The sequence below is a fragment of the Methylobacterium sp. UNCCL125 genome, assembly GCF_900116795.1.
Taxonomy (GTDB): domain Bacteria; phylum Pseudomonadota; class Alphaproteobacteria; order Rhizobiales; family Beijerinckiaceae; genus Methylobacterium; species Methylobacterium fujisawaense.
The window spans coordinates 223,491-281,161 of the sequence record NZ_FPBW01000005.1 but is presented as its reverse complement, the minus strand read 5'-3'; the positions used below and the strand labels follow the sequence as shown (position 1 = coordinate 281,161).

The 57,671-nt window shown below is 68.3% G+C and carries 44 protein-coding genes (2 of these 44 cut by a window edge); 28 read left to right on the top strand and 16 right to left on the bottom strand.

Annotated features, from left to right (window positions below; translation table 11 throughout):
• Together BM396_RS06655 and BM396_RS32685 are read left to right on the top strand one after the other, a co-directional pair.
• Positions 1-360 carry the 3' portion of an HD domain-containing protein gene (locus BM396_RS06655; RefSeq protein WP_043382283.1) on the top strand. It extends 135 nt beyond the left edge of the window, so the window shows 360 of its 495 coding nt (coding positions 136-495); its start codon lies off the left edge, out of view; it ends in the stop codon at positions 358-360.
• Between the two features lie 396 nt (positions 361-756).
• On the top strand, positions 757-915 hold the full coding sequence (locus tag BM396_RS32685) for a hypothetical protein (RefSeq protein ID WP_170867471.1): 159 nt from the start codon (positions 757-759) through the stop codon (positions 913-915).
• Positions 916-1,072: 157 nt separating this feature from the next.
• Here the strand turns inward: BM396_RS32685 and BM396_RS06650 are convergent, their stop codons facing one another.
• Entirely contained in the window at positions 1,073-1,261 is a 189-nt protein-coding gene (locus tag BM396_RS06650) for a hypothetical protein (protein WP_043382154.1), read from the bottom strand.
• A gap of 676 nt (positions 1,262-1,937) precedes the next feature.
• Here BM396_RS06650 and BM396_RS06640 point away from each other — a divergent pair.
• Positions 1,938-3,227, top strand: a complete 1,290-nt coding sequence (locus BM396_RS06640) for a D-serine ammonia-lyase (RefSeq protein WP_043382156.1) — start codon at positions 1,938-1,940, stop codon at positions 3,225-3,227.
• 168 nt (positions 3,228-3,395) lie between these two features.
• Here the strand turns inward: BM396_RS06640 and BM396_RS06635 are convergent, their stop codons facing one another.
• Positions 3,396-3,647, bottom strand: coding sequence for a PilZ domain-containing protein (locus BM396_RS06635; protein ID WP_043347619.1), 252 nt, complete (start codon positions 3,645-3,647; stop codon positions 3,396-3,398).
• Positions 3,648-4,715: 1,068 nt separating this feature from the next.
• Between BM396_RS06635 and BM396_RS06625 the strand changes: the two genes are divergently transcribed.
• The 4 genes from BM396_RS06625 (at position 4,716) to BM396_RS06610 (ending at position 11,599) form a co-directional block, all read left to right on the top strand.
• Positions 4,716-7,985 (top strand): efflux RND transporter permease subunit, encoded by a 3,270-nt coding sequence (locus BM396_RS06625; protein WP_043382158.1) that lies wholly within the window; start codon positions 4,716-4,718, stop codon positions 7,983-7,985.
• Positions 7,985-9,370 carry an efflux RND transporter periplasmic adaptor subunit gene (locus BM396_RS06620; RefSeq protein ID WP_081948650.1) on the top strand — a complete coding sequence of 462 codons (1,386 nt, stop codon included), beginning with the start codon at positions 7,985-7,987 and terminating at the stop codon, positions 9,368-9,370. Before BM396_RS06625 ends, BM396_RS06620 begins: the two co-directional genes overlap by 1 nt.
• 176 nt (positions 9,371-9,546) lie before the next feature.
• The gene (locus tag BM396_RS06615; protein WP_043347627.1) at positions 9,547-10,227 is read left to right on the top strand and encodes a response regulator transcription factor; all 681 of its coding nucleotides are present in this window, start codon (positions 9,547-9,549) and stop codon (positions 10,225-10,227) included.
• Positions 10,214-11,599 carry a sensor histidine kinase gene (locus BM396_RS06610; RefSeq protein ID WP_043382161.1) on the top strand — a complete coding sequence of 462 codons (1,386 nt, stop codon included), beginning with the start codon at positions 10,214-10,216 and terminating at the stop codon, positions 11,597-11,599. The genes BM396_RS06615 and BM396_RS06610 overlap by 14 nt, the downstream gene beginning before the upstream one ends.
• A 66-nt stretch (positions 11,600-11,665) precedes the next feature.
• Here BM396_RS06610 and BM396_RS06605 read toward each other — a convergent pair whose 3' ends face one another.
• Both BM396_RS06605 and BM396_RS06600 read right to left on the bottom strand, forming a co-directional pair.
• On the bottom strand, positions 11,666-11,959 hold the full coding sequence (locus tag BM396_RS06605) for a hypothetical protein (RefSeq protein WP_043347631.1): 294 nt from the start codon (positions 11,957-11,959) through the stop codon (positions 11,666-11,668).
• 719 nt (positions 11,960-12,678) lie between these two features.
• On the bottom strand, positions 12,679-14,277 hold the full coding sequence (locus tag BM396_RS06600) for a porin (protein WP_043347634.1): 1,599 nt from the start codon (positions 14,275-14,277) through the stop codon (positions 12,679-12,681).
• 847 nt (positions 14,278-15,124) lie between these two features.
• Between BM396_RS06600 and BM396_RS06595 the strand changes: the two genes are divergently transcribed.
• From BM396_RS06595 to BM396_RS06580, 4 genes are all read left to right on the top strand, one after another.
• Positions 15,125-16,885 carry an ethylbenzene dehydrogenase-related protein gene (locus BM396_RS06595; protein WP_043347635.1) on the top strand — a complete coding sequence of 587 codons (1,761 nt, stop codon included), beginning with the start codon at positions 15,125-15,127 and terminating at the stop codon, positions 16,883-16,885.
• A gap of 14 nt (positions 16,886-16,899) precedes the next feature.
• On the top strand, positions 16,900-17,937 hold the full coding sequence (locus BM396_RS06590) for a 2Fe-2S iron-sulfur cluster-binding protein (protein WP_043382162.1): 1,038 nt from the start codon (positions 16,900-16,902) through the stop codon (positions 17,935-17,937).
• Positions 17,938-18,108: 171 nt separating this feature from the next.
• Positions 18,109-18,822, top strand: a complete 714-nt coding sequence (locus BM396_RS06585; RefSeq protein WP_244538826.1) for a PstS family phosphate ABC transporter substrate-binding protein — start codon at positions 18,109-18,111, stop codon at positions 18,820-18,822.
• Positions 18,819-21,680, top strand: a complete 2,862-nt coding sequence (locus BM396_RS06580) for a putative bifunctional diguanylate cyclase/phosphodiesterase (RefSeq protein ID WP_043382167.1) — start codon at positions 18,819-18,821, stop codon at positions 21,678-21,680. The genes BM396_RS06585 and BM396_RS06580 overlap by 4 nt, the downstream gene beginning before the upstream one ends.
• 75 nt (positions 21,681-21,755) lie before the next feature.
• Here the strand turns inward: BM396_RS06580 and BM396_RS06575 are convergent, their stop codons facing one another.
• The 4 genes from BM396_RS06575 to BM396_RS06560 form a co-directional block, all read right to left on the bottom strand.
• Positions 21,756-22,142 (bottom strand): DUF1203 domain-containing protein, encoded by a 387-nt coding sequence (locus BM396_RS06575; protein WP_279897522.1) that lies wholly within the window; start codon positions 22,140-22,142, stop codon positions 21,756-21,758.
• 245 nt (positions 22,143-22,387) lie between these two features.
• Positions 22,388-23,443, bottom strand: coding sequence for an adenylate/guanylate cyclase domain-containing protein (locus BM396_RS06570; RefSeq protein ID WP_043382172.1), 1,056 nt, complete (start codon positions 23,441-23,443; stop codon positions 22,388-22,390).
• A gap of 46 nt (positions 23,444-23,489) precedes the next feature.
• Positions 23,490-23,849, bottom strand: coding sequence for a response regulator (locus tag BM396_RS06565; RefSeq protein ID WP_043382175.1), 360 nt, complete (start codon positions 23,847-23,849; stop codon positions 23,490-23,492).
• 49 nt (positions 23,850-23,898) lie between these two features.
• Positions 23,899-26,823 carry a response regulator gene (locus BM396_RS06560; RefSeq protein ID WP_043382177.1) on the bottom strand — a complete coding sequence of 975 codons (2,925 nt, stop codon included), beginning with the start codon at positions 26,821-26,823 and terminating at the stop codon, positions 23,899-23,901.
• Between the two features lie 326 nt (positions 26,824-27,149).
• On the opposite strand from BM396_RS06560, the gene BM396_RS06555 reads away from it, so the two are divergent.
• The 11 genes from BM396_RS06555 to BM396_RS06515 all read left to right on the top strand — a co-directional run bounded on the left by BM396_RS06555 (position 27,150) and on the right by BM396_RS06515 (position 37,319).
• Positions 27,150-27,359, top strand: coding sequence for a hypothetical protein (locus tag BM396_RS06555; protein ID WP_043382179.1), 210 nt, complete (start codon positions 27,150-27,152; stop codon positions 27,357-27,359).
• Between the two features lie 405 nt (positions 27,360-27,764).
• On the top strand, positions 27,765-27,905 hold the full coding sequence (locus tag BM396_RS32680; protein ID WP_164706328.1) for a hypothetical protein: 141 nt from the start codon (positions 27,765-27,767) through the stop codon (positions 27,903-27,905).
• Between the two features lie 363 nt (positions 27,906-28,268).
• Positions 28,269-28,415 (top strand): hypothetical protein, encoded by a 147-nt coding sequence (locus BM396_RS32675; protein WP_158498429.1) that lies wholly within the window; start codon positions 28,269-28,271, stop codon positions 28,413-28,415.
• A gap of 11 nt (positions 28,416-28,426) precedes the next feature.
• Positions 28,427-28,516, top strand: coding sequence for a K(+)-transporting ATPase subunit F (locus BM396_RS06550; RefSeq protein WP_020091582.1), 90 nt, complete (start codon positions 28,427-28,429; stop codon positions 28,514-28,516).
• A gap of 22 nt (positions 28,517-28,538) precedes the next feature.
• A complete protein-coding gene (gene kdpA / locus BM396_RS06545; protein ID WP_091994726.1) occupies positions 28,539-30,254 on the top strand; it encodes a potassium-transporting ATPase subunit KdpA in 1,716 nt (571 codons plus the stop codon).
• Between the two features lies 1 nt (position 30,255).
• Positions 30,256-30,453: a hypothetical protein gene (locus BM396_RS06540; RefSeq protein ID WP_043354148.1), complete on the top strand. Its 198-nt coding sequence runs from the start codon at positions 30,256-30,258 to the stop codon at positions 30,451-30,453.
• A gap of 56 nt (positions 30,454-30,509) precedes the next feature.
• Positions 30,510-32,600: a potassium-transporting ATPase subunit KdpB gene (gene kdpB / locus BM396_RS06535; RefSeq protein WP_043382184.1), complete on the top strand. Its 2,091-nt coding sequence runs from the start codon at positions 30,510-30,512 to the stop codon at positions 32,598-32,600.
• 22 nt (positions 32,601-32,622) lie between these two features.
• Complete coding sequence (locus tag BM396_RS06530) at positions 32,623-33,228, top strand: K(+)-transporting ATPase subunit C (RefSeq protein ID WP_043382186.1); 606 nt, start codon at positions 32,623-32,625, stop codon at positions 33,226-33,228.
• A gap of 156 nt (positions 33,229-33,384) precedes the next feature.
• Complete coding sequence (locus BM396_RS06525; RefSeq protein WP_043382189.1) at positions 33,385-36,102, top strand: sensor histidine kinase; 2,718 nt, start codon at positions 33,385-33,387, stop codon at positions 36,100-36,102.
• A complete protein-coding gene (locus tag BM396_RS06520; RefSeq protein ID WP_043356449.1) occupies positions 36,099-36,827 on the top strand; it encodes a response regulator transcription factor in 729 nt (242 codons plus the stop codon). Before BM396_RS06525 ends, BM396_RS06520 begins: the two co-directional genes overlap by 4 nt.
• 45 nt (positions 36,828-36,872) lie before the next feature.
• Positions 36,873-37,319: a PTS sugar transporter subunit IIA gene (locus BM396_RS06515; RefSeq protein ID WP_043382191.1), complete on the top strand. Its 447-nt coding sequence runs from the start codon at positions 36,873-36,875 to the stop codon at positions 37,317-37,319.
• Positions 37,320-37,335: 16 nt separating this feature from the next.
• Here the strand turns inward: BM396_RS06515 and BM396_RS06510 are convergent, their stop codons facing one another.
• The 3 genes from BM396_RS06510 to BM396_RS06500 are packed head-to-tail and all read right to left on the bottom strand — an operon-like array spanning position 37,336 to position 42,247.
• On the bottom strand, positions 37,336-38,676 hold the full coding sequence (locus tag BM396_RS06510) for an NCS2 family permease (protein ID WP_043382194.1): 1,341 nt from the start codon (positions 38,674-38,676) through the stop codon (positions 37,336-37,338).
• Positions 38,676-41,411, bottom strand: a complete 2,736-nt coding sequence (locus tag BM396_RS06505) for a molybdopterin-dependent oxidoreductase (protein WP_043382197.1) — start codon at positions 41,409-41,411, stop codon at positions 38,676-38,678. The genes BM396_RS06510 and BM396_RS06505 overlap by 1 nt, the downstream gene beginning before the upstream one ends.
• Positions 41,408-42,247: an FAD binding domain-containing protein gene (locus BM396_RS06500; RefSeq protein ID WP_043382200.1), complete on the bottom strand. Its 840-nt coding sequence runs from the start codon at positions 42,245-42,247 to the stop codon at positions 41,408-41,410. The genes BM396_RS06505 and BM396_RS06500 overlap by 4 nt, the downstream gene beginning before the upstream one ends.
• A gap of 172 nt (positions 42,248-42,419) precedes the next feature.
• Here BM396_RS06500 and pucL point away from each other — a divergent pair, with 172 nt between their 5' ends.
• The 4 genes from pucL to BM396_RS06480 all read left to right on the top strand — a co-directional run bounded on the left by pucL (position 42,420) and on the right by BM396_RS06480 (position 49,135).
• Positions 42,420-43,262 carry a factor-independent urate hydroxylase gene (gene pucL, locus BM396_RS06495; RefSeq protein ID WP_043382201.1) on the top strand — a complete coding sequence of 281 codons (843 nt, stop codon included), beginning with the start codon at positions 42,420-42,422 and terminating at the stop codon, positions 43,260-43,262.
• A gap of 461 nt (positions 43,263-43,723) precedes the next feature.
• On the top strand, positions 43,724-45,208 hold the full coding sequence (locus BM396_RS06490) for a methyl-accepting chemotaxis protein (RefSeq protein WP_043356429.1): 1,485 nt from the start codon (positions 43,724-43,726) through the stop codon (positions 45,206-45,208).
• 1,227 nt (positions 45,209-46,435) lie between these two features.
• The gene (locus BM396_RS06485) at positions 46,436-48,145 is read left to right on the top strand and encodes a methyl-accepting chemotaxis protein (protein WP_081948651.1); all 1,710 of its coding nucleotides are present in this window, start codon (positions 46,436-46,438) and stop codon (positions 48,143-48,145) included.
• A 60-nt stretch (positions 48,146-48,205) separates the two neighbouring features.
• Positions 48,206-49,135 (top strand): substrate-binding domain-containing protein, encoded by a 930-nt coding sequence (locus BM396_RS06480; protein ID WP_244538824.1) that lies wholly within the window; start codon positions 48,206-48,208, stop codon positions 49,133-49,135.
• A 170-nt stretch (positions 49,136-49,305) separates the two neighbouring features.
• On the opposite strand, the gene BM396_RS06475 is transcribed toward BM396_RS06480, so the two are convergent.
• On the bottom strand, positions 49,306-50,118 hold the full coding sequence (locus BM396_RS06475) for a universal stress protein (RefSeq protein WP_043382208.1): 813 nt from the start codon (positions 50,116-50,118) through the stop codon (positions 49,306-49,308).
• A 192-nt stretch (positions 50,119-50,310) separates the two neighbouring features.
• Between BM396_RS06475 and BM396_RS06470 the strand changes: the two genes are divergently transcribed.
• Positions 50,311-51,753: a cytochrome ubiquinol oxidase subunit I gene (locus tag BM396_RS06470; protein ID WP_043382211.1), complete on the top strand. Its 1,443-nt coding sequence runs from the start codon at positions 50,311-50,313 to the stop codon at positions 51,751-51,753.
• Between the two features lie 5 nt (positions 51,754-51,758).
• On the top strand, positions 51,759-52,772 hold the full coding sequence (gene cydB / locus BM396_RS06465) for a cytochrome d ubiquinol oxidase subunit II (RefSeq protein ID WP_043382212.1): 1,014 nt from the start codon (positions 51,759-51,761) through the stop codon (positions 52,770-52,772).
• 122 nt (positions 52,773-52,894) lie between these two features.
• Here cydB and BM396_RS06460 read toward each other — a convergent pair whose 3' ends face one another.
• The 4 genes from BM396_RS06460 to BM396_RS06445 all read right to left on the bottom strand — a co-directional run.
• Positions 52,895-53,719: an alpha/beta hydrolase gene (locus BM396_RS06460; RefSeq protein ID WP_043382215.1), complete on the bottom strand. Its 825-nt coding sequence runs from the start codon at positions 53,717-53,719 to the stop codon at positions 52,895-52,897.
• Positions 53,720-53,795: 76 nt separating this feature from the next.
• Positions 53,796-55,109 carry a hypothetical protein gene (locus BM396_RS06455; RefSeq protein ID WP_043382218.1) on the bottom strand — a complete coding sequence of 438 codons (1,314 nt, stop codon included), beginning with the start codon at positions 55,107-55,109 and terminating at the stop codon, positions 53,796-53,798.
• On the bottom strand, positions 55,106-56,887 hold the full coding sequence (locus BM396_RS06450) for an alpha/beta fold hydrolase (protein ID WP_043382221.1): 1,782 nt from the start codon (positions 56,885-56,887) through the stop codon (positions 55,106-55,108). Before BM396_RS06450 ends, BM396_RS06455 begins: the two co-directional genes overlap by 4 nt.
• Positions 56,877-57,671 carry the end of a glycosyl hydrolase 2 galactose-binding domain-containing protein gene (locus BM396_RS06445; RefSeq protein ID WP_043382224.1) on the bottom strand. Its footprint extends 1,641 nt past the window's final position, so the window shows 795 of its 2,436 coding nt (coding positions 1,642-2,436); the start codon falls outside the window, past its right edge; its stop codon occupies positions 56,877-56,879. The genes BM396_RS06450 and BM396_RS06445 overlap by 11 nt, the downstream gene beginning before the upstream one ends.

The window sequence follows — 57,671 nt, the reverse complement described above, 5'->3', positions numbered from 1 at the left end:
CTCAGCGACGGACTCGACATTGACCCGATGCGAGTGATGCAGGCGGCGCTCCTGCACGATGTGCTGGAGGACACGTCACGCACGACGACAGATCTTCAGGCGGCCGGTTTCGAGGCGGATATTATCAGAACGGTCACGCTTCTCACGAAGCCCGCCAGCCGGATCGCCTATTCGGAACGGATTGCGGCCCTGATCGCATCGGGTGATCTCGCGGCACTGCTGATCAAGATGTCCGATACGGAGGACAATCTTCGTCCCTCTCGGATACCGCCCGATGCCGCCTTCCTGCGCGAGCGCTACGCCGACGCCTTCGCGCGTCTGAAGTCGGCTGCGGCGGTGGTGGGATACACAGGGCGCTGAGGCCGGGGGCAAACGGGTCGCGTTGTGATCCGCTTCCGACATCTCCGTGCCGCTGAACGGCGACGCCGCGATCCGCCGCCCAGAGTGGACGGAAAGCTGAAGGGTGAGGTCCCGGCTGCCGGGCTTGGCCTTCGCCGGTCGGGGTGCGCTTCCCGCCACCTGGGCTGCCGGCGGCACCGTCTGGCATCTGAGGGAGATCAAATCGGAACTGATGAATGTCCCCCGGATTGCATCGGTTGCGGGTGCTGCCCTCTGCTTTGGCCGCGGTGGACGTCGCCGACGCAACGCGGCGGGAGCACCGGTCCGAACGACGCAGGCTCCGGGCCAGCGCCTTCCGCAGGCACTAACGCCGAACGCTGTCGGCCCCATTCCATGCATTTGCAAGAAGGAGATTCCATGCCGTCGATCAGTCGTCTCTCGCTGGTAGGATTCATGCTGATCGGCCTCGCGGCCTGCGACGACAAACAGGCGCAGAACAATACACCGACGAAGCCCGACGCCACGAAGATGGAACCGCAGACCGATCAATCCGCACCGAACCCGCCGAAGCGCTAGAACCGTTCCCGATCGCCTCGCGATCAGGAGCGGCTCAAAGCCTTCGTCCTAAGGCGCCTCTTGCGCCGAACCGGCGTTCATTGCGGCGGCGCGTACGCGCGCCGGCAGCCCGCGATCGTAGCGGGGCCGACCGATGGACGGTCCGAGACATCTGCGGTCATGCCCGGTCCGATGTGGCCGCGGAGCCCTCCGGGCCGGAGGCGGTGGTTAAGGGAGGATCGCCGGAAGGCTCAGCCACGAACGGGGCGACTGCGCCGAAGCTCAGGGCGGCTTGGACGAGGATGTCATCGAGCGTATCGGCAGCCCAAAGCGCGCCGTCGAATACGGACCACAGGATCTGGCGCATCGGTCTCCTCCCGCCGCATCCCGGGACGACGCCGCTCCCCGGCGTCGACCCGGGATGCGGCGCTCATTCGGTTCGCATCTGCATGCTCAGACGAAGTGCATCGGCAGGGCACGATCGAGGACTTCGACGTAGGTTCCGGCCAGGACCGCGATGGTGGCGACGGCGGCGGCGGCGGCAAGGGTGAGACGCGCAGTGAGGGTCATTGGAAGTCTCCATCGGATCCGCGACTGTCTTCGCGGTGTGATCCCGATGTAAGCTCAAGCTTTGCGGGCCGAAGTGCTCCCGCACACCTGAAAACGGATCGCGTGACCGTCGCGCGGCTCAGGGGAGCGGCAGTCCCGTCGGGAGCGTCGCGGGGCCGGAACGATCGCCGACGGCATCGACGGCGCGGTTCAGAGGGCCGGCGTGGCGTTCCCGTCCGTCGGGATCGTCTCCCTATTACACAAGCCTCCCCCTGCGACGGCGTCTGGGTGACCTTCTCAGGATGTCCGCCACCGCGACAGCGCCAGCCCCGACGAGGGCGCAAGGACGGATCGCCGGCCAGACCCACCATGCGCCCGATGGGCATGCCGAACGGCAGGTGGCTCTGATAAGCAGTCCGGGCGGATACATGCGGCCGCGTCACCGACCCTCGCGCAGGTCGGACCGGCCCGAAGCGAGCGGGATCCAAAACGCCATGGCAGGGATCGTCGAGATGCAGAACAGCCCCTGGGTCGGCCGCATCCCCGTCGCGGTCATGCAGGCCTGTCCGGCGATCTGGATCAACCCGGCGGTGGCCGACAGTGCGTCCGTCCTCCCGGATCTGGCGCTGGGCAAAGCCGACGTCGACGGTGCGGTGGCACGCTGGCAGCGCTTCGCACCGTTGCTGACGCGCCTCTTCCCGCAGGAGGTGTCAGGCCGGATCGATTCGCCGCTGATCCCGCTGGCGGCCGGCTTGTCCGACACCATCCTGTGTGGAGCGGGGGGCCGTGTGCTGGTCAAGGCGGACCATGCATTGCCGGTGACGGGCTGCATCAAGGCACGCGGCGGCGTCTACGAGGTCCTGGCCTACGCCGAGGCGCTGGCCGCGCAGGCCGGACTGCTCGCCGAGGGCCGATCCTATGCGGCCTTCGCGGACCCGGAATTTCGCGACCAGTTTGGCCGCCACATCATCGCGGTCGGCAGCACCGGCAATCTCGGCTTCAGCGTCGGACTGATGGGACGGGCGCTCGGCTTCGCGGTGGAAGTTCACATGTCGCACGATGCCAAGGCCTGGAAGAAGGAACGCCTGCGGGAACTCGGCGCCCGCGTGGTCGAGCATCGCGGCGATTACGGTGCGGCGGTCGCGGCGGCGCGCAACGCTTATTCCGGACGCGGCGACGCGCATTTTGTCGACGACGAGGATTCGGTCGAGCTGTTCCTGGGCTATGCGGCCGCGGCCCTCGACCTGGAGCGCCAGCTCGCTGCAGCCGGGATCCCGGTTGGCCCGGCCCATCCCCTGTTCGTCCATCTGCCCTGTGGCGTCGGAGGCGCGCCGGGTGGTGTCGCCTTCGGCCTGAAGCTGCTGTTCGGTGATTCCGTGCATCCGGTCTTCGTCGAGCCCGTGGCGTCGCCCTGCATGCTGGTTCAGCTCGCGGCGGGGCTCGAACGGCCGGTGAGCGTCTACGATGTCGGTCTCGACAATCGCACCGCCGCCGACGGGCTGGCGGTCGCCTCCGCGTCCATGCTGGTCGCTCGCACCCTCGAGAAGCTTGTCCGGGCCGTGGTCACGGTCCCCGACGATGCGTTGTATCGTTGGCTCAAGATCCTCTGGACGGAGGCGGGTATCCGCCTGGAGCCTTCCGCGGCGGCCGGCTTCGCGGCGGCGGGACGTTTTGCACAGACCATCCCGGCGGAGACGCGCGCCGCCGCAACCCACGTCATCTGGACGACCGGTGGTGCGCATCTCCCGGCCGAGGAGTTCGAGGCGGCGCTCGCCCGCGGCTGAGGGGCCTTCCCCGGGGCGGATGCCGACGTCGCGCGCCCCTTCGAATAGGGCTCGACGATCAGTGCCGGGTGGATACGCTCTCCGTCCCCGACCAGGGTGCCGCGAGAGAGACGGCGTCCACCACTCTGACGCGGCCCGCCGCCTCGCCGCGCTCCCGAGACGCGACGATCATTCCATCAGATCGGTCAGGGCCCCGATCTCGTCGGCATTCTTCCAGACCGTCTCGCAACCGATCACCTTCTCGGTGGCGTCGATCGTCAGCTGGAATTCAGCGGGAACCCGCTCCGTGCCGACCAGCCGGAGGCGCACGCCCCAGCGGGACATGTCATGGACCACACAGGGTATCGTCGGGTGACCCGCGACCGCGATACGTCCGTGCAAGTTGACTGATACGCGCCGGGCGCTACGCTCTTCGATCATGACAGCTCGACCCCAAACAGGGTCAAGCTAGTGGCGAGGGCTCAAAAAGGTCTTCACGGATTCATTCGAATTGCCGGAATGGGCCTGCCATGACGGCTGCGGCCCGCCGCCGACCTCACGCACGCAGAGGTCGAAGGATAGGCGTGCCGGCGTGCGCGTTCGAAGGCATCCGCGCACGCCTTGTCGAAGAGCCTGCACGGCGCCGGCGCATCGCCGGGTTCCGCCAACATCGGCTGACCGCGGATGTCTCCGGCTGAATGCACTTGAGAATATCGCGACCGCGGATCGAAATAGGGATCCGACGTGTAGCTGCTCATGAACGCGCCCCCTGCCGCCATCTCGCTCTCCGCACGCGCGGACCCGACCAAGCGCAGCAGCGTCAAGGCCAGGATGAGGAGCCCCAGGTATCGTCCGACCACCGGCTTAACTCCTCGTCGAGCCTGACATCATCAGCACAGACGCCGATCGATCGGCGTCTTCATCCCGCCCCGGAGCGGCGGTGACGGGGGCCGCTCAGGTGTCCGAGAGATTCGCTCGCCGCCATGGCACGGGGTGAGCGCACAGGCCGCAACCCGGCCGAAACGAGGCCCTGCGGTTCGATCACGCGAGACATCGGAGCCACCCCGGCACCCCGGGTCGCGTGGCACGGGCAGCCCCGCGATACGCGGCAATGGCACCGGATCGGTCGGAGCGGCGCCAGAATGATCGTGCAGGATGTGCAAGAGACGCAATTAAATAAGTCTTCTGGCAGTAAAAATACAATTTTTTTCCAAAATACCTTTTAATTTTCGACCGGCGCGCCGCCATCGGCGTCCGGTGCCGCAGCACATCGCCGGTATGGAGCCCGGCGATCCTTAAGAGAGCTGGGGCGTTTTTAATTTCTTGAAATCCGCTTTAGATTGTCGTGTCGAATTCATTCGAAGAGTGTTTCAGCGAAAGCTATATCTCTTCCGCGCCGGGCATTCGCCCTGTGTTCTCTCTGAAAACGAGGCGTGATCTGCTCGATGTTCCCGCGGCCCGGCCGCACGGGACGGGGGCCGGATCATGATGGAAGATCCGACAGGTCACATGGAACTCGTCCGGTTCGCCCTGAAGTTTCGCAAGAGCTTCTATGTTCTTGCCGTCCTGATGTTCCTCGCGGGCGTCGGCTCCATTGCCGTGGCCCCCAAGGACGTCCTTCCCGCCGTCGACATACCGGTTGTGGTCGTGGTGTGGACCTACAACGGCCTCGATGCCACCGACATGGTCCAGCGGATCACGAATTACAGCGAGTTCTCGCTGTCGAGTAACGTGAACAACATCAGGCGGATCGAATCGACCTCGATCCAGGGCACCGTGACCGAGCGGATCTACTTTGATTCGGCGGTCAGCATCGATCTGGCGATGACCCAGGTCGACTCGGCCATGAACGCGATCCGCTCGCGCATGCCGCCGGGCGTGCAGCCCCCGGTCATCATGCGCTTCTCCGCCTCCTCGGTGCCGGTCATCCAGATGGCGCTGTCGTCATCCAAGCTGCCGCTCACCAAGGTCTTCGACTACGCGCAGTACCGGACCCGCCGGCGGCTCGCCGAGGTGCCGGGCTCCACGCTGCCGTCGCCCTATGGCGGCGCACCGCGTCAGGTCATGGTCGATCTCGATCCCGCCAAGCTGCGTGCGATCGGCATGACGCCGCTCGATGTCCTGAACGCGGTCCTCAAGCAGAACCTCGTGGTGCCCTCCGGGCTCGCGAAGATCGGGACGCAGCAATACACCGTGCGCCTGAATTCGAGTCCGCAGCTGGTCGATCAGCTCAACCGCATTCCCATCAAAGTCGAGAACAACCAGCCGGTTCTGCTGCGCGATGTCGCCCATGTCCGGGACGGTTCGCCGCCGCAGATCAACATCGTCCGCGCGGATGGGCACCATTCGGTCCTGCTGCAGGTTCTCAAGAACGGCGCGGCCTCGACCCTGGACGTCGTGAATGCCGTCAAGGGCGCCCTGCCCGACATCCACGCGGCCGCGCCGAAGGGCATGACGATCACGCCGCTGTTCGATCAGTCGGTCTTCGTCTCGGACGCCATCTCCGACGTGGTGCGCGAAGCGGTGATCGCGGCCGGCCTCACAGGCCTCGCGATCCTGCTGTTCCTGGGGTCGTGGCGCTCGACCATCGTGGTGCTCGTCTCGATCCCCCTCTGCATCCTCACCTCTCTGTCGATCCTGGTCGCCCTGGGCCAGACCATCAACGTGATGACCCTGGGCGGCCTCGCCCTGGCGGTGGGTATCCTGGTGGACGATGCCACCGTGGCGATCGAGAACACCTACCGGATGTTCGAGGAGGGCTTCTCGTTCAGGCGCTCCGTGGTCGAGGGCGTCGCCGGCATCGCCAAGCCGGCCCTGATCTCGACGCTGGCCATCTGTTCGGCTTTCTCGGCGGTCTTCTTCCTCACCGATGCGCCCCGCTACCTCTTCGTCCCGCAGGCCGAGGCGGTGGTCTTCGCGATGCTGACCTCGTACCTGCTGTCTCGGACGCTGGTGGCGATCCTGATCGACGTCCTCGTCGCCCCGGAATACGCGCAGCATCACGGCGGGTCGGAGGCGGGGCCCGAAGAATCAGCGGCGCCCCGGCGCCGCTCGGTCCTCGGGCGCGTGCTCGGCTTCGCGGTGCGGCCGCTCGTCTGGGCGTTGCGGTATCCGGTGCGCGGCGCCCTCGCCTTCCGGGCGGCCTTCGAGCGGGGCTTCGCGCGGTTCCACGCCGGCTATGTTGGACTGCTCTCCGCCGTGATCAGCCACCCGGCCCGCGCCCTGGTCGGCGTGATGGCCGTCTTCGCGGTGACCGCGGCGATCTTTCCCTTCGTCGGGCAGGATTATTTCCCGCAGATCGAATCCAGCCAGATGACGCTGCACATCCGCACGCGGCCCGGCGAGCGGATCGAGCAGGCGGAAAAGACCTTCGCGCAGGTCGAGGACGTCGTCAGGCAGGTCGTCCCGAAGGACGAACTCGGACTCATCCTCGACAATATCGGCCTTCCGGCATCGAACTACAATTTCGCGTTCATGGACGCCTCCTTCGTCGCCTACAACGACGGTCAGATGCTGATCAACTTGAAGGGCGAGCACAAGCCGATTTCCTTCTATGAAAAGCGCCTGCGCAAGGTTCTGCACGAGGCCTTCCCGGACGATATCTTCTACTTCCAGCCCTCCGACATCATCACGCAGATCCTGAACTTCGGAACCGTCGCTCAGATCGACGTTCAAGTGTCCGGACGTCACGACGACAAGGACTTGGCCGTGGCGCGGGATCTCGTCCGCCGCATCGCGGCGGTCCGAGGCGCGGTCGATGTCCACCTGCACCAGATCGTCGACGCGCCGCAGATGTACGTGAATGTCGACCGGAGGCTGGCGTCCGAAATGGGGGTCAGCGAACAATCCATCGCTCAGAATCTGAACGTCTCGCTCTCCGGCTCATTCCAGGTCAGCCCGAACTTCTGGGCCGATCCGAAGTCCGGGATGCCCTATCAGCTCTGGGTCCAGACGCCGGAATGGCGCAACGCCGATATTCATCAGCTGATGAATACGCCGGTCTCCGTCCATGCGAACGGGCAGGACAAGCCGGGCATTCCGATCCTGCTGTCGAACATCGCCACGATGCAGCGGCAGCCGGAGCAGACGGTCATCAACCACGTCAACCAGCAGCCGACCCTCGACATCCTCGCCAACGTCCAGAACGCCGATCTCGGCAGCGTGCGCACCGCCGTCGACCGGATCGTCGCCGACGAACAGGCTCAGCTCCCGGCGCCGGACAGGATCCTGGTCCGCGGCCAGATCGAGAGCATGGAGAGCGCGTTCTCGCGGATCGAGCTCGGGCTCGGCATCGCCCTGGTGGCGGTCTACCTGCTGCTCGTCCTGAACTACCAGACCTGGGTCGATCCCTTCGTGGTCATCGCGGCGCTTCCGCTCGCCTTCTGCGGCATCGTGATGAGCCTGTTCATCACCAGCACGGCGTTCTCGATCCCGGCCCTGTTCGGGGCGATCATGTCGGTCGGCGTCGCGAGCGCGAACTCGATCCTGCTCGTCACCTTCGCCAAGGAGCATCGGGAAGCCACCGGCTGCTCGGCCCGCGAGGCCGCCCTCATGGCCGGGCATACCCGCCTGCGGCCTGTGCTGATGACAGCGTCCGCCATGTTCCTGGGCCTGATCCCCATGGCGATCGGCGCCGGCGAAGGCGCCGAGCAGAACGCCGCCCTCGCCCGCGCGGTGATGGGCGGGATCGGGATGGGAACCGTGTCGACGCTGCTGTTCGTCCCCCTCCTCTACACCCTGCTCCGGCGTAAGCCGATCAAGCCCCTCGAGGATTATTGATGACCGCTTTCACCGACCCTCCCGAGGCCGACGCCGAGCCTGCCGCGCGGGCGCACCAGCACGCGCTTGAGGTCGATCCGCTGCGGCGGGACGAGGCCGGGGAGACCCTGGCCCAGGCCGCTCCACCGCCGCCGCGCAAGCGGCCCTTCCTGGTGGCGTTCCTCGCCCTCGGCAGCGCCCTCGGGCTCGGCGCGTGGCACCATTGGGACGTCTATCAGGCGTCGCTGGAGACCCAGGCCGAGGCCGTGGACTTCGTGCCTAGGGTCCGCACCGGCCCAGCGACCGTGGATGACGGGCCCATGCGGCTGACCCTGCCGGGGCAGACCGAGGCGTTCGACCATGCCGATATCTTCGCCCGTGCCACCGGCTACATCGCCGAACGCAAGGTCGATATCGGCTCGCGGGTGAAGAAGGGCGATCTGCTCGTCCGCATCGCCGCACCAGACCTGGATCAGCAGGCCCGGCAGGCCGAAGCCCAGCTTGGTCAGTTCAAGGCCCAACTGGCGGTGGCGCAGGCGGACGTGGAGCAGGCCAAAGCCAACGTGACGCTGGCGAACGTCACCGACGCGCGCACCGCGACCCTGGCCGGTCAGGGCTGGGCGTCCAAGCAGAATGCCGACCAGACCCGCGCCGGCATGCTGACAGCTACGGCCTCCCTTGCCGCCGCGCAGGCGAAGGTGAAGGTCGCGGAGGCCAACATCACCGCGCAGCAGGCCACCGTCGAACGGCTCCGCACCCTGACGACCTTCGAGAACGTGGTCGCGCCCTTCGACGGCATCATCGTCGCCCGCAAGGTCGACGTCGGCGACCTCGTCCAGGGCGATGCCGGCAGCGGGACGCCGCTCTTCTCGATCGACAGCATCGATGTCCTGCGCGTGACCGTGCAGGTGCCGCAATCGGCGGCGGTGGGCATCCATGATGGCGTGAAGGCGCGCGTTCAGGTTGCGCAGATGCCGGATCGCACCTTCGCGGGCACGGTGTCGCGCAGCTCGGTCGCCCTCCAATCTTCGGTCCGGACGCTCGACACCGAGGTGGACGTCGCCAATCCGGAGGGAACGTTGCGACCGGGCCTCTACGTCGCCGTGACCTTCGAGGTCCCGCGCATGCACCCGCGCGTGGTCATCCCGTCCGAGGCGCTCATCTTCGACGCAGGCGGAACGCAGGTCGCCGTGGTCGGCACGGACGACATTGTGCATCTCCGGCCGATCACGATCGCGCGGGATCTCGGCACCCGCCTCGAGCTGCGCAGCGGCCTCAGCAGCGGTGAAACGGTCGTTCTCAATCCGCCTGCCGACCTCCGGGAAGGCGGCCGGGTCGCTCCGAAAGGCCCCACCGCTTCCCGGATCCCCACAGCCAAGCTCTCCGAGCAGGCGAGCGCGGAGTGAGGCGCATGGTTCAGATCCCGCGCTCACCTGTAAGCTTTGCCGAACCGATGATGCAGAGCGATAGCCCCGAGCCGTCCCCATTTGACTCCGGAACCGAAGAGGATATTTCCGGCACCTCCTCCGAGCTGCAGGAGACCAAGCAGAGCCGACGAATACAAAATAAGAAGGAAAAACGGATGGCCAGCGTATTGGTGGTAGAGGACGACCGGCGGGTCGCGGCCGAGATCGGATCGGCACTCGCGGAATACGGATTTCAGGTTGACGAGGCCCCAAGCGGCAGTATCGGATTACGCAAGGCCCTCGACGGTAAATTTGACGTGATCGTTCTGGACCGGATGCTTCCGGAGATTGACGGCCTGTCGCTGCTGACCAAGCTACGCGCCGCCAAGGTGTCGACGCCGGTCCTGATCCTCAGCGCCCTCTCGGCCGTCAACGAGCGCGTCGACGGCCTGCGCGCCGGCGGCGACGACTACCTCGCCAAGCCGTTCGAGTTCATCGAACTCACCGCCCGCGTCGACGCGCTGGCCCGCCGCAAGATGGCCGCCGAGGCGGTCAACGAACTCGTCGTCGGCGACCTCCGCCTCGATCTGATCGACCGCGTCCTCTACTGCGCCGAGCGCGAGATCGAACTCCTGCCCAAGGAGTTCGCGATCATCGAGTTCCTCATGCAGAACGCCGGCACCCTCGTCAGCCGGAAAATGATCTTCGAATCCGTCTGGGGCTACAGCTTCAATCACCAGTCGAGCGTCATCGACGTCCATATCGGCAAGATCCGGAAGAAACTCGATCCCGACGGGCTCAACCCCCGCATCCATACCGTGCGCAACACAGGCTTCATCCTCCGTGCGCCTGCTTGAAGTCCGGCGCACGAGCGGCTTCCGGGTCGCCTGCCTGTTCTTCGCGACCTTCGGAACGGCGTCGCTCGCGCTGTCGGCCTTCCTGTACGTCGACACGCGCAGCTACGGCCGCAAGGCCGCGTTCGAATGGGTGGGATGGGAGTCGAAGCATCTTCTGGGGCTGTCCCCGCGCGCGCTGCGCGAACGGATCGACGCCTCCGAGGATTTCGCCGAAGGCGGCCGCCCGCTGGTACTGTTCGGGCCCGATCAGACGCGCCGGGCCGGCGCACCGATCCCATTCCCGGTCACGGCGCCGGTTGGCCGGCCGTTCATCCTGTCACAGCCGACGGATCACGGCACCCGCGCGCTGTTCAGCCAACTCACGGAGCTGCCGAGCGGCGAGTATGTCCTCGTCAGCCGGTCTGCCAAGGATCTGGAGACCCTGGAAAAGGCGCTGGTCGAGACCTTCGTCTGGGGCATGATCGCCACCATCGTCATCGGTCTGATCGGCGCCGTGGTCTTCGGGGCCGGCTCCCTGCGGCAGAACGATGCGATCACCAAGGCGGTGGAGCGCATCATGCGGGGCGATCTGAGCGAGCGACTGCCGACGCGCGGCGTCTCGGCCGACCTCGCGCACCTCACGCGTGTGGTCAACGACATGCTGGATCAGCTTCAGCGGCTGATGCTGGAGATCAAGGGTGTCAACGAGAACATCGCCCACGACCTGCGGACTCCGCTGACACGGGTGGTCGGCACGCTGGAACGGTCGCTGCGCAAGGCCGACAGCGTCGAGGCCTTCCGGGCCTGCAACGAGGACGTGCTTGCCGAGGTCAAGTCGATCGTCGTGCGCTTCTCGGCGCTGCTGCGGATTTCGGAGATGGAGGACCGGCTGCGCCGATCGGGCTTCACCGAGGTCGATCTCGGGCGTTTGCTCGAGGACGCCGTCGAGTATTACGAGCCGCTGGCCGTGGAGCGCGGCATCCGGATGCGCTGGGAGCGGCCGGACGGGCCCTGCCTCGTGGAGGGTGATCGCAGCCTGATCTTCGAGGCGGCGAGCAACTTGATCGACAACGCCTTGAAGTTCACCCCGGCCGGCGGAGAGGTCGCGGTCACGCTGCTCCAGCATCCGGCGGGCATCCGCGTCGTCGATACCGGCTGCGGCATCCCGGCGGACGAACTCAGCGCGGTGCGGGCGCGGTACCGTCGCGGTGCCTTGAAGACCGACAAGAGCGGCTTCGGGATCGGCCTGAGCTTGGTCGATTCCATCGCGCGGCTCCACAGTGCCACCTTCGACATCGCCAGCGACGGCGCCGGCTGCTGCGTCACCTTCCGATGGGCCCGCACGGTCGCGAACACGCCGTCCATCGACCTTGTCCCCGCCCCCGCCCTCTAGCGCCGCCGCGCCCGGCCACTCCCGTCATGAGGAGCGCCGGGCGCGCGGAGCCTTCGATGCGGCGTCTCAGTAGGACGACCGCCCGTGTCGACGCTCGCGGGTGTTGTAGCGGCTCCACTGAGGATTGGCCGGGACCGTCCCGATCGAGGCGGGCCGCTGAACGGCCGCGCTGTAGCCGGTCGCGCCTTCCCACATGCCGCCGGCTTTGTCGTTGCCCTCGGAGGCGGACCAAGCGTCGAGACCGCTGCCGTTTGTCCGGATGATGAGGCTCGGATCGATCGACGGACCTCCATCCTGCGCGAACGCCGGAGCCGCGATCAGCATGGCGCCCATGGAACAGGCCAGGACAATGTTTTTCATGATAATCTCCCGTCTTTTTTCTGTCGCGAACCGGCGACGTGAGTAATACATGCAGCACAGACGGTTTAAATGCTATATTTTATTGCAGAATAATTCTTTCGCTCTTTGTTTCGGCTTCAATCTTGAAAGGATTTTTGAATTTTTGACCTTGGCGAAGGCGGAGTGCAGCGCGAACGGCGTTCGAGCCCGCCGCGTCGGGATCGCGGACGCGGCCCTCTGCATGGGGTTTGCTGGCATTTGGCTCGGTGAACGAAGCGACGGCTTTTCGGGCCGACAACGCCCGACGGTTGCGCAACACGCCTGTGCGGCTTGAGACGCTGTGCGGGGTGGCGCTCGAAGGCCTGCAAAATCCGGTCTTTGACCCGGGAGATGGCGCAGGAGATCGCTCACCTGGATGCCGGCCGGCGTCGAACATGAAAAAGCCGACCGGTTACCCGGTCGGCAGAGTCTTTTGGGTCTGAAGCTTTGGATCAGGTCGGGCCTGCCCTGGTACCCGGGCCCGCCGATCTGAAACCGTAGCATCTGCTCGACCGGAGGCGAAGCGAGCCGCCGAAGAGCTGTATTGGTTGTAGCTCATTCCTCGGAAGTATCAATTAAAAGAAGTTTTATTTGCCGAACAAAAGCGAAAATTTCCAAGCGTCTTCCAGTCAAACAGAAGCCCAGCCGAATGGCTGGGCTCGGGATTTCTTGTTGTGAGTGGTTGCGCGCGTCGCTGGTGCTCAGAAGTCCCGCTGCACGCGGAAGCGGAACTGGGCCGCGTCCTGAGAACTCACGTAGCGCAGCGCGTTCTTCGAGATGTCGGGCGTCACACCATTGTTGAGGGCGGTGCGGATGTACTCACCTTCGACCCCGATATCCAGGTCCTTCACCGGAGTCCAGATCAGGCTCGCGCCGGTGATGATCTGGTTGTTTCCTCTCAGGACAGGGCTTGTGGCGAAGGCCAGGGCATTGGAGGCACTGGCGCCGGCCGGTGCGAAGCCGAAGCCCAGGAGGCCGAGGGCATTGCGGCCCTTCGAATTGTAATCGATCTGAGCGTAGCTTCCGAAGAAGGCCGACCGCCAGGCCGGTGACCAGTAGTGGAGCATCGACGCGACGGCCGAAAATGACGTCGACAGCTCGAGACGGCCCGTGGTGGGGTTGAGGACCGCATCGGCGTAGTATTGGGCGAACGAGCCGCCACCCACGGGCGCTGCGCCGAGGGCATCGTACGGAGCCGTGTAGTTCGAGATGCCCGTATAGGCGATGGCACCCTGGCCGTAGGCGCCCTGAAGGTACAGCGTATCGCCCGTCGCGATGAACGGCAGATTGACCTTCAGGCCGCCCTGGACCGCCCATCCATAGGCGTTCGACGCGCGTCCCGTGGGCGATATGCCGAGACCGGTGGTGGCCGTGGTGATGCCCCCCACCGTGCTTCCGGCATCGCCCGCATTGATCTCGTGGACGGCGGCCGACACCTGGGCGGATCCCCAGGCCTGATCGATGCGTGCCACGCCGATGAAGTCGGGCATCCGGCTTTTCTGGGTCACATCGACGAAAGCCACGTTGCCGGGACCGACCACGATCGGTGCGAGGAAGGTCGCGGGCGTGAACGGGTTGAAGGCGTTGCTGTAGCCCGCGAACCCGCCGCCCGCCGTGAAGGCGCCGACAGCGGCCCCCGTGCCGAAGATCGGGAAGCGGCGATAGACCGGGTCTTCCATGGAGGCCGTCAGGGTGACGCCGTTCCCGAGCGTCGCCGAATAGGCGAGCAGGTTCGTGCTGAACGTGTCGGATCCGGCCGTTCCGCCGATCAGCTCGAAGTCGTGGGCATAGAAGTCGAAGAACGAGGAGGCGCGGCCCGCGGTCAGGCCGGCGAACTGAATGAACGCCTTGTCGGCGTTGATGTAGGTTTGCGTGCGCCCGAACGCGTCGGCGCCGAGTCCGGCGATCGCCAGGCTCTCGCGCTGCCGGGATCCGGAGGTCAGGAACGGGCCGCTGCGGTTGGCGACGTCGACCCGCAGGAAGGCTCTCAGGGTTCCGTAATCGGTCTGGGTCCGCGCATCGAGGTTGATCCGCATCAGGCCCAGATATCCGGTCAGGTCGCCGCCACCGCCGGTGCGGACTTTGCTGGTCTGATACAGGAAGTCATACCGCGCCCTGCCGGATATGCGGAGGCAGGTATCAGTGCCGGGAATATAGAAAAAGCCCGCTCCGTACGCGTTGCAAACGCGCACGAATTCGACTGGCGCTGACTTCAGGGTCGGCAAATCTGCGGCTTGTGCGCCTGCGATCGGAAGCATCAGAGCTGAAGAGCCCAGTAACAGCGCCTTGATTTTGGTCATGGTGTCCCCGCATCCGACGCCGTGGCCATGGAGGTGCCAGCGTCAACCCAATGATCCGCGTTCACGCGCGTGCGGGATGACCGGCACGATGCGACGTCGCAGTGTTTTGGAGATTTGGCCGGCCTATCGATCGGCAGCTTGACCGTATCTATCAAGTAATGATTTTACAAATAAATTAGACTTGTATTTTTCAACTTCAATTCGGTTCCTAAAATTTGTTTTGTATCTGAATCTTGAAACGACGACGAAGCGCGGGGCTTTGCGGTTGCGACGTTTTCGCGGCCAGGCAAGGTCCTGCTCAAGGGGAAGCCGCGGACGGGATCGCCGATCGTCCGGGTGAGCGGCGGCGCCACGGCGCCTGTCCGTCGTCGCGATGTCACGCGCAGCCATCGAAACGGATCGCCGTCCGCACCCCGTGTTCCCGCCGGCGGCCCCATCGGTCCGGGGAGACCGAAAGCCTCTGCGGTCATGCTCCCGAGCGAGGCGCTGACGCTCCTGAGCGTGCATTGGACCGAATGCCGTGCCGATCTCGCTCGATGGCCGGCCCGCCCTACAAGCCGGACGGAGCAGGCCGGCAGGATGCGACATGGATCCGCCGGCCATTGCCCGCGGGCATCAGCGGGCTCCGAATGGAAACGACGGCGCAGCCGATGCGATCGGTCGCCGAACCACGATGGCCGGACCGTTTCGCCACGGGGGATTCGGTCGATCGCTCAGGACGGCGCCGTTAAGCATATCCGCGAGGAATCTCGGATTTGAAAGCTCGGCCATATCGCCGGGTGTGGTCTATGATTTACAAAGTCCTAACGCAGGTCGGATAAATTGCGCCGATTGAGCGGAGGATCGAATGTCGGAACCGCTGACCCTCGCGCCCCATCCGCCTCGTGGCGCCGCGGCACCGTCCGAACCGGGCGTGCGCCTCGACCGGCATCCCCGCTCCGATACCGGCACGATCGTCATCCATTGGATCGTCGCCGGCGCGATGGTTGCGAGCCTGCTCACGGGCCTGCGCATCTCGGCCGACGCTCCTGTGGCGCGCACCGCGAAATTCCTGGCCCCGTTTCTGCCGCAGGGCGAAGTCTGGACCGTGCACTTCGTGGCTGGTCTCACGCTGTTCTTCGCGATCACGGCCTATGTCGTCTACCTCGTGCGCGGACGTCTCACGGATCGCAATGGCCTGTCCCGGCTCCGCGCGCTCCGCGTTAGCGGCCGGAGCAAGGCGGCGCGGAAGGCGCGGTGGGGTGGCGTCAACGTCGCCCTGCACTGGCTGATCTATGCCGTCACCCTTGTCCTGACCGGTACCGGCATCGCGCTCTATCTCGGCTATGGCGGCTGGGTCGTCTGGCTGCACGCCACCTGCGCCCTGGGCGCGCTGGCCTACATCGCCATCCACACCCTCGCGCATTTCATGTATGGCGGGCTGTGGCAGCTCCTGCGGCTCTTCCGCCCCGCGCCCCTGGCGGACGGGGCGACCCGCCGCCGTCGGCCCTTGCTGGCGGCCGCAATCGTCGGCCTGCCCGTGGTGGGTTTGCTGGCCTGGGCAGATCTGACGGGTCGCTCCACCCTCGTGGTCGACAAGGTTCCGGTCGGGCCCGACCTGTCGAAGCTCCTCGACGATCCCGTCTGGCGCACCGCCCGACCGGTTTCGGTCCGGACGATGCAAGGCGCCAATTTCGGCGGCACCGGCGAGACCACCGTGGAGATCCGCGCGGTTCGCGATGGGGCGAACGTCTACTTCGCTTTTCGATGGTGGGACCCCTCCCGCTCGCTGAAGCGCGTGCCGATGATCAAGAAGGCCGACGGCTGGCATCTCCTCGACGCGGACGCCGCCAAGGCGGACGTGACCGGATACTATGAAGACAAGCTCGCCGTAATCTTCTCGCGCTCCGATGCCTTCGGCAGCGGCGGCTCGACCCATCTCGGTGCCCGCCCCCTGCCGGACGCCCCCGCGCCTCTGAACGGCCGCGGCTACCACTACACCACCGACGGCAGCTACATCGACATGTGGCAGTGGAAGGCGGCCCGGGGCGGCATGCTGGGCGTCGTCGAGGACATGCATATCGGGCCGCCCACCGAGCCGACCGCCGCGGAGCGGGCGGTGAAGGGCCGCTACCAGGCGGGCTACTGGGGCGATCCCGGCACAAGCACGTACCGCTACAATTTCCGCTTCGAGGGCCCCGGTGGCTACGAAGGCGCCGTCGAGCCGCTGCGGCTGCCCAAGGACTGGCGGGCCACCGTGGCCAGGCTCGGGACGATCGATCTGGGCCTCGATGCCAGTACCGCGCCGGGCTCGGCGTGGTGGATGGTCGAGAAGACCGAGACGGTTGCCTACTCGGCGGCCGGCGACGCAGAGATACCGGTCGGGACCGTCATGCCGGGTGTACTCATGACCGACGGCTATTCGGGCGATCGGGCCGGAATCTCGGCGGCGGCCGACTGGGCTGACGACCATTGGACCCTGGTGGCCTCGCGCAAGATCGCGACCGGCAGCAAGTACGATGTCGATTTCCTGCCCGGCAGCAAGTTCTTCCTCTACGTCTCGGCCTTCGATCACACGCAGACCCGCCACACGCGGCACATGCGGCCGGTCGAAGTCCTGCTGCGCTGACGCGGGATCGCAGCATGACCGATCGCGTCTCCCTCGTCGTCAATGGCCGGCCCATCAGCGCCGGCGCCGGACAGACCCTCCTCGACGCGGGTCTGGCATCCGGCCAAGCGATCCCGCACGATTGCGCCACCGGCCAGTGCGACACCTGTCGGGTCCGGATCCATTCCGGCTCGGTGGACGATGCCGGGACCCGCATCGGCGACACCGTCCTGGCGTGCCGGGCGCGTCTGACCGCCGACATCGCCATCGAGTTCGACGAGGTTCCCGACGTCGTGCGGCGGGCCGGCATCGTGGACAGCGTGGTCGAGCTCACTGCCGAGATCGTCGAGGTCACGGTCGCGTTGCGCAAGCGGCTGATCTATCTCCCGGGACAGTACCTCCGCGTCTCCTTCGCCGGCCTGCCCGCCCGCGACTACAGCCCGACCCTCCGCATGGACGGATCCGGCGAGCTGAACGAATTGATCTTCCAGATCCGCCGGCAGCCCGACGGCGTGGTGTCGCCGCAGCTCGGCGGACGGATCGGACCGGGAACCGCCGTGAAGGTCGAGGGTCCGTTCGGAGCCGCGTTTCACAGGTTGGGGCGCGGTCGTCTCGTCGTCGTTTCGTCCGGCGTCGGCTTTGCGCCCGCCTGGGCCGTCGCCCGAGCGAGCCGCCTGCGCGAGCCGAAGCGCGACCTGCTCGTCGTGGCCGGCACGCGCGAGCCGCAGAATCTCTACATGCGTCCGGCCCTGGAATGGCTGCGCGACCGGGGGGCGGCGACGATCTTGACGTGCAGCGGTCGCAACCCACCCTCCGACGCCCGAGCCGGGCGGCCGACCCTCCATCTGCCGAGGCTCACGCGGGACGACACGGTTCTGGCCGCCGGCGCCCCCGAGATGGTCGCGGCGGTGCAGTTCCTGGCGGCCGCGACTGGTGCGACCTGCTACGCTGATCCGTTCTACGCCGCCACACACAAGCCGGACCGGAGCCCGCCGTCCGACACGAACTTCCTCCAGCGTTTTCTCCAGCGCGTGGCAGGTAATCGGACCGCGAAAACGGATCCGGTCGCCTAGCAGATCGTCAACCACATCTTCAAAGCAACCTAGTTGGTGACTCGAGGTTAAGCATTCGAGACGCATTCTGCGGCAATGGGCCCCATATTCGCGAACGTTCGAAGCGCTACCGCGCTCGCCATTCTCCTTCTGACCGCGTCGACCGGCGTCCGGGCGGAGGATCTCCCGATCGTGGGTACGGGCGACGGGATCGAGATGCTCCAGGCCGTCGCCGATTCCTACAATGCGGAGCATGGCCAAGCCCGCGTCTCGGTTCCCCCGAGCATTGGCTCCGGGGGGGCCGTGGCGAGCGTGGGCGGTGAGCGCCAGAAGCTCGGGCGGGTCGCGCGTCCGCTCACCGAGACGGAGAAAGCGCAGGGCCTCGTGGAGGTGCCGCTCATCCGAATTCCGTCGGCGATCTTCGTTCATCGCGGTGTCGGCGTGGCGACGTTGACGAGCGCACAGGTGGCCGCGGTCTTCTCGGGCGGGATCGACAACTGGAGTGTGCTCGGCGGCCCCGATCTGAAGATCCGGGTGGTCCGTCGCGAGGAGACCGACAGCACGCTGTCGGTGCTCCGGGCGACCATGCCGGGCTGGCGTGATCTCGTCCTGACCAGCCGCTCGAAGACCGCGACCACCACGCAGGACGCGATCGCGACCGTTCGGGATACGCCCGGCGCCATTGGATTCGGCCCTTTCTCTCCGGGTCTGGCAAGCGATTTCACGGTTCTGTCGATCGACGGCAGGGCGCCGCGTGACCCGGGCTATCCCAGCGCGGTGACCCTGGCGCTCATCTACAAGACCGCCACGAAAGACGCGGAGGCGTCGGCGTTCCTCGCCTTCGCAACGTCGGATCGCGCCGGGCAGCTGATGGCGGAGCGGGGCGGCGCCCCGCTCAAGCCGTGACGGGCACCGTCTTCTCGCGATCCCTGCGCGCACGCCTCGTCGGTGCGACGCTCTCGACGGCCGCGATCGCACTCGCGGCTCTCGTTTTCCTCGTGGTTCTCCGCTCCGAGCAGACGTTGCGGGAACAGGCGCAGGAAGTCACGACCTGGTCCGAAACCCAGCTCTCCGATCGCCTCCTGAGCGATGCCAAGCTCGCCGCGGCCCGGCTCGCGATGCAGCGCGAGGATGTCGAGCGCCGCTTCGCCACCATGGCGAAGCGCTGGGATGTGGTGAAGGCTGTGTTCTCCGGCAACACGGTGGCGGCGTCGGAGCTCATGCGGCCCGCCCTCGCCCTGGCGGATGTCGACGGGGCGATCGCCTTCGACGTCAACCTGCGCGCCCTCACCGCCGACCGCGTCGATGCGGATCTCCTCGCCGCCAATGCGGCCTTCGGGACGACGGCCGTCGCCACCGCGTTGCGCGCCGTGATCGCCGGGAACGACCGGGAGCACGCAAATGGGTTTGTGCTGACCCTGCGCTGGGACGAGGGCCTCGCGAAGGCGCTCGCCGCCGAAGAGTCCGGTGCGGTCGCCGATGTCTTCGGCCAGCCGCTGTTCGACGAGTTCGGCGACGTGATCGGCGGACTGGTCGGTTATCGCGTCCTGCGACCGCACGAGCCGACCCTGACCGCCTTCGCATCGCTGAGCGGACGCGACGTGCTGATCCTGTCGGGGCAAAGCCTCCTCTCCTCGGCCGGTGCCGACGTCGCCGACGCGCGGCTCGGCGACATCTCGGGCGCGGATCTGCACGCCGTCGTCGGGGCCGAGAAGGTCGCGCGCTGCCTTCCTCTGCCTCCGGATCTCCGTCTCTGCGTCGCGGCGCCGCTGCGTGAGTTGCAGCAGCTCACCGGAAAGGTCGTCGGCATCGGCGAGGAGAGTTCCCGCTCGCTCCTCAGGACGCTCAGCGTCGTCGCGGGCCTGACCCTATGCCTTGTCGCCCTGGTCCTGCTCATCCTGTCCAGCCGGATCACCCGTCCGCTGGTGCGCATCACGCAGACGGTGTCCGAGGTGGCGCGCGGGAACTGGCACGTCAGCGTGCCCGATATCGACCGCGCGGACGAGGTCGGCGACATCGCCCGCGCCGTCGTCGTGCTCGAACATTCCCTGTCGGAGCGGGATCAGCTGCGCGACGACGTCTTCCGGCAGAACACGATCCTGACGGAGCGCGAGCGGCAGCTGCAGGAGCAGAACGAGCGGTTCGATGCGGCCCTGAACAACATGTCCCAGGGCCTGTGCATGTTCGGCGCCCATGGTCGCCTCAAGGTGTTCAACGCGCAGTTCTGCCGGATCTACAATATCGCTCCGGATGCGCTCGAAGCCGAACCGACGCATGCGGATGTCCGCCAGCTGGCCGGTCTTGCGGATTGGTCGGGTCCGGAGAGCCGCCCGCACCGGCGGTCTCTGACCAGGACGCTCGCGGACGAGCGATGCGTCGAGATCACCGTCGAGCCCATGGCGGACGGCGGCTGGGTGGAAACGCATGAGGACGTCACCGCGAGCGTGACGGCCCAAGCCCGGATCGCCCATCTCGCGACCCACGACGCCCTGACCGGTCTCTCCAACCGGGCCCTGCTTGCGGATCGCTTGGCCGCGGCCTTGGCAGGCCATGCGCATGACGGCCGGGCGGTGACCGTGATCTGCCTCGACCTCGACGACTTCAAGGGGATCAACGACACCCTGGGCCACCCGGCAGGCGACGAGTTGCTCCGGCAGGTCGGTCGACGCCTGACCGTGCTCTGCCCGCCCGGCGGCACCGTTGCGCGGCTCGGCGGTGACGAATTCGCCATGGTCCTCTCGGAGGCGGATTTACCGGCCGGCGTTCTCGCGCTGGCGGATGAGGTCCTCACCCAGCTCAGGCGGCCGTTCATCCTCGCCGGACAGTTCGTGTCCGTCGATGCGAGTCTCGGGCTCGCGGTCTCCGCGGCGGACGATGCCGACGGCGACGATCTCCTGCGTCGCGCCGACGTTGCCCTCTATGCCGCCAAGGCCGACGGTGGCCGGCGCGTCCGCGTCTTCGAGCCGGAAATGGAGGAACGCCAGAATCAGCGACGCTGGCTCGAACGGGAGTTGCGGCTGGCGATCGGGACCGACCAGATCGCGCTGCATTATCAGCCGCTGTTCGATCTGGCGACGAACGCGGTGACCAGTTTCGAGGCTCTGGCCCGCTGGCATCACCCGGAGCGGGGCATGATCTCGCCCGGGGAGTTCATTCCGGTCGCCGAGGCGACCGGGCTGATCGACGCCCTCGGCGCTTACGTCCTGCAAAAGGCCTGCGCGGACGCGATGGGGTGGCCGGGCAAGCAGCGTGTCGCCGTCAACATCTCGCCGATCCAGTTCCGCGAAGGCAATCTCGACCGGTTCGTCGAGGAGGTCCTGCGCACGACCCGACTGCCGAGCCAGCGGCTCGAACTCGAGATCACCGAATCCGTGATCCTGAGCCAGGATCAGGCGAGCTTCGATATGCTGACCCGCCTGCGTCGCCTGGGCGTGCGATTCTCGATGGACGATTTCGGGACCGGCTACTCATCCCTGAGCTCGCTGAACACCTTCCGCTTCGACAAGATCAAGCTGGATCAGTCGTTCGTCCGGAATCTCTTGGAGAAGGACGAGGCGGCTGCCATCGTCCACGTCGTTGCCGAACTCGGTCGCAGCCTGAAGATCACCACGACGGCCGAGGGCGTCGAGACGCCGGAACAGCTTGCCCGGCTGCGGGCGAGCGGATTCTCGGAGGTTCAGGGCTATCTGCTGAGCCGGCCGATCCCGGCGGCCGACGTACCCGACTTCATCAACACGCAGAACGCGTTGAACGCCGCGGCCTAAAGGCGCCCTGTGTCTGACGGCCCTCAGCGCTCGGGCGGTTCGCGCGCGCAACGGGGCGATATGGCCCGCTCCGGCTCAGTCCGTCACCCGTTCCACCCGCGACAGCAGACAGCCGGGCCGGGCGGTGTGGATGTTGACGAAGAGCGTCCGCGAGTCGTCGAGGGCGCGTCGAAGCGGCTCCGCGACATCGCCGCCTGGGCAGACCCTTCCGAGGTCGTAGAGACAGAGGTGATCGGCGTCGTAGGCCCGAACGGAGACCAGCGGATTCGCATGAACGATGGGCGCGACCGCGTCGACCGTCTCCGTATACGGGCACTCCCTCTCGTGCAGGAAGATCGGACTCGGGGTCCAGTAGATGCCGAGCGGCTGCCGGAGATCGTAGGATCCCAGCAGCATGCTCTCACCGGCTTTTGCAAGTTTGAGACAATGTCGGCAGGGAAATTGTCCGCTCGCCGTCGCCATGATCCGCCGGATCGGGTTGCCCCGGTCATCGAAGCCCGTGCGACGGAAGCGGTCCGCCGTCGCCGTCTCGATCGGAACACATCGAAATCTCGTCATCTCTCTTCCTCCGCGACCCGCTGTACGGCGCGTCGCAGAGGTGCTGCATCCCGCTTCTTGCTGCGCAATCAGGTCCGCCGAGCAGGTCCCGTGGGGACGATCCGTGAAGGCCCGTGCGCGAGACGGCGACGCGCGCAGCCGCACGCGCTTCAGGCGGGGTCCGGATCGCCCGGGTCGAGCGCGTGGCGATAGACTTCGACCGCGCCCTTGCCCTTGAGCGTCACCGCGCCGATCGGCCGGACGCTCCGCCGGTCGGGCAGGCGCAGAAACGCCGCGTGCGACAGATGCAGCGCGGTTCCCTCGCCGAGGCCCGACAGGCGCGCCGCGACGTTGACCGTGTCGCCCCAGAGATCGAACGTGAACTTCGTCCGGCCCACGATGCCACCGACCACCGGCCCGATATGGAGTCCACCGCGGATCCGCCAGCCGGGCTCTCCGGCCGCCGCGACCGCCACCATGTCGGCGGCACATCGGATCGCGGCCGTGACCGGGTCGGCATGTTCACGCAGCAGGTTCGCCGTTGCCATGAAGGCATCGCCGATGGTCTTGATGTTCTCGAGACCCCGCGCCTGCGCGACGACCTCGAACGCTTCGGCCAGGCGCTGGATCTCCGCGACGACGACGTCCGGTGTCTGACCATGGCACCAGGTCGTGAAACCCACGAGGTCGACGAACAGGACGGCGACGTCGCCGAACAGGCGCGGCTTGACCTGTCCGGTCTCCATCAGTTCCGACACGGCCGAGACCGGCAGGATGGCATGAAGCAGTTCGTCGGCCCGCTTGCGCTCACGCTCGATCGTTCGCAGGTGTGCGATCTCGCGGTCATGGGCCCGCTTCCGCTCCAGGCACGAGCGGATGCGAGCTTCCAGGATCACCGGCTCGAAGGGCTTCGGGAGGTAGTCGAAGGCGCCGAGTTCGATGCATCGGACGATGCTGCCGATCTCCATCAGCGCGGAGATCATCACCACCGGCGTGTGGCGCCATGCCTCGTGGGCCTTCATCCGTTCGAGCACGGCATAGCCGTCGAGAGCCGGCATCATCACGTCGAGGAGGACGAGGTCGAACGGCTCCTCGCTCAGCCGGTCGAGGGCGGCTCGTCCGTTGGCCGCACGGACGCTCGTGTGGCCCAGGATTTCCAGTTCCTGTTCCAGCAGGTCGAGGTTGAAGGGCTCATCGTCGACGATGAGGATGCGGGCTGGCTCCACAGGTTCCTCTCCCTCCGGCGCGAGACTGCGGCCGGATCGGCCGGGCTCAATCGAGCCAGTGCCGCAACTTGACGAACAACAGGTCTTCGTCGACGGGCTTGGTCATGAAGTCGTCGCAGCCGGCCGCTCGCGCCCGATCCTCGTCGCCCGTCATCGCGTTGGCGGTGATCGCCACCACCGGGATGGCGGCGGTGGACGCGTTGGCCTTGATGCGGCGTGTCGCCTCCCAGCCGTCGACGAGCGGCAGCGACAGATCCATGAGGATGAGGTCGGGCCGGTGGGCGATCGCCATCTCGACCCCGGCGGCGCCGTCGACCGCGATGACAAGCTCGTACGTGTCCTCGAGCAATTGAGTCAGCAGATCACGATTGAGTTCGACATCCTCGACGATAAGTATTCGCTTCATGCGTTGATCCCCGAGGGAGCGGACCGGCGCGCAGGGCGTAGCCGACGGCTCATCGGTCACGGTCGGCCGCCTCGAGCTCCAGGACCGGCAGCACGCGCCGCACCTCGCGGACCAGGGCGGCGCGGTCGAGACCGCTCTTGTCGATCAGTCCGAGTACCCGCTCCCGCAGCATGTCGCGCTCGGCCGTATCCAGGGATGCGGCTGTCAGGACCACGACGGGGATCGTCCGGCCGACCGGATCGGCCTGGAGGGCGTCCAGGAAGGCGAGGCCGTCCATCCGCGGCATCAGCAGGTCGAGCAGGATGACGCTCGGGCGGGCCTGAGCGATACGCTCCAGGCCGGCCGCCCCGTCCGCCACCCAATCGACGGTGCATTGCTCCGCGTTGAGCAGCTGGCGCACGAGGTCGGGAACGTTGGGATCGTCGTCGATCACGAGGATGCGCTCGTTGTCGGGGGCGATCCGCGCGAGGGCGCCGATCAGGGCTTCCCGCTCGAACGGCTTCACGATGTAGTCGGTCGCTCCGAGGCGGAAGCCCAGCTCCTTCTGGTCGACGATCGAGATCAGCACGACCGGGATGTCCCGCGTCAGCGGATCGGTCTTCAGCGCGTGCAGCACCTGCCAGCCGTCGGTGCCGGGCATCATGATGTCGAGGGTGATGGCACGCGGTTGCAGCTCCCGCGCCTTCAGAAGCCCGTCCTGGCCGCTCGATGCGCCGATGACCGTGTAGCCGGCATCGGCGAGGTTCTCCTGCAGCAGGTAGACGACGTTGGGATCGTCGTCGATCGCGAGCACGAGCTTGGCGCCCGACCGGGACACCGGCGTTACCGGGAGCGCCGGCCTCGGACTCGGCGGTCCCTCGGCGGCGCCGGCGATCCGCATCGGGATGCTGAGGGTGAAGGTCGACCCCGCCCCTTCCCGGCTCTCGACGCCGATCTTTCCGCCGAGCAGCCGGGCGAGCCGGTGGCTGATCGCCAGACCGAGGCCCGTGCCGCTGTGGGAGCGCGTGGCGCTGTTGTCGACCTGATGGAACTCCTCGAAGATCGCATTCAGCGCGTCGGCGGGAATGCCGATGCCGGTGTCGATCACGGCGAATTCGACACTCTCGCCAACCGGACGGACGCGCAGCGTCACCGATCCGGCCTCGGTAAACTTGATGGCGTTGCTGAGCAGGTTGATGAGGATCTGCCGCAGCTTCTCCTCGTCGGTCCGGAGGGTCGCGGGCGTATCCCGGACATCTCGAACGAGCTGCACGCCCTCGTTCTTGACGAGGGGCTCGACCGTCCTGAGGCAGAGGTCGAGGACCGGCTCCAGCGTGAAGTCGGACGGTTTCACCTCCATCCGTCCCGCTTCGACCTTGGCGAGATCGAGGATGCTGTTGATCAGCGAGAGAAGGTGCTCTGAACTCGCCAGGATCTTCTCGAGGTTCTCGAACTGCTTCACCGGCAGGGCGTCCTTCGCCCGGCGCATCACCAGCCGGGTGAAGCCGATGATCGCATTGAGCGGCGTGCGCAATTCGTGGCTCATATTGGCCAGGAAGCTGCTCTTGGCGCGGCTGGCTTCCTCGGCCGCCTCCTTGGCCTGCCGCAGACGTTCCTCGGCCTGCTTGCGCTCGATCACCCGCCCCAGCTGCGCGCCGATATTGCTCATCACCCGCAGCAGCGACGCGTCCGGCGGCGATGCATCGCGGGCGAAGAATTCCAGCACCGCCACCACCTCGCGCCCGACCGTCACGGGAAAGCCGAAGCCCGCCCGGACCCCGTCCTGCGCGGCCGCCGGGGCGCGGGGATCTCCGGCCAGCGTCGGATCGCCGAGGGTCCATTCGGGAGCCCCGGAGAGCAAGACGCGACCGGCGAGGCCCGTTCCCGGACCGAGCGGCGTCCCGGCCGTCGCCGCGCGCAACTGGGCGAACCCTTCTGGCGTGTCGCAATGCCAGATCCCCGTCGGCAGGAGGGCCCGGCTTCCGTCATCGGCGCGGGTGTAGGCGTGGCCGAGGGGCCAGCCGGCATGGTGGGCGATGCGTTCCAGACAGAAGCGCAGGGCCTCCGCCACCGTCGGCGCCTCGTTGGCGGCTGCGGCCGCCGCCTGGAGCAGCTCGACGAAGGCGGTCTGCTTCTGAAGCGCCAGCTCGGCTTCCTTGCGCTCCGTGATGTCGCTCCACGACTCGACCACCTCGACGGGCCGACCGTTCGGATCGCGCAGGAGGCGCTGCTCGTCCCGGACCCAGCGATAGGTGCCGTTCGCGTGCAGGAACCGGTATTCGATGACGTTGTGACCCTGATCGAGCAGATGCGGGAATTCGCCGAGGACGCGCTCCCGGTCTTCGGGGTGCAGCCGCTCCAGCCAGAATTCCGGTCCGGCCAGATAATCGCCGGGCTCGTAGCCGAGGAGATCGCGTACATTCTCGCTGATGAAGGTCGGCGCGTTGCGGCCGCCCACCTCGAAACTGCAGATCATCGACGGGGACGCGGTCAGCAGGTAGGTCAGCCGGCCCTGCGTCGCCCGGAGCGCCTGCTCGGCACGCTTGATCTCGGTCACGTCGGTATAGACGGCAACGACGCCGCCGTCGTTGATCTTGCGCTCGCTGACCTGGACCCAGCGGCCGTCGACGCGCTGCTGGAGGAGCGGCCCGCGCGGTGCGCGATAACGGGCGATCCGCTCCGCCAGCCACGCCTCGACCGTCGTCCCGTCCGCGCGCACGATGCAGGTCTCGGCGACGGCTCGGGCGATGGCCGCGAACGTCACGCCCGGGACGATGATCGCCGACAGGCCGGGATGGAAATCCTGGAAGTGCCGGTTGCAGAAGACGAGGCGGTCGTCCGAATCGAACAGCGCGAACCCCTCGGAGCTGCTCTCGATGGCCTCGATGAGCTTGTGCCTGGCGACGCCGTCCTCGGGCGATCCGGCGGTCCGGATCGCGGCCCCCACCGCATCCGGAGACGTCTCGAACGGGGACCCGGCCGGCGTGTGAGACATGGCTCGGACCACCCTGACGACGACGCTTCGAGGGCGCCGCGGCTTGCCGCGTGAGGCCGGACACACGCGTTGTCCGAAGCCTGGCTATTCATTATTCGACACCGTTACATGGTCCAATTGTCGGATCAAGCGGCGTCAGAACTGCTGTCGCGTTGCGGTGAACGATGTGCCCACAGGTATGGCCGCTCGTAACAGACCGTCGATTTCAGCCGGTCCGTCACGGCCGCCGATCATCCGTGCCCGCCCCGGACGCATCGGTGCCATGTCTGGGCGAGGCGTCGCGTCGCGTCAGGTACAGTGTATCTTCCGTGAAAACGGAGGAAATAATGGCCTACAAGATCACTTTTCGTAAGGGAAAGCGCGAGAGCTTTACCAAGCTCTGGCCGTGCGACCTCGAGGCGGCGACGGCCTACGCGCTGGCGCAACTGCCAATCCAGCACCGGGAGAAGGGTGCGACGTCGGTGAGCGTGATCTGCGAGCGGACCGGCGACATCGTGTTCAGTTCGACCGAGCAGCCCGAGACCGAACCGGCATAGGGCCGGTCGCGAGACGGACGATGCAGAGGTCGGCGTCCGCTTCGATGCGGATGTCCGGCCGCGGGCGCGGACGAGCCGCACCGGGAAGGGCCGAATCATGGCTTCAGACGCATCCCGGCCGCAGGGGCCGACGGTTACGTCTTCCGCATGCGCCGACCTGGAAGTCGGCCCGTACAGCTCGCCGCCCTGCTTCCTGCACGAACTCGATCCGAGCTTCCTCGGTCTTGCCACGGCGCCGGCGGCACAGCCGCAGACCACGGCCGCCGACGACGGGACGCCTGACCTCGCAGTCGCTCGCGATCCTGATGACATCCCTACGCCGGATGCTCTGCAGCCGTCTTGGATCCTCACGGCCGACGGGGACGTGATCGCGCCACCGGGCACATGCCCGGATGGAGCCCCCCCATGCAGATCCTCCGCCATATCCTCGCCGAATGTCGGGCCGACCGCGTCTTCGCGCTGATGATCGTCACGCTCGGCGCTTGGTCGGCCATCTCGGTCCTGCTGCTGGCTCTGAACATCCCCGAACCCTTCACCGCTCGATGAGCGCCTCGGTTACGGCGCTCGATTTGGACGACCGGCCCTCCGGAGCGCCGTCCTGTCCCGCACCCGGGCGGTCGCCGCAGATTGGCTTGGCCGCGCCCTGCGCCTGCCCCATCGTGCCCGTCGCCGGGCGCTGCCACGCTTGTGGGTTGATCTATGGCGGCATTCGCGGCGAGGCCGCGGGCGTGATCCGGCTGGATCGGGCGCTGTGGCGTGCGCTCTGCCCCGGCGCCGCGCGGCTGACGATGCCGGCAGCCTGCGGCGCGTTGCGTGCGAGCTTCGTCGGACGCGCACGATCCTAACGCGACCCTTATAAGTTCCGCCCCGGTCCTCGCTCGAACCCTAACGCGGTTTGAGGCGACACTGATGGTCGGCCAAGGCCGGGTGCGGAACCTCCGCGGCCGGTCCGCCGAACCGGACCTGACCCCCATGCTCGACATCGTCTTCCTCGCCGGAGCGCTCGCCTTCTTTGCCGCCGCGGCCGGCTACGCGGCCGCCTGCGATCGGCTCTGAGAGAGTCCGCCATGACCCTCGACCTCGCCCTCGGCGCCTGCGTGACCGCCGGCCTCCTCGTCTACCTCACCTACGCCCTCGTCCGCCCCGAGCGGTTCTGAGCGGCCCTGACGGATCTCCCCCATGAACCTCAACGGCTGGATCCAGATCGCGCTCTACTGCGCGGTCGTTCTGGCGCTCGTGAAGCCCCTCGGATCGTACATGACCCGGGTCTTCACCGGAGAGCGCACCCTCCTCTCACCCGTGCTCGGCCCCGTCGAGCGCGGGCTCTACCGCGTGTCCGGCATCGATGCCCGCCAGGAGCAGCACTGGCTGGCCTATACGGGCGCGGTCATCCTGTTCCACGTGCTGGGCTTTGCGGTGCTGTACGCGATCCTGCGGCTGCAGGCGGTGCTGCCGCTCAATCCGGCCGATCAGACCGCGGTGGCGCCGGATCTCGCGTTCAACACGTCGACCAGCTTCATCACCAACACCAACTGGCAGTCCTACGGCGGCGAGACCACGCTCTCGTACCTCTCCCAGATGCTGGGGCTGACGCACCAGAACTTCCTGTCGGCGGCGACCGGCATCGCGGTGGCGGTGGCGCTGATCCGCGGGTTCGCCCGCGCCTCGTCGGGCACGATCGGCTCGTTCTGGGTCGATGTGACCCGCGCCACCCTCTACGTGCTTCTGCCGATCTGCGTGCCTTACACGCTGTTCCTCGTCTGCCAGGGCATGCCGCAGACGCTCGGCGCCTACGTCGACGCCACGACCCTGGAGGGCGCGCACCAGACCCTCGCGCTCGGACCGGTGGCGAGCCAGGTGGCGATCAAGATGCTCGGGACCAATGGCGGCGGCTTCTTCAACGCCAACGCCGCGCACCCGTTCGAGAACCCCACCGCCCTGTCGAACTTCGTCCAGATGGTCTCGATCTTCGTGATCGGCGCCGCGCTGACCAACGTCTTCGGCCGCATGGTCGGCGACGAGCGCCAGGGCTGGGCGATCCTCGGCGCCATGGGGATCCTGTTCCTCGCGGGCGTCCTCGTCACCTATTGGGCCGAGGCCCACGGCAGCGCCGTCCTGAACAGCTTCGGGCTGACCGGCGGCAACATGGAGGGCAAGGAGACCCGCTTCGGCATCGCCGCCTCGGCGCTGTTCGCGGTGATCACCACGGCGGCCTCCTGCGGCGCCGTCAACGCCATGCACGACTCGTTCACGGCGCTTGGCGGCCTGATCCCGCTGCTCAACATGCAGCTCGGCGAGATCATCATCGGCGGCGTCGGCGCCGGCCTCTACGGCATGCTGATCTTCGTGATCGTGGCGATCTTCGTGGCGGGCCTGATGGTCGGCCGCACCCCCGAATACCTCGGCAAGAAGATCGAGGCGAAGGAGGTGAAGATGGCCATGCTCGGCATCCTCTGCCTGCCGCTGATGATGCTGGGCTTCACCGCCCTGGCGACGGTGGTGCCGGCGGGCCTCGCCGGCCCGGCCAATGCCGGTCCGCACGGCTTCTCGGAGATCCTCTACGCCTACACGTCGGCGGCGGCCAACAACGGCTCGGCCTTCGGCGGGCTGACGGCCAACACGCTGTTCTACAACAGCACCCTGGCCATCAGCATGCTGGTCGGCCGGTTCTTCGTGAAGATCCCGGTCCTGGCCATCGCGGGCTCGCTCGCCGCCAAGAAGACGGTCCCGGCCTCCGCGGGCACGTTCCCGACGCATGGCGGCCTGTTCGTCGGGCTCCTCGTCGGCGTGATCCTGATCATCGGCGGCCTGACCTTCTTCCCCTCGCTGGCCCTCGGCCCCGTGGTCGAGCACCTCGCGGGCGCGGCCGGCCAGACCTTCGCGACGGGGGGCTGAGATGCCCCGCGCCCTCCCCGCCCGGCGCGTCGCGCGCCACCACCTCGTGCTGCACCGGCAGCCGCACCGGCGCGACCGCGCCGGTGCCCCGCCCCTGCGGACGTCGGACCTCGTCCTGGCGCTCCTTGGCGTCGTCCTGCTCGGCGGCTTCGCCCTCCTGGCCGCCTACGCCCTGACGGCCGGCAGGCTGGCCCTCTGATCCCAAAAGCGCCCGGCGCGCCGCGCCGGGCTCCCCACCCCTTCCGGACATCTTCCATGTCGCGTCAGACATCATCCCTGTTCAGTGCCGCCCTGATCGGGCCGGCCCTCATCGGCTCCGTCAGGAAGCTCGATCCCCGCGCCATGATCCGCAACCCGGTCATGTTCGTGGTCGAGGTCGTGGCGGCGCTCACCACGGTCCTGTTCGCCCGCGACCTCGTCACCGGCGGCAGCGACCTCGCCTTCTCCGGCCAGATCATCCTCTGGCTGTGGTTCACCCTGATCTTCGCCAACTTCGCCGAGGCCCTCGCGGAGGGGCGCGGCAAGGCCCAGGCCGACAGCCTGCGGCGCACCCGCACCGAGATGACGGCCAAGCGCCTCAAGGGGGCGGGCCGGGCCTACGAGACGGTGCCGGGCACCGCCCTCAAGGTCGGCGACGTCGTCTTGGTCGAGGCCGGCGACCTGATCCCCTCCGACGGCGAGGTGATCGAGGGCGTGGCCTCCGTGAACGAGGCCGCCATCACGGGCGAATCCGCACCGGTGATCCGCGAATCCGGCGGCGACCGCTCGGCGGTGACCGGCGGCACGCAGGTTCTTTCGGACGAGATCAAGGTCCGCATCACCGCGGCGGCCGGCTCGACCTTCGTCGACCGGATGATCGCCCTGGTGGAGGGCGCCTCGCGGCAGAAGACGCCGAACGAGATCGCCCTGAACATCCTGCTCGCCGGGCTCACCATCGTGTTCGTCTTCGCGGTGGCCTCGATCCCGAGCTTCGCGAGCTACGCGGGCGGTTCGATCCCCGTGATCGTCCTCGTCGCCCTGTTCGTCACGCTGATCCCCACGACGATCGGCGCGCTGCTCTCGGCGATCGGCATCGCCGGCATGGACCGGCTGGTGCGCTTCAACGTGCTCGCCATGTCGGGCCGCGCCGTCGAGGCCGCGGGCGACGTCGACACCCTGCTCCTCGACAAGACCGGCACGATCACGCTCGGCAACCGGCAGGCCACCGAGTTCCGCCCGGTCTCCGGCGTGAGCGCGCAGGAGCTCGCCGACGCGGCGCAGCTCGCCTCCCTGGCGGACGAGACGCCGGAGGGCCGCTCGATCGTCGTGCTGGCCAAGGAGAAGTACGGCATCCGCGCCCGCGACATGGCGGGTCTCAACGCGAACTTCGTGCCGTTCACCGCGCAATCGCGCATGTCGGGCGTCGATCTGGAGAGCGCCTCGATCCGCAAGGGCGCGGTCGACGCCGTGATCGCGTCCCTGTCCGGCCAGCCCGTGGCGAGCCGGGGCTCGAACGCCGCCCTCGCCTTCCAGCCGGCTCCGGAGACGGGTGCCGTCAAGGAGATCCGCGCCATCGCGGAGGAGATCGCCAAGGCCGGCGGCACGCCCCTCGCGGTTGCGCAGGACGGGCGGCTGCTCGGCGTGGTCTACCTGAAGGACATTGTGAAGGGCGGCATTCGCGAGCGCTTCGCGGAGCTGCGCCAGATGGGCATCCGCACGGTGATGATCACCGGCGACAACCCGATGACTGCGGCTGCCATCGCGGCGGAGGCCGGCGTCGACGATTTCCTTGCCCAGGCCACCCCGGAGGACAAGCTCGCGCTGATCCGCAAGGAGCAGGCGGACGGCAAGCTCGTCGCCATGTGCGGCGACGGCACCAACGACGCCCCCGCCCTCGCCCAGGCCGATGTCGGCGTCGCGATGAACACCGGGACCGTGGCGGCCCGCGAGGCCGGCAACATGGTCGATCTCGACAGCGACCCGACCAAGCTCATCGAGATCGTCGGCATCGGCAAGCAATTACTGATGACCCGCGGCGCGCTGACGACCTTCTCGATCGCCAACGACGTCGCCAAGTACTTCGCCATCATCCCGGCGATGTTCCTGGGCCTCTATCCGCAGCTCCAGGCGCTCAACATCATGGGCCTCGCCTCGCCGCAGAGCGCGATCCTGTCGGCGATCATCTTCAACGCGCTGATCATCGTGGCGCTGATCCCGCTGGCCCTTCGCGGCGTCACCTACCGGGCCGTCGGCGCGGCCGCTCTGCTGCGCCGGAACCTCCTGATCTACGGGCTCGGCGGCGTCTTCGTGCCCTTCGTCGGCATCAAGGCCATCGACCTCGCCGTCAGCGCCCTACACCTCGTCTGAACCGGTCCATCGGAGACCCGCCATGCTGAAACAGCTTCGCCCCGCCCTGGTCCTGCTCACCGCGCTGACCGCGATCACCGGCCTCGCCTACCCCCTCGCGATGACCGGCCTCGCCGGCGCCATCTTCCCCGCCAAGGCCGCCGGCAGCCTGATCGAGCGCGACGGCACCGTCATCGGATCCAGCCTGATCGGCCAGACCTTCACCGGCGCCGGCTACTTCCACGGCCGGCCCTCCGCGACGACGGCGCCGGACCCCGCCGACGCCTCCAAGACGGTGCCGGCGCCCTACAACGCGGCCAATTCCTCGGGCTCGAATCTCGGGCCGACCAGCGCGGCGCTGGCGGAGCGGGTGAAGACCGATGTCGAAGCGCTGAAGGCCGAGAATCCGAGCGTCCCGGTGCCCGTCGATCTCGTGACGACAAGCGGCTCCGGCCTCGATCCGGACATCTCGCTCGAGGCCGCCTACTTCCAGGTTCCCCGCGTCGCCAAGGCCCGCAACATCCCGGAGGACAAGCTGCGCGACCTCGTGACCGCCCGAATCGAGGGGCGCACCCTGGGCATCCTGGGTGAGCCGCGCGTCAACGTCCTGGCGCTGAACCTCGCCGTCGACGATCTCGCCCGTCGGTGATGGACACGTCCGATCCCCGCCCGCATCCTGAAGAGCCGCGTCAGCGGCCCCGACGGGGATGGCCGGGGGTCGCGCATCCGGCCGGAGCACCGCGAGGCCACCGGCTGAGAGCGAGGGCCGGATGGCCCGAGACAGACTGCTCCTGAGACGAGGTTCATGCCCGAGACCACCCGCGACCCGACCCGCCCCTCGCCCGACGCCCTGCTCGAAGCGGCGCGCCGGGAGGAGCGGACGCGCGGGCGGCTCAAGGTGTTTCTCGGGGCCGCCCCGGGGGTCGGCAAGACCTACGAGATGCTGACCATCGGCCGGGCCCGGCTGAAGGCTGGGATCGACGTCGTGATCGGCGTGGTCGAGACGCACGGCCGGGCCGAGACCGAGGCCCTGCTCGACGGCTTAGAGACGATCCCCCGCCGGTCGGTGCCGTATCACGGCACCGTCCTTCAGGAGATGGACCTCGACGCCCTCCTCGCCCGCCGGCCGGCGCTGGCGCTGGTCGACGAGCTGGCCCACACCAATGCCCCTGGCTCGCGCCACCCGAAACGGTACCAGGATGTCGAGGAGCTCCTCGATGCCGGCATCGACGTTCTGACGACGCTCAACATCCAGCACGTCGAGAGCCTCAACGACGTGGTCGCCTCGATCACCCGTATCCGGGTGCGCGAGACGGTGCCGGACGGCGTCCTCGACCGCGCCGACGACATCGAGGTGGTGGACCTCAACCCCGACGACCTCATCCAGCGCCTGAAGGACGGCAACGTCTACGTCCCGACCCACGCCGAGCGGGCCCTGAAGCACTACTTCTCCCGCGGCAACCTGACGGCGCTCCGCGAGCTGGCGCTGCGGCGCACCGCCGACCGGGTCGACGACGAGCTGCTCGGCCACATGCGGGCCAACGCCATCGCCGGCCCCTGGGCGGCGGGCGAGCGCGTGCTGGTCTGCGTGAACGAGGACCCCCGCTCCGCAGGCCTCGTGCGCTACGCCAAGCGCCTCGCCGACCGCCTGCATGCGCCCTGGACGGCGCTCTCGATCGAGGGGGCCCGCGCGGCGACCTTGAGCGAGGCCGAGCGCGACCGGATCGCCGAAGCGTTGCGGATCGCCGACCGGCTCGGCGGCGATGCCGTCACCCTCCCGGGGGGACGCCGGATCGCCGACGACGTGCTCGACTACGCCCGGTCCGCCAACGTCAATCACATCGTGGTCGGCAAGGCGAACCGGTCATGGCTGTTCGAGCTGCTCAACGGCTCCGTGGTACACGATCTCGTGCGGGGCAGCGGCGCCATCAGCGTGCACGTGGTCCCCGGCGAGGCCGTTCCGGATACGACGCAGCCGCGCCGACCCGTCGCGGTCGCCCCGTCGCGGTCGGGCTTCGAGGCGCGGCCCTACGCGGTCGCGCTGTCGGCCGTCGCCGCGGGACTCGGCGCCGCCATCCTCGCTCAGCCCTATGCCGGCGTCGAAAACGCCGACCTCTTCCTGCTGACCGCCATCGTCGCGGTGGCGGTACGCTGGGGGCTCGGGCCGGCGCTCGCCGCGGTGGTGGCAGCCTCGCTGGCCTACAACTTCTTCTTCCTGCCGCCGGTCTACACGCTCACCATCGCCGACCCGACCAACGTCGCGGCCTTCCTGCTCTTCACCCTGGTGGCGGTGCTGGTCTCGAACCTCGCCTCCCGCGCCCGCCGCGTGGCGGTGGTCAGCCAGGGCCGCGCCCGGGCCACCGAGCGGCTGTTCGGCTTCTCGCGGAAGCTCGCCGCCTGCGGCACCCTGGACGACGTGCTCTGGGCCACCTGCGCCCAGGTCGCCGCGATGCTGAAGGTCCGCGTCGTCCTCCTGCTGCCCGACGGTCAGGCCGTCACGGTCCGGGCCGGCTACCCGCCCGAGGACATGCTGGACGAGGCCGATCTGGCGGCGGCGCAATGGGCCTTCGACAACGACCGGCCGGCGGGCCGCGGGGCCGACACGCTGCCGGGGGCCAAGCGGCTGTTTCTGCCGATGCGGACCGGGCGCGGCACGATCGGGGTGATCGGCCTCGATTCCGACGGCACCGGACCGATCCTGTCGCCTGAGGGCCGCCGCCTCCTCGACGCCCTGGCCGACATGGGCGCCCTCGCCATCGAGCGGGTCCGGCTCGTGGAGGATCTGGACCGGGCCGAGCGCGCCGCCGAGACCGACCGCCTGCGCCAGGCGCTGCTCACCTCGATCAGCCACGACCTGCGCACGCCCCTCGCGTCGGTGCTCGGCGCGGCCAGCACGCTGCGCGATCTCGAATCCGCGCTTCCGGCAGACGCGAAGGCGGAGCTGCTGGCGACGATCATCGAGGAATCGGAGCGGCTCAATCGCTTCATCGCCAACCTCCTCGACATGACCCGGCTGGAGGCGGGCGCGGTGGCGCCGAACCTTTCGGCGCAGGACGTGGCCGAGACCGTCGACACGGCCCTGCGCCGCACCCAGAAGATCCTCGCCGACCATCGCGTCGCCGTGGAGGTGGAGCCCGACCTGCCGGCCCTGGCACTCGACCCGGTCCTGTTCGAACAGGTTCTGGTCAATCTCCTGGACAACGCCGCCAAATACGCGCCCGAGGGCTCGACCGTCACCCTGCAGGTCCGCCGCGCCGACGACCGGGTCCGGATCGCCGTGCTGGACGAAGGGGACGGCCTGCCCGAGGCTGATGTCGAGCGGGTGTTCGACAAGTTCTACCGCGTCCGGAAGGGCGATCGGGTCAGGGCCGGCACCGGGCTGGGGCTCGCCATTTCCCGGGGCTTCGTCGAGGCGATGGGCGGCACGGTCACGGCCGGAAATCGCCGGGACCGGAGCGGGGCCTGCTTCACCATCAGCCTTCCCGTGCCCGCCCGAACTGCGCCCAAGGACATCGCCGCATGAGCCCCACGGTCCTGGTGGTCGACGACGAGCCGCCGATCCGCAAGCTCCTGCGCATGGGCCTCGCCACGCAGGGCTACGCCGTCCTGGAGGCGCCCGACGCCCGGACTGCCCTGGCGCTGCTCGGGCGCGAGGGGGTGGACCTCGTGATCCTCGACCTCGGCCTGCCCGACATGCGCGGCCACGATCTGTTGCGGGCGGTCCGGGCGAGCCATCCCGATCTGCCCGTCGTCGTGCTGTCGAGCCGCGACGACGAGGGCGGCAAGGTCGAGGCGCTGGATCTCGGCGCCAACGATTATGTGACCAAGCCCTTCGGCATGGCGGAGCTGCTGGCCCGCCTGCGGGCCGCCATGCGCCACCAGCTCGCCGCGCGGGGCGAGCGGCCGATCTTCCGCGTCGACAATCTCTCGGTCGATCTCGTCCGCCGGATCGTGAAGGTCGACGAGGCCGAGGTGAAGCTGACCCCGCGGGAATACGACTTCCTGCGCGTCCTGGTGCTGCATGCCGGCAAGGTGCTGACCCACGCGCAGCTCATGCGCTCGGTCCCGTCCTCGTCCGATCCGCAATATCTGCGCGTCTACGTGCGCCAGCTCCGCCAGAAGCTGGAGGCCGATCCCGAACGGCCGCGCCTCCTGCTGACCGAGACCGGCGTCGGCTACCGCCTGCGCGCGCCCGACGACGAGCCGGTCCCGCATCCCCGCGCCGCCGACGGCGCCGCGACCCACTGATCTCGAGGATAGCCCGATGCGTCCCTGCGCCCGCGATTTCGCGCGATGACCGTGGACCAGATCCTCGTGCCGGCCGACGCCCTCGTCGGCCTGCGCATGGCCAGCAAAGGCGCGTTGCTCGAGGAGCTGGCCCGCCGTGCGGCCGGCGCCCTCGGCCTGAGCGCGGGGGCGATCCATCCGGCGCTCGTCCGGCGCGAGACCCTCGGCTCGACCGGGATCGGAGACGGCATCGCCCTGCCGCATGCGCGCCTCGACGCGGTGACGCGCCCGTACGGGATCCTCGCCCGGCTCCGTGAGCCGATCGATTTCGAGGCGGTCGACGACCGGCCGGTGGACCTCGTCTTCCTGTTGCTGCTCCCCACGGCCGCCGAGGGCGAGCCGCTGAACGCTCTGGCCTGCGTGGCACGGCGCCTGCGCGATCCCGAGGCCGCCGCGGCCATGCGTGCGGCGCGGGATGCGGCGGCTCTCTATGAGGCGGCGATGCGCCGGTAGCCGTGCGGCCCGGCCGTCAATGCGCCCCGCCCGTCTCGACGAACTTGAACAGGAACACCGCCGCGATCACCCAGACGATCGGCTTCACCTCCCGGGCCCGGCCGGCGAGCAGCTTCAGCGCCGCGTAGGTGATGAATCCGCAGGAGACGCCGGTGGCGATCGAGTAGGTGAAGGGCATCAGGAGGGCCGTCACGCAGGCAGGCACCACCTCCGTGAGATCGTCCCAGTCGAGCTCCACCAACTCCCGCAGCATTAGGCAGGCGACGTAGAACAGCGCCGGTGCCGTGGCGTAGGCCGGGACGGCACCGGCCAGAGGGGCGAAGAACAGGCAGGCGAGGAACAGAACCGCCACGGTGGCGGCCGTCAGCCCCGTGCGGCCGCCCTCCTCCACGCCGGAGGCGCTCTCCAGATAGGCCGTGGTGCTCGACGTGCCGAGAAGCGCGCCCGCGAAGACCGAGACGGAATCGGCCATCAAGGCCCGGTCGAGGCGGCGCATCCGCCCGTCTGTCAGGAGCCCGGCGCGGTTCGCCACGCCCATCAGCGTTCCGGTGGCGTCGAACAGCTCGACAAGGAACAGGATCAGGATCACGTTGAGCAGGCCCGCCGAGAGCGCCCCCGGGATGTCGAGGGCAAAGAGCGTCGGGGTGATGGAAGGCGGGAGGGCGACGACACCCTGGAAGGTGTTGCCGGCGAACACGAAGCTCAAAGCCGTCACCGTCAGGATGCTGGCGAGCAGCGCCGCCCGAACCTTCCGCGCGGACAGGACGGCCACCATCAGGAAGCCGACCACCGCCAGGATCGTCTCGGGCTTGTGCAGATCGCCGAGGGTGACGAGGGTCGCGGGGTTCGCCGCCACGAGGCCGGCATTCTTGAGCGCGATGATCGCCAGGAACAGGCCGATCCCCACCGTGATGGCGATGCGCATGGAGCGCGGGATCCCGTCGACGATGAGCGCGCGCAGCCCGGTCAGGGTGACGATCAGGAAACACAGCCCCGAGATGAATACCGCCCCGAGGGCGGCCTGCCAGCTGAAGCCGAGTTGCTGGACCACCACGTAGGTGAAGTAGGCGTTGAGACCCATCCCGGGCGCGAGGGCGATCGGGTAATTGGCGTAGAGCGCCATGATCAGCGAGCCGAGCGCCGCCACGAGGCAGGTCGCCACGAACACCGCGCCCCGCGGCATGCCGGCATCCGCCAGGATGCTCGGATTGATGAAGACGATGTAGGCCATCGTCAGGAAGGTGGTCAGCCCCGCCAGCACCTCCGTGCGCACGCTGGTGCCGTGCTCGGCGAGGCGGAAGGTGCGCTCCAGAAAGCCGGGTTTGGCCGCCGGCGTGGCATCCCGCGGTTGATCCATCACGAGAGCCCGGTCCCGCCGGCCGCCACGGCCCCGTAGATCCTGTCGGGGGCGAAGGGGGTCGCGGTCAGCCTCGCGCCGGTCGCGTCGCGGATCGCGTTGCCGAGCGCCGCCGCCACCGGGTTGAAGGGCGACTCGCTCATCGACTTGGCGCCGAGGGGGCCGATGCTGTCGTACGTGTCGGCGAACAGGACCTCGGTGTCCGGCACGTCGGCGCAGGCGGGGATGTGGTAGTCGCGGAATGTCTGCGTGATGAGGCTCCCGTCCGCACCGACGCGGACCTCTTCGTAGAGCGCTGCGCCGATCGCCTGCGCGACGCCGCCCTCGACCTGTCCGCGGCACTGCATCGGGTTGATGACCCGCCCAGCATCGGCGGCGTGAACGCTCCTGAGGATGCGCACCAGCCCGCTCACGGGATCGACCGCGACCCGGAAGGCGTGGACGTTGAACGCCACCGAGCGCGGGCTGCCGTCGGCTCGGCCGGCCGCGTCGAGCGGTCCGATCGCCGCGAGCGTCACCGGCCCGGCCGGCGTATCGACGACATCCCCCGCCACGCGGCAGGAATCCGGGGACGCACCCGCGATATCCGCCGCCCGCGTGCGGATCCGGACCGCGAGCGCCTCCGCGGCGCGGAGCGTCGCCAGACCCGCCACAACGGTCCCCGTGCTGCCATAGGCGCCTGTATCGTGGCCGACGCCATCGGTGTCCGCGCCCGCGATGCGAACGCGCTCCGGCGCGACGCCGAGTGCCGAGGCCGCGATCTGCCGATGCACCGTGCTGGTGCCGTTGCCGAATTCCGCCGTCCCGACACGCACGGTAAAGTGCCCGTGGGCGTCCAGGCCGACCCGCGCATCGGCATGGTGGCCGCGCGGGGGAATCGTGTCGATCATCGCCATCGCCATGCCGGTTCCGCAGCGCCAGCCGGCCTCCGGCTCCGGTCCCGGATCGGCTTGCAGCGCCTCCTCGACCAGGGTCAGGCACTGGTCGAGGCCGTAGCTGCCGAACACCACGTCGTGGGGCTCCAGGCTGCTCGACACCAGGGCGTCGCCCGGCTTGACGGCGTTGTGCCGCCGCAGCGCGAAGGGGTCGAGGCCGAGCCCGCGGGCGACCTCGTCCAGGGCGGATTCCAGGGCGAAGATGGTCTGGCTCAGCCCATAGCCCCGGAAGGCCCCCGCCGGCAGCGTATGGGTGTAGACGGCGCGGCCATCGACCCGCTTGTTGGGGCAGACATAGGCGGCCAGCACCTCGTTGCAGGCGTGATGGATCACGCCGCCGGCGTGGTTGCCGTAGGCGCCGGTGTCGGACAGGACGTCCAGGCTGAGCGCCGTCAGCGTGCCGTCGCGCCGGGCGCCGACCTTCACATCCACCCGCATCGGATGACGCGTCGTGGTTCCGACGAACTGTTCCCGGCGGGTCAGCTCCCAGCGGACCGGCCGGCCGGTGTGCAGGACCGCCAGGGCGACGAGATCCTCGGTGAGCATCTCCTGCTTGCCGCCGAAGCCGCCCCCGACCCGGGCGCAGACCACGCGCACCGCGTCCTTCTCCAGGCCGAACAGGTCCGCCAGCGCGTCCCGGGTCAGGAACGGCACCTGGGTGCTCGTGCGCAGCGTCAGGCGGCCGTCCTCGGCGCGCCATCCGATGCAGCCATGGGTCTCCATGGCGGCGTGCTGGACGCGCTGCGACCGGAACGTCCCGGCATAGACGAAGTCGGCTTCGGCCAAGCCGGCCTCCACGTCGCCGATCGCGCCGTGGACCTCGCCGGCGAGGTTGGGGTGGCGTCCGAGGGGCGGCGCATCCTCGCCCGGGCCGTCGCGGGGATCGTGGACCCGGGGTGCGTCGGGCTCCAGGGCGCGGTCCGGATCGAGGAGCGCCGGGCGGACCTCGTAGGTGACCTGAAGGGCCCGACAGCCGGCCTCGGCGGCCGCTTCAGACTCCGCCACCACGGCGGCGACACGCTGGCCCACGAAGCGCAGGATCGGGTCGAGCACCCGCGTGTCGGACGCATCGTCCCGCGGATCCTCGTGGCGGCCGGTGGAGAACCGGCGCGTCGGTGCGTCCGCATGGGTCAGCACGGCCACGACCCCCGGGACGGCGCGCGCCGCCGCGGCGTCGATCGCCACGACCAGGGCATGGGCATGGGGCGACCGCAGGACCTTGAGATGGAGCGTGTCGCCGAGCGGGGCGTCCAGGGTGAAACGGGCGCGACCGGACACCACCAGCGGCGCGGCCGGCGCCGGGCAGTTCCGCCCGACCGGATCTCCACAGCTGCCGCGCTCCACGGACCTTGCGCTGCCCGCGATGGCCTCGCGGACGGCGCGGTAGCCGGTACAGCGGCAGAGATTGCCCTTGAGGGCGGTGCCGAGATCCTGCTTCTGCCCCTGGTCGAGCCTCGCCGCCGTCATGATCATGCCCGGCGTGCAGAACCCGCACTGGAAGCCCTGGGCGTCCAGGAAGGCCTGCTGCGTCGGATGGAACTCGGCGGGCTCGGGATCGTCGGGATGGCAGGGACCCGCCAGGCCTTCGATCGTCGTCACGCTCCGGCCCTCGGCGCGGAATGCCGGGACGAGGCAGCTGTGGACCGGCTCGCCGTCGAGATGAATCGTGCAGGCGCCGCAATCGCCAGCGTCGCATCCCTTCTTGACGCCGAACCAGCCCGCCTCACGAAGATAGGTCCGCAGGCACTGTCCGGCCCGCGGCGAACCCTCGTACATCGCGCCGTTGATCATAACCTTCATGACGCGGCTCCCGGCGACGGCGCCGCGTCGAGCGACGCGCGGATCTCCTCGGCGAAGTGCCGGGTCATGTGGCGGCGCCAGTCGGGCCGGCCGTGGACATCGTCGTGATAGAGGGCATCCGGAATCGCAGCGTCGAGGGCACGCGTCAGCGCATCCGGACTCGGCCACTCGTCGAAGGTCAGGCGGAGCGGACGCGTCACCGAGGCCGTGACGGTCAGCGCGAAGGCGCCGTCCGCGGCGCGCGTCCCGATGAGCAGCGCGCCGGAACGGCCGTTCGGGCTGAGGCTGACGCGGCGAAACGCCGTGCGGCGCGCAAGGGCAGCGGCCGGCATCGAGAGGCTGCGGAGGACTTCCCCCGGTCTCAGGGCATTGCGCTGCGGACCGAGGACGAAGTCGATCACCGGGACGTGGCGCTCGGTCCCGTCCGCGGACCAAATCGTGCAGGTCGCGTCCAGGGCGGTCGCGAGGGCGATCATCGGGCCGGCCGGGAGGGCGAGGCAGACATTGCCGCCGACCGTGGCCACGTTCCAGATCTTGAAGGAGCCGAGCAGCGCCCGACAGCACTGGCCGACCAGGGGCGCCGCGTTCCAGCCCGGCGGCAATTCCAGCCGGTCGAGCTGCGCGATGGTGCAGGTCGCAGCCAAAATGAGGCCGCCTGCGTCGATCGTGTGCGGCGGCCAGCCGAGGGTCGCGAGGTCGATGAGGCGCTGCATCCCGACCTGCGGCTCGGAGAACAGCCACGTGCCGCCGCCCAGGCAGGCATCGCCGTCCTGCCAGGCGGGCAACTCGATCCGGCTGCGCGGACGCAGGACGGTCTCGATTGTATTGAGGTCCATGCCCCCTCGCCGGTCCGGTGCCGGTTCGGTCCGGCCCTTCACTATGCCGGCCGATATGAGGCACCGGTCAAGCCGCGGCGGTGCCGGGGAACCTTGGCGCCCCCGCCCGCCTCGGCCTAGGATGAATCAGAATCGCGTGAGATGGCCGGCTGCGGCCCGCTCGGAGATCCCCATGGCCCTTACGGCATCGCGCTACGGCAAGGAGCGGGTTCGTGTGCTGCGTCTCGCCCGCGACGGCGAGCACCATACGCCGCGGGAGCTGACGCTGTCGGTCATGCTGACCGGCCGCTTCGAGGCCGCCTGGACCACGGGGGACAACCGCGCCGCCATCGCCACCGACAGCCTCAGGAACATCGTCAACGTCACGGCGGCGCAGAACCTGACTCTCGACGCGGAGGCCTTCGTCGCCGCGGTCGCGCAGGTCCTGCTCGAGACCTATCCGCAGATCGAGGCCGTCGCCATCGAGACAGAGGAGATCCGCTGGCTGCGTCACGCGATTGCGGGCGCGCCGCACGGGCATACCTTCACGCGGGACGGGAACGGCACCGGCTTCGTGGCGCTGACCGCCAGCCGAGCCGGTTCGACGCTGCGCTCCGGCCTGCGGGGCTACACCTTCATGAAGACGACCCAATCGGGCTGGTCGGATTTCGTTGCGGACCGATACCGGACGCTGCCGGATACGACGGATCGCATCGCCGCCACCAGCATGGATGCGACCTGGACCTGGGCGTCGCCCCCTCCCGATTGCAGCGAGGCCAATGCCCACATCCTCCAGACGCTGCTCACGGTGTTCGGCACGACCTACAGCCGCGGCATTCAGGACAGCATGTACCGGATGGGTGAGGCCGCGCTCGACGCCGTTCCGGAACTCGCCGAGATCGGCTTCGTGATGCCCAACAAGCATTACCTGCCGATCGACCTCACTTCCTTCGGCCTCGACAACGCTGGAACCATCTTTCTGCCGACGGATGAGCCTGCCGGTCGCATCGAGGCGACGATCGGCCGGACCGCCTGACGTCCCTCGACGCGCGACGGGTCTGGTAACGGCGCATGTCCCCCGGTGCCCCCCCGGCGGCAGCGGGACCGCCGACCGCCGCCGGCAGGGCGGATCCCGGTTGCGCGGCACCGGAGCAGAGGGACGGCGCGTCAGTCCGCCGGAAAAGCTCACGCTGCGCACAACGCAGGATTGTCCAAGATCAAGTCCTGAAACGTAAGGGCACAATCTCTGGGCGATGACTCGGGGTTTACTGAACAGTCCGTTCTCGCCGGTCATCGCGTGTGATTCTGATGTAGGGCGGCGGGCCCTTAACGGCACTGAAACGGTCCGCACCTATGAAAGATGTCGATTGGCTGGGGCGTCGGTGAGAACCCAAGGTCGTTTGGGACGACAAACGACGCCTGGACTAGATAAAAGCCAGCTTCGACCGTGCTGTTGTGCGCTTCTGCCGCACCGCGGTCGTGATATGTGGAGGATCAATGTTCGAGGGACTCAGGACTCGGAACGACCAAGCCGCAAAACTTGCAGCTTTGAGCCGATCCCTTGCCACGATTGAGTTCGCGCTCGACGGCACAATTCTGGACGCCAACGAGAACTTTCTCGCGGCCATGGGCTACACGCTCGCGGAAATCCAGGGCCGTCACCACAGCCTGTTCGTCGAACCGGCCGTGCGAGAGAGTGAGGACTATCGCCGTTTCTGGGAGAGCCTGCGGCACGGTACGTTCGAGAGCGCCGAGTACAAGCGCCTCGCCAAGGGTGGCCGCGAGGTCTGGATCCAGGCAACCTACAATCCGGTGCTCGACGCGGGCGGCAAGCCGGTGAAGATCGTCAAATTCGCCACCGACATCACGGCGCAGAAGCTGCGAACCCTCGATCTCGAAGGACAGATCACCGCGCTGCATCGCTCGCAGGCCGTCATCGCCTTCTCCCTCGACGGCACCATCGTCACCGCCAATCCCAATTTTCTGACCGCGGTGGGTTACGAACTGGACGAGATCGTCGGACGCCATCACAGCCTGTTCGTGAGCGAGGCCGAGCGCACCAGCGAGGCTTACCGCCTGTTCTGGGCTGCGTTGGCGCGCGGCGAATTTCAATCCGGGGCCTTCAAACGCACCGGAAAGGGCGGTCGCGAAATCTGGATCCAGGCGACGTACAATCCCATCACCGACGTGGACGGGAAGCCGATCCGCGTCGTCAAATTCGCCACCGACATCACTGCGCAAGTCCATGAACGGCAGCAACGCGCGGCCGCGCAGCGCGCGATCGGTGATGAACTCGACGCCATTGGCGGCGCCGTGGCGGACGTCACGCGCCAAGCCGACGAGGCGGTCACGCGCGTCGGCCGCGTGTCGAGCGACATCCAGTCGGTCGCCATCGGCGCGGAAAAGCTGTCCGCGTCAGTGGACGACATGAATCGGCAGGTGAATCACGCGGCGGATGTCGCGGGACAAGCCGTGGAACAGGCGCAGCGCACCGGTCAGATCGTGACGGGGCTCAGCGAAAACGCCACCCAGATCGGCGATGTCCTCGGCCTCATCTCCGGGATCGCTGCCCAGACCAATCTGTTGGCTTTGAACGCGACCATCGAGGCGGCGCGGGCCGGCGCGGCCGGACGCGGCTTCGCGGTGGTGGCCACGGAGGTGAAGACCCTCGCCGCCCAGACCGGCCGGGCGACGGACCAGATCCGACTCCAGATCGCCTCCACCCAGTCGGCGACCCGTGAGGCCGTCGACGCCATCGATGCGATCCAGGGAACGATCCATACGTTGAACACGGTATCGTCCACCCTTGCGGCTGCGGTGGAAGAACAATCCGTGGTCATGCGGGCAATGTCCGGCAGCATGCAGACCGCAGCGCAGGATGTGTCCGCGATCTCGGCGGGCATGAACACGATCGCGCAGGCCAGCGCACGCGCAGACCGGGCGACGCGTCAGGTCCGGGAAGCTTCGCGCGCCTTCGGCTGAAGGTGAAAGGGCCGGACGTCGCGCAGGTCAAACAGTTCCGCCGCTATCCGCACGCGCGTCGGCACTCGCGTACGACGGACCGCCCATCCGGAGCCGGACGAAATTGGTGGCTCATTCGATATCGTGCGCCGCAATGAGCTGTATTTGAAGCAATTTGGTCAAACGACTTTGCAGAACGAAACCTTCGGGCTCGCGCGCGGGTCCGACCAGCCGGACTTCGAGCGTCGACGGCAATGTCGCGGATGACGAGACAGCTCAACTGCACCGGCTGTCCGCACGGCAACCGGCGGTGCGGGCTGATCGGGTCTGAGCCCCGGTGCGTCTCGCGTCTGAAGAGCGTGCCATAGGGCAATGCCGGCGGCCGCCCAGAGGGTGGGCCATACGCCACGCGCCGGGCCTCGGCTGCACACTTGTCCCGGGCCGGCTTACCCGGCGGCAGGCCCTCGCCTACCCGTCACCGCAGTTCATGAGCGGGAGATGGATGCGTGGTGGAGCGAACCTTGCGCAAGGCAGGTCGGCTGAAGCGGTTATGGCCGGGGCGGGCATCGCCCCTTCCGCCGGCGCCGCGTTTGCCGACCCCGGGTAACCTCCCTGAACCGCCCCCGCACCGCGGATTTACGGCATCGGAATTGATCGCGATGGCGCGCCAAGCTCGGGCTGCGGACAATGAGGCGGATCCGGCGAAATCGGCGAGCGTTTCTTGACGTCACACACGGTTCGCCGGGAGATGATCCATGGGATTGGTCGCCTTCATCGTCTTCGTGTGCCCGTGGATGGGCTTGGCCGGCCTGTTGTGGATGCGCGCCCAGCAGACCAAGCCGCTCTGACCTCGGTGCAGACGCAGCCTCGCCCGGCGTTGGCGGGGTAGACTGAGCGACGCATCTGCGGCGCTCGGCAGGCGGCGCGGCCGATCCGGCATGCAAGCGATGTGCGGATGGGATCGGCGGCGTGCCGCAGCGCGACGCGCGGCGTGTGCCGCCCACGGCAGATCAGATTTGCGACGCGCGACACTCAATCTGCGGAGATCGTCCGCCCGCAAATGAGACGGTCATCTGAAGAGTAATAGATGCTAATATCATTATATTTTCTTGTTCTGTCTATATTTTACGAGGCAAATATGTTTTACTATAATCTTCATCAAGTATAACAACTGTCTATATACGGGCGTTGATCTCGGAGAGATTATTGCATAGAAGATAGTCCAATGATCTTATCGGAAATCATTGGATGCATGTGCGTCTGTCATTTCTTGGGCTGCGGCGTGAATTAAGCGTTCGATCGATCGTTATCGCATTTGCCGTGACGATGTTCAGTGTTCCGATTGGTATCGGATTGGTCTCGGCAGTCCGGATCGGCATCGTCGAAGCAGCGAGTCGCACCCTGGCCGGTGAGATCAAGGCCACGACCCTGCTCGGCACCATCAAGCAACTGGGTCAGGAGCTTCGGACGCTTGCGGTTCTGGCGCACGCTGCGACGACTGAGGAGGCCCGTCGTGAAAGCTTCGTCAAGATCGACGCGGCGCATCGATCGCTCTCGGCCGCCTGGAGCGCGTATCTTCCGACCGTTACGGCGCCTGATGACCAAAAGCTGGCGCAAACTCTGCGCGTAGCTTGGCAGCATGTCCTCGCTGTCGGGGCCGAGGCGGCCGCCCTCGACCGGGCCGGGGAACGCGAACTCGCCGACCAGGTCCTGTCGACGGTGCTGGAGGCCGATGCGGCAGCGCTTCTGCAGGCGGTCGACGCGTTGCTCATGAACCGTCAAGGCAGGATCGCCGAAGAAGCCAAGACCGTCGATACAGCCGGCCTGATGGCGTGGTGGGCGCTCGCCATGGCCGTGTCGGCCTCCGCCCCGATCAGCCTCGGGCTGGCGTGGATCGTCCTGCGCCATGTCGTTCGACCGGTGTCGGCGATCACCGCCACCCTGCAGCGATGGGCGGAGAACGGGTCGACGGTTCCGATTTCCACCCTGATGCAGGAGGTCGAACTCGGCGCGATGGCGGGGGCTCTCAGGGCCTGTGAGAACAGGATTCGGCACGCCGAACGCCGCGAAGAGGAGGCGGCCCGGGTGCAGGCGCACCGTGAACAGCAACGCCGTGACGCGTTTCGCAACATGACGGAGCGGTTCGAAGCCGAGATCGGCGGGGTTGTCGAGACCGTGTCATCCGACTCGGCGGAGCTGCGCGCCACGGCCGAGAGACTCTGCGAGATGGTCACGTTGACGACGAGTCACGCGGCGACGATGGCCGCCGCAGCCCAACAGGCTCAGTCCGACGTCCGGCGGATTGCCGCCGCTGCCGGGGTGTTCAACTCTGCAGCCCACGAGGTCAATCGCCAAGCCGAGATCACGGCGTCCCTGGCGGGTGGCGCGGCGGTGGAGGCGGAACAGACCCTCTCGCGTGTTCAAGCCCTCAGCGGCGCCGCGGACCGGATCGGCGAAGTGGTCCGCATGATCACCAAGATTGCCGCCCAGACCCATCTCCTCGCCCTCAATGCCGCGATCGAAGCCGCGCGGGCCGGTGAGGCAGGGCGCGGATTCGCGGTTGTGGCCGCCGAAGTGAAGACCCTGGCGGGACAGACCAAAGAGGCCACCGAAGTCATCGGCCGGCACGTGGCCGAATTGCAGGGATCGACTGTCGAGGCGACGTCGGCGATCGCAGGCATCACCGCACGGGTCGCCGACATGAGCCGGGCGGCGGCTTCGATCGCCGTCGCCGTCGAGCAGCAGGGCGCTGCAGCGCGGGAGGCCGTCCAGATCGTCATCCCCTGTACCGCCGACGCCGTGGAACCCGGCTTCGACATCACAGGAACAACCGATCCGGCCGCGGAGGCCGACACGGTCGCGGCCGGCATGTTGGCCGCGGCCCGCAGCTTGTCGCGGGACGCCGAACGTCTCGGCGGCGAGATCGCAGGCTTTCTCGACAATCTCCGCGCGGCCTGATGCGGGGCACGGAACGACAGGAACGGAGCGAGCGTGATGGGCCGGACAGATCGGGCGCAGATGCGCTCGCGCCTGCGACGAGCCGCCTGGGCCGGGGCTCTCGCCGTCATCGTCTGCGCGAAACCGGCGTCTGCCACCACGATCGCCGTTCTGATGACTCCGCCGGCGGCCCTCACCCGCCTTCTGCACGACAGCCTGAAGGAGCACGCGGTGGCGCGCGGGATAACGGTGCATTTCGACTATGCGCCGGAAGGCGCGGGCGCGCAGCAGATCGCGCAGGCCCGGCGCGTCATCGCCGAGAAGGTCGACGCGCTCGTGGTGAGCCCTGTCGACTCGTCGGCTTGGGCCGCGATCATCCGTCTGGCGCAAGAGGCGGATGTTCCGCTGGTCACCGTCAACGGCGCACCCCGTTCGGCTTGGTTCGCCGGACGAGTCGCTTTTGTCCAGCCGGATGACCTCGTCGCCGGGCGGTTGCAGATGCGCAAGCTTGGGCAGATGCTGGACGGGAGGGGCCGCGTGGGGATTCTCGCGGGCTGCACGTCGCACCCCGGGTCGACGCTTCGCGCCGACGGCGTGAAGGAGGTCCTGGCCGAATCCCCGGGCCTCCGGCTGGTCGCGGAGGCGGCGGTGGACTGCGACCGTTCGGCGGCCCGAGCCGCGGTGGCCGATTGGCTCGCCCGGAAGCCGACCATCGATGCGATCGCAGCCGTCACCGACGAGATGGCGATCGGTGCTGCCGAAGCCGCGGAGGCGGCCGGAATTCCGGCGGGCCGGATCCTGATCGGGGGCGTGGATGCGACCGCCGCCGGGATGCAGGCCATGCAGGACAAACGGCTTGCCGTAACGATCCACCAGGATGCGAGCTTACAAGGCCGTCGTGCGATCGATGATGCCCTGGCTTTGATCCGGCATGAGCCGGTGCCGCAATTCGACTGGGTGCCGTCCGAACTCGTCACGGACCGGATGTCGACAACCCACTTCTCCCGCTAGAACCGGCGCGGACCTCTCCCGTTTGGTGCCGCGTGGCGTAGCGGCAGGCCGCGCCTGCGGAGCAAGGACGCGGCCCGCACGGTCATGCGCTCGGGTCGCGCGGATGATCCGGCTTCGTCTGGCGACGTGCGGATGACCGATCCCCGACGACGAAGCATCGCCGCAGCCCGTCAATGCGCCATCAGGCAGCAGACATTGGTCGCGTGAAGGATGTGGCGTGTCGCGCCGCCGAAGATCCATTCCCGCAGGCGTGAGTGGCCGTACGCGCCCATGACGATCAGGTCAGCCTGATGGTCGTGCGCAAAACGCAGGATCTCGTCGCCATCGCTGACCGTCGGAGACAACAGATGCGTGGCGACGGACGCGCCGTGGAGCGCGAGATGAGCGGCCACCTCGTCCGCGCCTTCCAGGCGGGCGCCTTCGCCCGCCGTGGCGACGAAGACCCGATCCGCCGAGCGCAGGAACGGCAGGGCCCCGGCTACCGCCCGTCGCGCCTCCGGCGAATCCTTCCAGGCCACGACGATGCGCCGGCCCGGCTCCCCTCTGACGCGCGGGGGAACGACGAGGACCGGCCGTCCGGCCTCCATCAGAACCGGCGCGATCGCCACGCCGAACGGCCCGGGGTCGATCTCGCTCTCGCCGGCCCGGCCGACGACGATCAGGTCGGCGGCACGGCCCTTGTCCACGAGATGAGCGGACGGCCGGTCGAGGCCGCCACACCAAGCGGTCCGCGGTGCCGCGCCTGCGCAGCGCGCGAAGATCGCCTGCGCCTGCTCAAGGTCCACGAGGACTTCGGCCTTGAGGCGCTCGTGCTGGGCCTGCGCGTCGCGGATGTCATGGGCAAACAGGGGGGCCGGCACCTCGGCGGCGGCCGCGCCGGTCAGCGTCGCATCGAAGCGGCGCGCCAAGGCCGCCGCCAGCCGCACGCGGTCGGGCGTCGATTCCGCGAAGTCCACGGAAACGAGGATGTTGGCATAGGACATGGCGGTCTCCGCGCGACCGACACACGGCCCCGACCAGAGCCGTATGGTCGGTGGGAGGGGCCGCAGCCTTGATCCAGCGCAATCGCCACCGCACCGGCTTGTCGGATTCGCGCGCTCCGGCCTTGAGCTGAATCAACGCGGCAGCGCTCAAGCTGCGGCACATCCGGCCCGTTCGTCCCCTGGGAGACCGTGATGTCCGCTCTCGAACTGCCGAGCGCAGTCGATCTCGCGCGAGCCCAATTCGCGCTCACCGTCGTCTGGCACTTCCTGTTCCCGGCCTTCACCATCGGACTTGCGAGCTATCTCGCGGTCCTCGAAGGGTTCTGGCTCAGGACCGGCGAGGCCGTCTATCTGGATACCTATCGGTACTGGCTCCGCGTCTTCGCGGTCGCCTTCGCGATGGGCGTCGTCTCCGGACTGGTCATGAGCTACCAGTTCGGCACCAACTGGTCGGTCTTCGCCGACCGGACGGCGCCGGTGCTCGGCCCCCTGCTCGGCTACGAGGTTCTGACGGCCTTCTTCCTGGAGGCGGGCTTCCTCGGCGTCATGCTGTTCGGCCTGGAGCGGGTCGGCAAGGGGCTGCACTTCCTGGCGACCTGCCTCGTCGCCTTCGGCACGCTGACCTCCGCATTCTGGATCCTATCGGCCAATTCCTGGATGCAGACGCCCACCGGCCACGCCATCGGGCCGGACGGGCGCTTCGAACCGGCCGACTGGCTGGCGATCATCTTCAACCCGTCCTTCCCCTACCGCTTCGCCCACACGGTCACGGGCGCCTATCTCACCACCGCGATGATCGTCGGGGCGGTGGGTGCGTGGCATCTGCTGCGCGACCGGAGCAATCGCCAGGCGCGGCTGATGTTCTCCATGGCCATGTGGATGGCCGCCGTGGTGGCTCCGGCCCAGCTGGTGATCGGCGACCTGCACGGCGGCAATTCCTACGCGCACCAGCCCGCCAAGGTCGCCGCCATGGAGGGACATTTCGAGACCGAGCGCCGCGCCCCCGCGATCCTGTTCGGCTGGCCCGACGCGAATGCGGGCGTGGTGCAGAATCGGATCGGCATCCCCGGTCTAGCCAGCCTCTATCTGACCCACGACCTCGACGGCGAGGTTCGCGGTCTCAGGGACATCCCGCGCGATCAGTGGCCGACCAACCTACCCCTGGTGTTCTGGTCGTTCCGGATCATGGTTGCGCTCGGCCTTCTGATGATCGCCCTGGGTCTAGCCGCGCTCTGGCTGCGCCGTCAGGGGCGGCTGTACGACACGCCGTGGCTTCACCGCTTCGCCGTCGCCATGGGGCCGTCCGGATTGATCGCCGTCACGGCCGGCTGGACGGTCACGGAGGCGGGCCGTCAACCCTTCACCGTCTACGGCGCGCTGCGCACCGTCGACAGCGTCTCCCCGGTGGCGGCCCCGGCGGTCGCGGCCTCCCTGGCGGCCTTCGCGGCGGTCTACCTCGCCGTCTTCGGCGCCGGCATCTGGTACCTCCTGCACCTGTTCAACCAGACGCCGCACGTCCATGAGCCCGGGCCGCCCCCGGGGCAGCCGATCCGCACCGCCGGCATCACGCCCGCGCCCGCCCTGGTCTCCGGCACGCCCGGCGCCGGCCGTCCCCTCGCCCAGCCCGCGGAGTAGGCCCGATGTCCCTCGATCTCACCCTCATCTGGGCGTTGCTCATCGCCACGGCCGTGTTCCTCTACGTGGTGATGGACGGCTTCGACCTCGGGGTCGGCATCCTGTTCCCCGCAGTTCGCGGCAAGGCGGATCGGGATCTTATGGTCAACACCGTCGCCCCGGTCTGGGACGGCAACGAGACCTGGCTGATCCTCGGCGGCGGCGGCCTGTTTGCAGTGTTCCCCCTCGCCTACGCCACGATCCTGCCGGCGCTCTACATGCCGCTGATCCTGATGCTCCTGGCCTTGGTCTTCCGCGGTGTCGCCTTCGAGATGCGGTTCCGGGCCGCCACTCTCCGAAGCCAGCGCGCCTGGGATCGGTCCTTCTCGTGGGGCAGTTACGTGGCGACCTTCTGCCAGGGCATCTGCCTCGGTGCCCTGGTCCAGGGCATCCGGGTCGAGGGCCGCGCCTATGCGGGTGGCTGGTGGGACTGGCTGACCCCGTTCTCCGTGCTGACGGGCATCGCCCTAGTGGGCGGGTACGGCCTGCTCGGCGCCTGCTGGCTCATCTGGAAGACCGAGGGTGAACTCCAGCTCCGGGCCTATCGGCTGGCACGCCAACTCGGCTTCGTCACGCTGGCGGCCATTGCGATCGTCTCGGCCGCCATGCCGATCCTGAGCGACGCGTTCCGGGCCCGGTGGCTGTCCTGGCCGAATATCGCGCTGGCTGCCCCGGTTCCCGCCCTGGTCGCCGTCCTCGCCTGGCGCTTCTTCGTCGCCCTCGAGCGACGCGCCGAGGTGACGCCGTTCCTGTGCGCCCTGGGTCTGTTCCTGATGTCGTATATCGGGCTCGGGATCAGCCTGTGGCCGATGATCGTACCGCCGGCCATCTCGATCTGGGATGCGGCGACGCATCCCAGCAGCCAAGCTTTCCTGCTGGCCGGTGCCGTCGTGCTCGTGCCGATGATCCTGGTCTATACAGCCTACGTTTACTGGCTGTTCCGCGGCAAGGTCGCGGCGGGAGCGCCGGGCTATCACTGAGGCCGGCGCAGGTCGCATCGCGACGGCACTGAGAGGATGGGCCGGCGCGTCTCGGACCGGCCCGCGCTCATTGGCCAAGCGAAGCCGATCGGGGCCTCGGCGGCTCCGTCGGCTCGGGCGCATCACGGCCCGGCATGGGCCCCTTTGATGAATCGCGCGACGTCGTCGGCGACCGGGAACCGGAGACTGAACGGAAAGCTGAGGGCATGAACGATCTGGCCATGGCCCAGGCCGGGATAGATCTTCATAGTCTCATCGCCGGCGAAGGCCCGCATGGCTCCGTCGAGCGCCAGGGTCCCGGCCGGGTTGACGTCGAGATCGGCCGCGCCCGCGGCCAGCAGCATCGCAGGATGCCTGTCCGAAGCATGATTGATCGGCTGCAGAGTGGGATCGCTGCCGACGAAGACCTCACGATCCAACGGCTCCATCAGCGCCGCGCTCGCATAGGGGCCCGCCAATCCGACGATGCCGGCGAGCTTCGCCGGGCTTGAGCCGGCCTGCTCCAGCCATGTTGGATCGAGACCCAGCATGGCGGCGGCCCACGCGCCGGAGGAATGGCCTACGACCACGACACGCCTTGAGTCGCCGCCATATTCGGCCGCGTGGGCGATGGTCCAGGCGACCGCGGCGGCATTGTCCGCCAGGATGTCTGACAGTCCGACAGCCGGAACGTGGCGGTAGTCCGGGATCACGGCAACGAAGCCCCGCCGCGCGAAGGCGGCGCCGACATACGCGACCTCATCCTTGGACCCGCTCCGCCATCCCCCGCCATAGAGGAAGACAACGACCGGACGCGCCCCCCGCGCGGCCGACCGATAGATGTCGGCGCGGTGCTCGATCCCGTCCGCGTAGGCCACCCCCTTGGTCACATGCACCTCGAAGGGCGCAAGCACATTCAGAACTGCGAGGGTCAGACCGACGATCTTATCGCCCAGATAGCTCAGCATGGGATCGATTTCCGCGAACGTCGGAGGGGGGCGTGTGTCGGTCTGCGGGCCGGTCCCGGGCCCGGCAGGATGTAGTCTACGTCAGCTCGATCACGCCGAGGCGGTCGGTGACCTGGACCGGCACGCGCCTGTCCGCCGGAAGGTTCGCGACGGTCACCGATCCGTCGTCTTCGAAGCGATGCAGCCTGACTTGCCGCGGGCGGAGCGACAGACGGATCTCGGCGGGACGCGCCGGCGCATCCGGAAGCGGGATCCGGTTGCGCCGATCCCAGCCGTCGAGGCCGAGCCAGATCGGAATGAGCGTCGCCCCGTCCTGTCGTGCGAACCGTGCGAAGACGAGATCGGGCACTGCAGCGGACAATGTGACGTCGCGATCGGCCGCAACGGCGGCGACGGTGCCGGCATTCGCTCCGAACAGTCGGACGAGGCTGCGAACCGCCCGGAAGGCGGGGGTCGGCCGGCCGTCGTGAGCGAGGAGGCCGAAATGGCTTTCGGGGTCGGCGTCGCCGCGATCGAAGCTGGCGATCAGCTCGTAGAGGTAGGTGCGGCGTACCCCCTGCAGATAGCTCCAGAGCAGCATCCGCGGAAGGTACCGGGCCCGGAGACCGGCCGAGATCGGCAGATGGGCGCTGCCGGTGGCAAGCGCCGTGTGGTAACCATTCTCGGTGGCCAACACCGGAGCATCGCCGAAGACCGGACGGGATGCCGCCATGAAGCGGGCGAGGCTGCCGGCGCCATCGGTTTCCGGGGGCTCGGCGCCGGGATAGGCGTGGATGTTCGCGAAATCGATCACGGCCGCAAGATTCTGCGCCGCTGCGACGTTGTCCTGGATGTAGCTCGGCCCGGCGACCCGGACGGTTCCGGCCCGGGCATCCGCCCGCACGGCGCGGAACAGGGCGGCTTGGTGCGCGGCCGACTGCCCCGCCAAACCGGGCCGCGTCGCCACCGGGGGCTCGTTGCCGCCTTCCACCACGACGAGTCCCGCGCCAGCCCAGCCTGCGATCTCGGCGAAGCGCTCCGGCGCTACCCGCGGCCCCGGCGTGAGCCCGTCATAGAAGATCAGGCTGAAGCGGTAGCCCCGGCCGGCCAGATCCGCGATCCGTTCGAATTGTCCAGCCGGCTCGTCGCCGGTGAGCACGATATCGTCGCGCAGATGGCGGACGCCGAGATCGTCGAGGGCTTCAATGCAGGCCGCAAAGCGCTCGACATACGGGCTGCCGCGATGGCCGAGATGCACGTTCACGCCGATGGAATCGATCAGCGCCTCGCACCGATGCAGCGGCTCCGCCGCCGTGGCACGCCCTGCCGCCAAGGTACCTGTCGCGAAGGTGCCCGTCGCGAGGGATCCCGCTGCCAGGGCGAGCGCCGAACGGCGCGTGAGCCGTGTCATGTCCGGCCTGCCAGGGTGAGGACACGGCCGGGCTTTGCGGAAACCGCCGTGCCGGAGCGCGTCGCCTTCGACCGTTGCACCGCCTGCAGAAGGTCGTGCAGAGCCTCGGCGAGCCGGGCCTGGGCCTCACGGGATCCGAAATTGTGGTCCACACCCGGAACGACCGTCACGGGCGCGCCGAGGCGGCGGTCCGCCTTCCCGGGCGAGCGTCCCAGGTGGCGGCGGAGCGCCGCAAGACCGGGATCGCCGGCACTGTAGAGCAGTCGGATCTCTGCACCCCGGCGGCGAAGGGCCGCGATCCGCCGGGCGGGTGATCCGCCGGGCGGGCCGGGGCGTATGGCCCGGCGCATCTGGCGGAACGCGGCATCGATCCCGCGCCGGGCCAGCACCGCGGCGATCGCGCCGATCCGAATCTCGCCGCGGATCAGCCGGCGCCACGTCGCGCCCCGCTTGAGCAGGGCCGCGTAGGTGGAGGCGCTCCCGAAGGTTTGCCGGATGACCTGGTCAAGGTCCTCATCCGGATCCCAGTCGAAACAGTAGAGGTTGAGCAGGAGGGCCCCGTCCACCCGGCTGTCCCGGCAGAGGGCGTGCAAGGCCGCGTAGGCGCCGCTGCAGCCGCCGACGAGCAGGATCGGGCCGCCCGTGCCGGCGATCTCGTCGACGGCCGAGATCACATCGGCGAATCCGTCCGCCGCGAAGAGCGGCTTGCGGCCGTCCGCTCGATCGGCGCTGTCGCCGATGCCCCGCTGATCGAACCGAAACGAGCCGATTCCGTCGGCGGCGAGACGCCGGGCGAGATCGGTGGTCTGGCGTCCCCATCCGGAATGCACGCTCATGCCGGTGGAGACGAACACGATCGTGGGTGCATTCGCGTCGGCCCGGTCCGGGCGGCACCGGATGCCGAACAGGCCCCGGGCGAACCGCACCGGCTCCTCCTCCCAGCCCGACCCGGTCAGAGGCGGTGAAGCCAGGGCGCCGACGGCCGTTCCGCTGCGCGTCAGGCCGCTGTCTCCCGCGCCCGCGGTCGCGAAGGCGATGACGCGCGCGAAATCCGCCGCCGGGACATCGGAGAAGATCGGGTCGCCGACGAGTGCGGCGAGACCCGGGAACGGCCCTGTCGCGACCGTGGAGCCGAGGGTTTCGAGGCGGGCGGCCAGGGTCCTGGTCTCGGGTGCCAGGAGCAGCGCGCGCCGCGCCGGCGCCCGTTCGAGACGTTCGAGGTTGAGGGTGGCGAGCTCATTGAGGACAACCGATTCCATCCGGAAGCCACCGACGGTGAGGCTGTCGGCCTCCTGCGGTGGGACCGACCCGTCCGGCAGGCGCCCGATGGTCTGCGCCCGCAGCCGCATCTCGCGCATATAGGCGCGCCCGGTCGTGACCGGTGCCAGCAGCACGAGGCCTTCCACGGCCTCGTCCTGGGCCGCCAGGGCCGCGAAGGTGGCGCCCAGGCGCAGACCGATGAGGACGATCTCCGTCACGCCCGCCGTCGTGCGCAGGAACTGGACGGCTCGCCGGATCGCCGCGACGCAGGCCAGGACCCGTGCGGCTTCGGGATCGGCCGAGTCGCCCTCCCCCGGGTAGTCGAAGCGTAAGGTCGGGCAGCCCGCCGCGGCGAGGTCTTCGGCCAGCGAACGCCAGGGTCTGTGCGCGGCCATCTGCTCGAAACCGCAGGTCCCGCAGAGGACGACGCCGCGCCGTCCGGCGGCCGGATGAAGCCACCCGAACAGGCCATCGAACGTCACCGGCACCGCGGCGTCGGACTCGACCTCAGGCGTCATGACCGAATTCCACGATCTCGCTGCTGTTGATCGCCCGCACGCTCCCGCGCGGCAGCCATTCGGCGTCCGCGAAGGCGACGATCCGGCTCGATCCCGGCGCGAGATGGAATCCGCTCTCGACCGGCCACACTCCGGAGGCTTGCACTTGGACGCTGCAGGCGAAGCGCGCGGTGCTGATCCGCAGACCCGGACCGTCCCCGGTCGCGACCGGTTCGGCCCGCAGGCCGACAGCCTCGCGGAGGACCGGCCGCAGGCCGGGGAAGTGGAAGCTCTCGGCGATCACGCGGCCGTCGGCATCGCTCAGCCGGGCATGCGCGAGATCGTGGATCCGTGGCCCGAACCGGTAGCTGTCCGTGGAGTCGAAGAATCGGCCGAGCACGGCGGCGGAAGAAAGCGTGAGGGCCGCCCGCGGGCCGGCCGTAAGGACCCGCTCGGCCCGCGCTGCGACCCGCCCCCCGACATCGCACAGGGTCAGCGTCAGCGTCAGGTCCTGGGCCGCTGCCGTCTCGTTGAGGACGTGAACGTGAAGGCCGTCGAGGCCCTCGTCGGTGAGAAGGACCTGGACCGGACGGAAGGCGCGCTTCAGCGCATACCAGGCCGATTTCGGCCTCTGCGTCCAGTCGATGACGCCCCAGCCGGCGCCGGGTCCGAGGTCGCGCAGCATCAGGACGAGGCCGCCGGCTGTCGGCGAGCGCGGACAGCGCCACTCCGCGAAGGTCGCCTCCATCACCTCGGCCACCGCAGCACGGCCGAGTTCGAGGTAGCGGTCCGGATCTTCGGCGCG

Bases quoted from the DNA above. Each gene is read 5' to 3' on its own strand.
- BM396_RS06565 (WP_043382175.1), bottom strand. From the start codon at position 23,849: ATGAAGCGAATACTTATCGTCGAGGATGTCGAACTCAATCGTGATCTG.
- BM396_RS06595 (WP_043347635.1), top strand. From the start codon at position 15,125: ATGTCGGAACCGCTGACCCTCGCGCCCCATCCGCCTCGTGGCGCCGCG.
- kdpA (WP_091994726.1), top strand. From the start codon at position 28,539: ATGAACCTCAACGGCTGGATCCAGATCGCGCTCTACTGCGCGGTCGTT.
- BM396_RS06615 (WP_043347627.1), top strand. From the start codon at position 9,547: ATGGCCAGCGTATTGGTGGTAGAGGACGACCGGCGGGTCGCGGCCGAG.
- BM396_RS06600 (WP_043347634.1), bottom strand. From the start codon at position 14,277: ATGACCAAAATCAAGGCGCTGTTACTGGGCTCTTCAGCTCTGATGCTT.
- BM396_RS06555 (WP_043382179.1), top strand. From the start codon at position 27,150: ATGGCCTACAAGATCACTTTTCGTAAGGGAAAGCGCGAGAGCTTTACC.
- BM396_RS32680 (WP_164706328.1), top strand. From the start codon at position 27,765: ATGCAGATCCTCCGCCATATCCTCGCCGAATGTCGGGCCGACCGCGTC.
- BM396_RS06460 (WP_043382215.1), bottom strand. From the start codon at position 53,719: ATGCTGAGCTATCTGGGCGATAAGATCGTCGGTCTGACCCTCGCAGTT.
- BM396_RS06490 (WP_043356429.1), top strand. From the start codon at position 43,724: ATGTTCGAGGGACTCAGGACTCGGAACGACCAAGCCGCAAAACTTGCA.
- BM396_RS06640 (WP_043382156.1), top strand. From the start codon at position 1,938: ATGGCAGGGATCGTCGAGATGCAGAACAGCCCCTGGGTCGGCCGCATC.
- pucL (WP_043382201.1), top strand. From the start codon at position 42,420: ATGGCCCTTACGGCATCGCGCTACGGCAAGGAGCGGGTTCGTGTGCTG.
- BM396_RS06470 (WP_043382211.1), top strand. From the start codon at position 50,311: ATGTCCGCTCTCGAACTGCCGAGCGCAGTCGATCTCGCGCGAGCCCAA.
- BM396_RS06590 (WP_043382162.1), top strand. From the start codon at position 16,900: ATGACCGATCGCGTCTCCCTCGTCGTCAATGGCCGGCCCATCAGCGCC.
- BM396_RS32675 (WP_158498429.1), top strand. From the start codon at position 28,269: ATGGTCGGCCAAGGCCGGGTGCGGAACCTCCGCGGCCGGTCCGCCGAA.
- BM396_RS06500 (WP_043382200.1), bottom strand. From the start codon at position 42,247: ATGGACCTCAATACAATCGAGACCGTCCTGCGTCCGCGCAGCCGGATC.
- BM396_RS06530 (WP_043382186.1), top strand. From the start codon at position 32,623: ATGCTGAAACAGCTTCGCCCCGCCCTGGTCCTGCTCACCGCGCTGACC.
- BM396_RS06480 (WP_244538824.1), top strand. From the start codon at position 48,206: ATGCGCTCGCGCCTGCGACGAGCCGCCTGGGCCGGGGCTCTCGCCGTC.
- BM396_RS06510 (WP_043382194.1), bottom strand. From the start codon at position 38,676: ATGGATCAACCGCGGGATGCCACGCCGGCGGCCAAACCCGGCTTTCTG.
- BM396_RS06550 (WP_020091582.1), top strand. From the start codon at position 28,427: ATGACCCTCGACCTCGCCCTCGGCGCCTGCGTGACCGCCGGCCTCCTC.
- BM396_RS06560 (WP_043382177.1), bottom strand. From the start codon at position 26,823: ATGTCTCACACGCCGGCCGGGTCCCCGTTCGAGACGTCTCCGGATGCG.
- BM396_RS06650 (WP_043382154.1), bottom strand. From the start codon at position 1,261: ATGCGCCAGATCCTGTGGTCCGTATTCGACGGCGCGCTTTGGGCTGCC.
- BM396_RS06520 (WP_043356449.1), top strand. From the start codon at position 36,099: ATGAGCCCCACGGTCCTGGTGGTCGACGACGAGCCGCCGATCCGCAAG.
- BM396_RS06485 (WP_081948651.1), top strand. From the start codon at position 46,436: ATGCATGTGCGTCTGTCATTTCTTGGGCTGCGGCGTGAATTAAGCGTT.
- BM396_RS06455 (WP_043382218.1), bottom strand. From the start codon at position 55,109: ATGACACGGCTCACGCGCCGTTCGGCGCTCGCCCTGGCAGCGGGATCC.
- cydB (WP_043382212.1), top strand. From the start codon at position 51,759: ATGTCCCTCGATCTCACCCTCATCTGGGCGTTGCTCATCGCCACGGCC.
- BM396_RS06625 (WP_043382158.1), top strand. From the start codon at position 4,716: ATGGAACTCGTCCGGTTCGCCCTGAAGTTTCGCAAGAGCTTCTATGTT.
- BM396_RS06635 (WP_043347619.1), bottom strand. From the start codon at position 3,647: ATGATCGAAGAGCGTAGCGCCCGGCGCGTATCAGTCAACTTGCACGGA.
- BM396_RS06575 (WP_279897522.1), bottom strand. From the start codon at position 22,142: ATGGCGACGGCGAGCGGACAATTTCCCTGCCGACATTGTCTCAAACTT.
- BM396_RS06620 (WP_081948650.1), top strand. From the start codon at position 7,985: ATGACCGCTTTCACCGACCCTCCCGAGGCCGACGCCGAGCCTGCCGCG.
- BM396_RS06515 (WP_043382191.1), top strand. From the start codon at position 36,873: ATGACCGTGGACCAGATCCTCGTGCCGGCCGACGCCCTCGTCGGCCTG.
- BM396_RS06605 (WP_043347631.1), bottom strand. From the start codon at position 11,959: ATGAAAAACATTGTCCTGGCCTGTTCCATGGGCGCCATGCTGATCGCG.
- kdpB (WP_043382184.1), top strand. From the start codon at position 30,510: ATGTCGCGTCAGACATCATCCCTGTTCAGTGCCGCCCTGATCGGGCCG.
- BM396_RS06475 (WP_043382208.1), bottom strand. From the start codon at position 50,118: ATGTCCTATGCCAACATCCTCGTTTCCGTGGACTTCGCGGAATCGACG.
- BM396_RS06450 (WP_043382221.1), bottom strand. From the start codon at position 56,887: ATGACGCCTGAGGTCGAGTCCGACGCCGCGGTGCCGGTGACGTTCGAT.
- BM396_RS06540 (WP_043354148.1), top strand. From the start codon at position 30,256: ATGCCCCGCGCCCTCCCCGCCCGGCGCGTCGCGCGCCACCACCTCGTG.
- BM396_RS06505 (WP_043382197.1), bottom strand. From the start codon at position 41,411: ATGAAGGTTATGATCAACGGCGCGATGTACGAGGGTTCGCCGCGGGCC.
- BM396_RS06525 (WP_043382189.1), top strand. From the start codon at position 33,385: ATGCCCGAGACCACCCGCGACCCGACCCGCCCCTCGCCCGACGCCCTG.
- BM396_RS32685 (WP_170867471.1), top strand. From the start codon at position 757: ATGCCGTCGATCAGTCGTCTCTCGCTGGTAGGATTCATGCTGATCGGC.